A 57,671-nucleotide genomic window follows, 5' to 3' on the forward strand; every position below is an offset into this window, starting at 1 on the left:
ATCAAGCGAATGCAGCGTCGCTGTCACGCATCGTCTTTCGCTGTCCTTCACGCCAAATAGGCCGCTCGGCCGAGTCGTCAAAAAACCTTTGCATCGCTAACCTCACGTGACTGATCGAAGCCTGCCGATGACATCGCGAGGCAAGCACTGCAATGAACAGGAGGACGGCTTGGACCGCTTTATCGAGACACTTTTTTCGCTTGCGCGACCGTATCCCAGGAGATACACTCATCCGCAGATCGAAACACCGCGCGTGTACACGGTCAACTGCACCGAGGAGTTCGATCGTTGGCTTCACGGCCTCACCGACCTCAAGGCCAAGGCGCAAATTCTCGTGCGAATCCGGCGCGCGGAACGCGGGCTTTTCGGCGACGCGAAGTTGCTGGAAAACGGCGTGTTCCAGATGCGCATCGATTGCGGCCCGGGTTACCGGGTCTACTACGCACGGGAGTCGCGCGTGACGTATCTGCTGCTGTGCGGGGGTAACAAGTCCACGCAGCAGGCCGATATCAGGCATGCCGGAGCAATGTGGACAACCATCAGAAAGGAACGGTCATGAGCAAGATCAAAACGGCACGCTTCGACGCATCGAAGTACCTCGACAACGACGAAATGGTCGCGGCCTATCTGAACGCCGCGCTCGACCAGGGCGACTCCGATCTGCTGCTCGCCGCCATCGCGGACATCGCCAAGGCACGCGGCATCACGAAGATCGCCGCCGCAGCGGGTCTGGGCCGCGAAAGCCTGTACAAGACACTCGCGCCCGGCTCCAAGCCACGCATGGACACGGTCCTGAAGCTGGCGAGTGCGATTGGCGTCAAATTCACCGCGGTGCCGCTGCGCCTGGCTGCCGCCTGAGCCGGGCGCGGCGCTGGCCACGGTGTCGCGCGAGTTCGCGCATGACGGCCGAGGCAGGCGCAATCGTTGGTGTGAATCGACGGTATCGGCCGCGCATTACGTTGATTGAAATTGGTGGGGCATTACCTCTCAGGTAATCGATTGCTTGCACGCTTTGACTATCATCGGTGGCATGAACACACTCTCTATCGCACAAACGGCACCGTCATCCCCGTCGAGAGGCACTCGGGCGGTCGGCGAACTTCTCCGCGAATGGCGGCAACGGCGGCGCATGAGTCAGTTGCTGCTCGCCACGGAGGCCGACATTTCGACGCGCCATCTGAGCTTTGTCGAATCGGGGCGCGCGCTACCGAGCCGGGAAATGGTCATGCATCTCGCCGAGCGCCTCGACGTGCCATTACGCGCGCGCAATGCCCTGCTCGTCGCGGCCGGTTACGCGCCGCTGTTTCGCGAACGTCCGCTCTCCGACCCGCAGCTCTCGGCCGCGCGCGAAGCCGTCGAACTGGTGCTCAAGGGACACGAGCCCTACCCGGCCATCGCGATCGACCGGCATTGGACCATCGTCGCGACCAACCATGCGCTTGCGCCGTTGCTGAGCGGCGCGAGTCCCGAGTTGTTAAAGCCGCCGGTCAACGCGCTGCGGTTGAGCCTGCATCCGCAAGGCATCGCCGCGTCGATCATCAACTGGCATGCATGGCGCGAGCATGTGCTGGCCCGGCTGCAACGGCAGATCGACGTCAGCGGCGACGACACGCTGAGCGCACTGCGCGACGAACTGGCCGGCTATCCCGCGCCGCCGGACGCAGACGCCTCGATGCCGGACGACGCAGTCCTCAACCAGATCGCCGTGCCATTGCGGCTGCGCACGCCGCTTGGCGTGCTGTCGTTTTTCAGCACCACCACGGTGTTCGGCACGCCGGTGGACGTTACGCTGTCGGAACTCGCTATCGAGGCGTTCTTTCCGGCGGATCAGCAAACCGCGGCCGCGCTGCGCGAGTTTGCCGAACACCAGCGCGGCTAGCCCCTCGCGTACCCCGTCCCCCGACTCACCACGAACAAGTGATATGTCCGTCAACGCCGACACCCTGCTCATCCGCCAACTCGGACCCGCCGACCGGGACGCCTATTTCCAGCTTCGTCTGCGCGGGCTGAAGGCGCACCCCGCTTCGTTCGGACAAAGCTACGACGAAGCGCTCGCGAAAGGCGCGGCACAGCATGACGCGACGTTGCTGGGCTCCGAGGCGGAAGGCTCGTTCCTGCTTGGCGCGTATGCGTCGGCGGATGCGCCGCTGATCGGCGTCGTCGGTCTGCTGCGGAACAAAGCCCACAAGGAGCGGCACAAGGCGAACGTCGTCGGCATGTATGTCGCACAGGAAGCGGCTGGGCGTGGGGTCGGGCGTGCGCTGCTCAGCGAGTTGTTGACGCGCGCGGCGCGCGTCGACGGTTTGCGGCAGGTGCAACTGACCGTGGGAAGTCGCAACGACGCGGCGCGCAAACTGTATGAATCACTCGGCTTTCGCAAATACGGATGCGAACTCGGCTCATTGAACGTCGACGGCATATTCCATGACGAGGATCTGATGGCGCGATTCCTCGCCTAGCGCGCCAAAATCATTGACAACGGGCCCCTCCGCCCATTCCGGTGCCTCGGCAAGGTTGTAAAATCGGCGCCCTGTGCAGCAACATCGTGTCAGGCATCCTGCACGGCTCTGGCCCCTCGCTGTCTTCGTCGGCAACGCAATCGGCACACGTTTGCGACCGCTTTTCGGTCTCGGGGCGGAACGCATCCGCCAGCCCGGCTGCCGATCCTCACCGAGCCGTTACAAATCCCGCCCCAGTTTGCATAGTTGTAACGGGGGACGCATCATGCCGTTACACCCTCCATCCGTCCCTGACCCGCCCTGCAAGACGAGTATTTATTACCGTTCATTCCGGCGCTTTCCATTTCCTTTCTAATTCAAAACAAATATACCGATCGCTCCACGGCGCGCACGCGTGGCGCGGACAAGTGCGGCTTGACGCCCGCCCAGCAAGGGTTTTCATGGATTAGAGGTGACTGTCGAAAGGCTAAAAATCCACTTGGCATCATTCATTACAACGACGTGAAAAACTTACCGAAAAATGATGTAGCTTTTTGAGATATTTTTTTGCGAAGGGATTGATTTCTAGTTTTAGCCTTCATACAATTCGTCCCGAGCTGTTACGAAATGTAACGTCTTGTATCAAATGTTCGCTGCTTCTAGCAGGTAGCAACATGTAGCCGGAGGCAGCGTTTCCGGCGAGGCAGAAAAGACATAACGGCGCAAAGCCGACATAGAAATTCGGGGCTTCGGAAACAGAGAAAATGGACCGTAGCAGCGAGACGCTGGATTCAATCCGCGAGATCAATTTGTCTTACATCATGCTCGCGCAACGTATGTTGCGCGAGGACAAACCGGTCGGAATGTTCCGGCTGGGACTGTCGTCGGAACTGGCTGATTTGCTTGCCGGGCTGTCGCTCGCGCAAATCGTCAAGCTGGCCTCTTCCGACCAGCTTTTGTGCTTCTTCCGCTTCAACGACCACACGATGCTGTCGGCGTTGACGCAAACGACGAAGCACGCCGCAGTTGCACCGACCCACACGGCGATCCTGCTTGCAGGCCAGCCCGCCGAGCAATTTGCCTGACCGAGGTGACTGCAATGCTCAAGCGAAGCCTGACCGAAGATGCACAGGAAGTATTTCGCGCGATCGCACTGATCGAACTCGGGGCCCGCATGCAGGTGCTCGAGAGCGAGCTGACGCTGTCGCGCGATCGTATGATCCGCCTGTATCGCGAGGTCAAGGGCGTGTCGCCGCCCAAGGGCATGCTGCCGTTTTCGGCGGACTGGTATATGACGTGGCTCGCGAACATTCACGCGTCGCTGTTCTACAACACGTATCTGTTCCTGAAGAACGAAGCGCGCTGCTCGCATCTGGATGCGCTGACCAAGGGATACCGGCTGTATCTCGAACACTGTCAGCACAGCGAAACCGAACCGGTGCTCGATCTGACCCGGGCGTGGACGCTCGTGCGTTTCTTCGACGCGGACATCCTGCAACTGACCAAGTGCTGCCGCTGTACTGGCAAGTTCGTCGCGCACAAGCACGACCTGCAGCACAACGTCGTGTGCGGCGCATGCCAGCCGCCGTCGCGTGCCGGCAAGACTAAGAAGGCAGCAGCCGCGCGCCGCGAAGCGCTCGATGCGGCGCAGGTCGCCCAGGCCGCCTGACCGATCGATACGCCCGTCGCGAGGCACGGCCAACCCGGTTCAAACCGAAGCTCACGTGAATCCGCGCAGTGCTTGAACTGCGCGGATTTTTTTCGCCTTCACGCCGGCCAACCGGCGTTCGAATGAATCCCCGCCTCCGACCGGATCAACCGGCCAGCCCCACCGTCTGGACGACGAGCCACAGATTCGCCGCACTGATCGCTACAAACAGCGTCCACACCAGCAGACGCGTCGGCAGCGTGTTGGCGAATTCGCCCATCAGAGAACGGTCGCTCGTCATGCGGATCAGCGGATAAAGCGCGAACGGCAGTTGCAGGCTCAGCACGACCTGACTCGCGACGAGCAGTTGGCCGACCGCACCGTTGCCGAGCATCCGCACGCCGATCAGCGCCGGAATCAGCGCGAGCGCGCGCGTGATGAAACGCCGCTGCCAGCACGGAATCTTCATCTTCAGGAAGCCTTCCATGATGACCTGCCCCGCCACCGTGCCGGTGAACGTCGAGCTTTGTCCCGACGCGAGCAGCGTGATCGCGAACAGGAACGCGGCGAAGCCGGTGCCGACGATCGGCGCTAGCAGCCGGTAGGCGTCCTCGATCTGCGTGACCTGGTTGTGGCCCGTCGCATGAAACGCGGCGGCCGCGAGAATCAGGATCGCCATGTTGATCAGCGCCGCGAGCACGAGCGATGCGATCGTGTCGATACGCGACATGCCGATCGCCGAGCGGATGCTGGCCGAATCGCGCTTCACCGCGCGGGTCTGTACGATCGACGAGTGCAGATACAGGTTGTGCGGCATCACCGTCGCGCCGAGAATGCCGATCGCGAGATACATCGGCTCGCGCGAATTCAACGCCTGCCACGACGGAATCAGCCCTTGCGCGACCGACGGCCAATGCGGCCTGACGAGCGCAAGCTCGATGATGTAGCCGACGCCGATCGTCGCGATCAGGCCGAGCATGATCGCTTCGAGGTCGCGAAAATTCTTGCCCTTCAGGCCGAGCACGATCAGCGTGTCGAACGCGGTGAGCAACACCCCGGTGGTCAGCGAGCAGTTGAACAGCAGATGAAACGCGAGCGCGCCGCCGAGCACTTCGGCGAGATCGCAGGCGATGATCGACAGCTCCGCGAGCAGCCACAGCGCACGCGCGACGCCCGGCGAATAGCGCGCGCTCGACAGTTGCGCGAGGTCGCGCCCAGTTGCGATGCCGAGGCGCATGCTCAGGCATTGCAGCGCCATCGCCGACAGGCTCGACAGCAGCACGACGAACAGCAGACTGTAGCCGAAACGCGATCCGGCTTCGATCGCGGTGGCCCAGTTGCCCGGGTCCATATAGCCGATCGATACCAGCAGGCCGGGCCCCGCGAATTGCAGGATCTTCTTCCAGAACGGTGCGCCTGCGGAGACGGAGACCGAGCCCTGTACCTCGGACGGGCAGAACGGCGCTGTGGCGGTTGTAGGTAGTTTGAACAGCAAGCCGGAAATCTCTCGAGAGGAATCGACGCGACGCCTCGGGCGGGCGTCGCAAACGGCCTCAAGTGTACAGAGAAACGTCCGGCAATGTCCCGCTAAGCGCGTAGCGGCCGACGTCGCGCACGCGGTAGTCGAGCGGATCGTGCAGCGTGTGCACGCGTGCATTGCGCCAGAAACGGTCGAGCGCGAGCGGCGCATGAGTCGCGCGTGCGCCGCAGGCGTCGAAGAGTTTTTCGCCGATGTCGAGCGCCGCCCGATGCGCGACGATCTTCGCTTCCGAAGTCGCCAGCGCGACCCGCGCACGGCTCTCGGCATCGAGCGTTGCGCGTTGCTGCCACGCTTCGTCGAGCGCGTTCGCGGCGCGCGCGGCCAGCGCTGCGGCGCTGACCGTCTGGATATGCATTTCGCCGAAGCGCTGGATCAGGTAGGGGTCGTCGGTCGCTTTGGCGACGCCGGAGGCGATCCACGGCCGGCCATGTTCGTGCACGTACGCTCTCGCCTCTTCGAGCGCGCCCTGCGCGATTCCGACGAACAGATTGGTCAACACCTGTTGCGAGATCAGCGTGCGCAGGCTCGCGTGCGGCGTGTCCGGTCGTTGGAGCACCTCGTGCGGCTCGACCCTGACGCGCGCGAACGACACGCTGCCGCTGTCGGTCTGCCGCTGGCCGATCGGGTCCCAGTCGTCGTGAACGGTGATGCCTTCGCGCGTGGTCGGCACCGCCGCGAATACGGGTTTGCCGGTCGATGGATCGTGCGCGGACACGGTCATCATCTGCGAGCCGCGCGTTCCGGAGCAAAAGCCTTTCTGGCCGTCGAGCAGGTAGCCGCCATCGTGCGTCGAAGTCGCAACGAGACGCGCATCCAGTGGATTCACCGCATTGCCCCACCACCAGCGATGCTCGACGGTGCCGCGCAGATATTTCTCGCGCTGCCGTGGATTGCCCCACAGGTCGATGCTGACCACCTGCAGGCAGGTGAAGCCGAACAGATGCGCGAGCGCGCTATCGACGCGCGCGAGCTCACGCACCACGTCGTAAATCGCGGACCAGCGCGCGCCAGCGCCGCCGAATTCGCGCGGCACGGCGAGCGTCAGCAGGTCCGCGTCGGCGATCCACTGCTTCTGTTGCGCTGCGTGACCGCCTTCGCGATCGCGCTGCGCGGCGCTCGCGCGCAACGCGGCTAGCAATGTGGTGAGGTCGCGCGCGCAATCCTGTTGCTGCTGCTCGCGAATCTGCTCGATGCCGTCATGCACGAAAGTCACTGGCTTGCCCTAGGGTCGTCATTGGCTGAATCGGACGATGATAGGCAGCCGCGCGCATGTGGTCTACGAAGCGATTCGCACAAGGAAAGCGCGAAAAACGATTTGCATGAAAAACGCCGGGCAGCGCTTGCGTGCGGCCCGGCGTCGTTGATGAGGCTGATGAAGCGCTTGCTACATGGTTATGAATTCAGCGCTTCGCCACTTGCTGTTGTGCCGAAATGGCTGCAGCTTCAGCCGCGGAGCCAGAAGCACCAACCGGCACCGCGCCCACCGCCGTCCCCCCCGCCGTCACATCGCCCCAACCACCACCGAGCGCGCGAATCAGATTCACGGTCGCGACAGCCTGCGTGCCCGCCAGATGGCTCGCCTGCAATTGTGACTGCAGCACCTGCCGCTCGCCGTCGATCACGTCGAGATAGCTGACCGCACCCTCCGTGTACTGCGTGCGCGACAGATGTGCGGCGCGCTGCGACGCATCGACCGCGTCGTTCTGCTCGCGCATCTGATCGTCGAGCAAGCGCAGATCGGCGAGATTGTCTTCGACTTCACGGAACGCCACGAGCACCTGCTGGCGATATTGCGCGACGTCCTCGTCGTACTTCGAACGCGCCTGCGCGAGATTGGCCTTGCGACGACCGCCGTCGAAGATCGGCATCGTCAGCGCGGTACCCACGGCCGGACCGAGGATGAACGCGCGGCTCGACCACATGAACAGATCGCCGAGCGTCGCCGATTCAAAGCCGAACGCGCCGGTGATGTCGAGCTTCGGGAAGAACGCCGACTTCGCGAGCCCGACGCGCGCATTCGCTGCCTGCATCGCGCGCTCGGCTGCCGCGATGTCAGGCCTGCGTTCGAGCAGCGCCGACGGCAAACCGGCCGGCACGCGCACCGTCACCAGCGCGAGCGGCGCTTCCGCGAACGTGAAATCCGCGGGCGGCTTGCCGAGCAGAATCGCGAGGCTGTGCTCAGAGGCCGCCCGCTGCCGCGCGACGCCGACCGCATCGGCACGCGCGCTGGCGAGCTCGTTACGCGCACGCGACAGATCCAGCTCGCTGATATCGCCTTCCTTGAAGCGCCGCTGGACGAGCTTCAGCGTGTCTTCGCGCAACGCGACCGTGCGGCGGTACAGATCCTGGTCCGTGTCGAGCTCGCGCAACTGGAAGTAGTTCTGCGCGACGTCGGCCTGCAACGACAGCTGCACTGAACGGAACAGCGCTTCGCTCTGCTGCTCGTCCGAGCGCGCCGCGTTCACGTTCGAGCTGACGCGCCCGAACAGATCCGCTTCATACGATGCGCCGACCTGCGCGCGCCAGATCGTGCCGGTCGTGCCGCCCGCGCTGTCCGGCTGGAATTGCGAAGCCGCCGACGCGCGTTCGCGCGTCGGGCCGAAGCCCGCGTCGAGCTTCGGGAACCAGTCGGACTTCGCCGCCTGCGTGACCGCCCGTGCCTGCTGCACGCGCGCGGCCGCGGCCTTCAGGTCCTGGTTCGCGGCGGCGGCCTGCTCTTCGAGCGCGTCGAGCTGCGGATCGCCGAATACCTTCCACCATTCGCCGCGCAGCGCGCTGTCGGCGGGCTCGGCCGGTTTCCACGTGCCGTTGCTTTGTGCCGCCCCGGCCGAACCAGCCCCCGCGCCCGACGCCGCAGCAGCCGACGTCTTCACCGCGGGCGCTTCCTTGAACGCCGCCGGCGTATCGACGTCGGGGCGCTTGTATGTCGGCTCGAGCGAGCAAGCAGCCAGCAGCGCGATCAACAAACCGCTCGCGGCCGCGCGGCCCCATCCGCGCAAGGATACAAAGCGAGATTCAAAGCGTTTCATTGTTGTTTTCTCCTCAGGCGTCCGTAACGGGCGCGCCGTAACGCGGCGCATCTTTCTGCGCGACGTGAATCGTCCCGCCGGCGAGCGAACGCAGCACCACATAAAACACCGGCGTCAGCATCAGACCGAACAACGTGACGCCGAGCATGCCGAAGAACACCGCGACGCCCATCGCGTGACGCATTTCCGAGCCCGCGCCGCTCGACAGCACCAGCGGCACCACACCCATGATGAAGGCGATCGACGTCATCAGAATCGGCCGCAGACGCAGACGGCTCGCTTCGATTGCCGCTTGCAGCGGACTGCGTCCATCGTGTTCGAGCTCACGCGCGAATTCGACGATCAGAATCGCGTTCTTCGCCGATAAGCCCACCAGCACCATCAAACCGATCTGCGTGAAGATGTTGTTGTCGCCGCCGGTGAGCCACACGCCGGTCAGCGCCGACAGCACGCTCATCGGCACGATCAGGATCACCGCCAGCGGCAGCGTCAGGCTTTCGTACAACGCCGCGAGCACGAGGAACACGAGCAGCACGCTGATCGGGAACACCCACAGGCCTGCGTTGCCAGCGAGGATCTGCTGATACGTGAGGTCGGTCCATTCGAGCTTCACGCCGCGCGGCAGCACTTCGGCAGCCACGCGTTCGGCCGCGGCCTGCGCCTGTCCCGACGAGAAGCCAGGCGCCGGGCCGCCGTTGATGTCGGCTGCGGTGTAGCCGTTGTAGCGCACCACCATCTCCGGCCCGTAGGTCGGCGTCACGGTGACGAGCGACGACAACGGCACCATCTCGCCCGCCGCGTTGCGCGTCTTCAGTTGCAGGATGTCGTCGGCGCGTTGACGGAACGGCGCATCCGCCTGCACGCGCACCTGATACACGCGGCCGAAGCGGTTGAAGTCGTTCACGTACAGCGAGCCCAGGTAGATCTGCATCGTGTCGAACACATCGGTGACCGGCACGCCGAGTTGCTTCGCCTTCACGCGATCGAGATCGACGTTCAGTTGCGGCACGTTGATCTGATAGCTGGAGAAGGTCGGCCCCAGTTCGGGCGTTTGCGCCGCGCGCTTCACGAAGGCCTCGGCAGCTTTGTTCAGTTCGGCGTAGCCGACCGCGCCGTGATCCTCGAGCTGCATCTTGAAGCCGCCGAGCGTGCCGAGCCCGAGCACCGGCGGCGGCGGGAACACCGCGACGAACGAGTCCTTGATCGCGCCGTACTGCTGGTTCAATGCACCGGCAATCGCGCCCGCCGACAGCTTCTTGTCGCCGCGCTCCTTGAACGGTTTCAGCGTGACGAACACGATGCCTGCGCTCGAACTATTCGTGAAGCCATTCACCGACAGACCCGGGAACGCCACCGCGCTTTCGACGCCCTGCTGCTTCAGCGCGATCGAACTCATATCGCGGATCACCTTCTCCGTGCGATCGAGCGACGCACCGTTCGGCAACTGCGCGAACGCGATCAGATACTCCTTGTCCTGCGCGGGCACGAAGCCGCCCGGCACGATCCGCGCCATCAACACGGTCGCACCGACGAGGATCGCGTACACCGCGAGCATCGCGCCCTTGCGGCGCAGCACGCCGCTCACGCCGCGGCCGTATGCTTCCGAACCGCGATGAAAGACCTTGTTGAAACGCTTGAAGAAGCCGCCGAGCACACGGTTCATCACGCGCGTCAGCCAGTCCTCCTTCTCGCCGTGGCTGCGCAACAGCAGCGCGGACAACGCCGGCGACAGCGTCAGCGAATTGAACGCCGAAATCACCGTCGAGATCGCGATGGTCATCGCGAACTGCTTGTAGAACTGGCCCGTGAGACCCGTCATGAATGCGAGCGGCACGAACACGGCGACCAGCGTCAGCGCAATCGCGATGATCGGCCCGCTCACTTCGCGCATCGCCTTGTAAGTCGCATCGCGCGCACTGAGCCCGCTTTCGATGTTGCGCTCGACGTTCTCCACCACGACGATCGCATCGTCGACGACGATACCGATCGCGAGCACCATGCCGAACAACGACAACGCGTTGATCGAGAAACCGAACGCCAGCAGCAGCGAGAACGTACCGACGATCGACACCGGCACCGCGATCAACGGAATGATCGACGCGCGCCACGTCTGCAGGAACACGATCACGACGATCACGACCAGTGCGATCGCTTCGAGCAGCGTATGGATCACCGCCTCGATACTCGAACGAACGAACTGCGTCGGGTCGTAGACGATCCGGTATTCGACGCCGGCCGGCATGTCCTGGGCAAGCTCCTTCATCGCCGCGCGCACCTGCTCGGAAATCGCGAGCGAGTTCGCGCCCGGCGCCTGATTGATCGCGAGCGCAACCGCGGGCTTGTTGTCGAGCAGCGAACGCAAGCCGTACTCCGACGCCGCGAGTTCGATCCGCGCGATATCGCGCAGATACGTGACACCGCCATCGGCCGCGGTCTTCACGATGATGTCGCCGAATTCGCTTTCGGTCCTCAAACGACCGCGCGCATTCACCGACAATTGCAACTGCGTGCCGGGCACCGACGGCGATGCACCGATCACACCGGCCGCCACCTGGATGTTCTGTTCGCGAATCGAATTGACGACTTCGGTCGCGGTGAGACCGCGTTGCGCGACTTTCTGCGGATCGAGCCAGATACGCATCGCGTAGTCGCCCGAGCCCCACAGTTGCACTTCGCCGACGCCCTGAATGCGCGCGAGCCGATCCTTCACGTTCAGCAGCGCGTAATTGCGCAGATACGTCATGTCGTAGCGATCGTTCGGCGAGATCAAATGCACGACCATCGTCAGCGTCGGCGAACTCTTGATCGTCGTCACGCCGAGCCGCTGCACGTCTTCCGGCAGACGCGGCAGCGCCTGATTGACGCGGTTCTGCACGAGCTGCGTCGCGAGGTCGGGATTGGTGCCGAGCTTGAACGTGACCGTCAGCGTCAGATTGCCGTCGCTATTCGCCTGCGACTGCATGTACAGCATGTTCTCGACACCATTGATCTGCTCTTCGAGCGGAGCTGCGACCGCCTCCGCGATCACCTTCGGATTCGCGCCCGGATACTGTGCGTGCACCACCACTGAAGGCGGCACGACTTCCGGATACTCGGAGATCGGCAGCTTGAACAGCGAGATGATGCCCCCAAGCAGGATCAATACCGATAGCACGCCTGCAAAGATCGGGCGATCGATGAAGAATTTGGATATGTTCATTGGAAGCTCTTAACTTTGGAACATGCGCGTTGGAACATGCGGTTCACGAATTGCCTTTCGCGCCGGTGTCCGCCGCCTTGCCGTGCGACTGCGCGAGCGCTGCGCTGTTCGGGTCGTCGTCGGTCGTCATCGGCACCATGTGCGCGCGCACCGCATCGCCGGGGCGCACACGCTGAATGCCGTTGACGACGATACGGTCGCCCGCCTTCAAACCGTCCTTGACGACGCGCAGATTGCCCTGCATCGAACCGGTCGTGATATTGCGATAAACGACGTGGTTGCCTTGATCGACGACCAACACGAATTTCTTGTCCTGGTCGGTGCCGACCGCGGCATCGTCGATCAACAGCGCCGGATGCGGTGCGCTACCGCCCACCTTGACGCGCGCGTAGAGGCCCGGAATCAGTGCACCGTCCGCGTTGTCGAACTTCGCGCGCACGCGGATCGTGCCCGACGACGTGTCGAGCCGGTTGTCGACCGACTCGATCGTGCCGCTGCGCGAATAGCCGGACTCATCGGCGAGACCGAGTTCGACCGGCACCTTGCCGCCGTCCTTCGCGCGGCTCAGGTATTGCAGATAGGTCTGCTCGTCCGCGTCGAACGACGCGTAGATCGGCGACACCGACACAAGTGTGGTCAGCGGCGCCGAGCTGGCGCCAGCCGACACGACGTTGCCAACCGTGATCTCCGCGCGCGACACGCGGCCCGACACCGGCGCGACGATCTTCGTATAACCGAGATTGATGCGCGCGGTTTCGAGCGCGGCTTGCGCGGCCTTCAGGTTCGCGCTCGCCTCGCGCGCGGCGTTCTGCTTCTCGTCGTAGTCGCGCTTGGCGATCGCGTTGTCGACGATCAGCCGTTGCGCGCGTTCCCAGTCGCTCTGCGTATAGCCGGTACGCGCCTGCGCGGCCGCGAGCTGCGCTTCCGCGCGATCGACTTCGGCCGCGTACGGACGCGGATCGATGACGAACAGCGTGTCACCCTGCTTCACCAGCGCGCCGTCCTTGAAGTTGACCGACACGATCGTGCCTGGCACCTGCGAACGCACGTCCACTTTCTGCACGGCTTCGAGACGGCCCGAATAGGACTGCCAGTCGGTGATGGTCTTTTGCACGACGGTCGCTACATCGACTTCCGGCACGATGGTCGGCGCGGCCGGCGAACTCGCATCCACACGGATCGCGCCGAACGTGCCGAGCCCGGCAAGAACGACGACCACTAGCGCGGCAAGCGCCACGCGGCGGCGGGAAAGAGGAAGGATAGTCATGTGTAGCTCCCGGGTATTGTTGATTGAATTTCTGTTTATCGATGAGCGCGCGCATCGAAGCGCCACTGGAAAAAGCGCACCGCTTCCTGCAAAGCGGGCGGATGATCGGCGAGCGCCGCGTGCGACACGCTTGGAAAGCGCACCACCTGGGTCTGCACGCCCGCGTCGATCAGATTGCTTGCATACTTTTCAGCCTCGACGTGCAGCACGTCGTTCTGCGCGGTCGCGATCAGCGTGGCCGGCAAGCCCGCGAGCCGCGCCGATTCGAGCGGCGCCGCGTACGGATGCATGCGCTGCGACGCTTGCGGCAGATACGCGCGATAACACGCGGCGCACTCGCGCGCGGTGATGTCCGAACCGAGCCGCTTCTCGTCGCCAAGCCGCGTCAGGCTCGGATCGAGCATCGGGCCGAACAGCGCCTGCGCGCTTATCTGCACGTCGCCTCGATCGCGCGCGATGAACGCGAGACAATTGGCGAGTTGGCCGCCCGCGTCATGACCCGCCACACCGATCTTTCTGCTATTGCCGCCAAACGCCCGCGACCGTGTCTGCACCCACAGCGCCGCACGATGCGCGTCTTCCGGCGCGGCAGGAAACGGAAACCGCGGCGCGAGCGAATAGCCAACCGACACCACGAGCGCCGGTAAGTGTTCTGCGAAGTACCGCGCGGCGAAGTCCGCGCATTCGATCGAACCTTTCGTAAAGCCGCCGCCGTGAAAATAAAGCAATACCGGCAATGCGGTTTTTTTCGTCAGCCGATACAGGCGTAACGTAATGGGCTGAGCGTACCCATCGATACCCACGTCGGTGACTTCAAGTGTTGCGTCAGTGGCCTCAGCGCCAGTGTCTTCGGCGGAAACGCCGATGGAAACGGACGGGTACGGCGATTTGAATGCATCCATGTCGAGCCGCGCAAATGCGCATAGAACTTCAATGGTGCGAATTGTGGGTTCAGCAGACTCGCAAATAAATGCCTATAATCCGGCAACACAATTCGGTGCCTTTGAACAATCCCGTCGCGATTGTTTTCGCGGACTCCATTCCCGCCTGCGCACCTGCCCCTACTGGAGGTTTGCAATGGACCGGCTTCAGGCCATGCAAGTGTTCACGCGTGTCGTCGACACCAACAGTTTTACCCGCGCAGCGGAGACGCTCGATCTGCCGCGCGCGTCGGTTACTACGATCATTCAGAACCTCGAAGCGTTTCTCGGCACGCGGCTGATGCACCGGACCACCCGCCGTCTGTCGCTGACGCCGGATGGCGCCGCGTACTACGAGCGCTGCGTGCGCATCCTCGCTGACGTCGAAGAGACCGAGGCGAGTTTCCAGAGCGGCAACAAGAAGCCGCACGGCAAGCTGCGCATCGACATGCCGGGCTCGATTGGCCGTCTGCTCGTGATTCCGGCGCTGTGCGAATTCCACACGCGCTATCCTGACATCGATCTGCAACTGGGCCTCACCGACCGGCCCGTCGATCTGCTGCAGGAAGGCGTCGATTGCGTGGTGCGCGTCGGCGCGCTGCAGGATTCGTCACTGGTCGCACGCCGCATCGGTCTGTTCGAGGGCGTGACCTGCGCGGCACCTGACTACATCAAGCGCGCGGGCATGCCCACTTCGCTCGAAGATCTCGAAAATCACAAAGCCGTCAATTACTTCTCGAGCCGCACAGGACGCACGATCGACTGGGCGTTCCTGGTGAACGGCAACGAGGTGGAAGTGAAGATGAAGAGCATCGTGTCGGTCAACGACGCGGATGCTTACGTGACCTGCGGACTCGAAGGCTTCGGCCTGATTCAGCCGGCGCTCTTCATGGTGCTGCCGCATCTGCGCTCGGGCCAACTCGTCGAAGTACTGCCGGAACTGAAGCCTTTGCCGATGCCCATTTCGGCAGTCTATCCGCACAGTCGTCATCTGTCGCCGAAAGTCCGCGTTTTCGTAGACTGGATTGCGGAGCTGTTCGATCGTTGCCCATTGCTGAGCGGCCGCGGCAGTCTCGACGCCACCTGCACGAAGCGCACGTTCGAGCAGCGCGAGTCCGCGCCGGCACTCGACACGCCGGTGATGTCAGAATGGGTCGCCTGAGGTACGTTAATTGAAACAGTGAATTCCAGCCGCGGCGCCAATGCCGCGGCAACTGTGCAATCGGGTGGCTTCTGCAAGGCTCCGTCGCGATTGTTCCTGAATCGCGACAATTCATTTCGCAAAACCGCGATTTATCCGCCACGCGTCGACGTCTACATTTCACCCTGTCGCAGCGCCATCGCGCTGCCAATGAATCGACAGGAGTGAATCATGAAACGCAATCTTTTGGCAGGCCTCGCCCTGTCGCTGCTCGTCAGCGTTCCGGCATTTGCGGAAGGCGGCAGTATCGGCCGTGCAGGAACCTATGACACGCAACCGGCGCCGAGCGCGAGCACGAAGACCCGCGCCGAGGTCAAGGCGGAACTGGTCGCCGCTTATCGCGACGGCTCGCTGCCCTCGCTGAACCGCACCTCGTATCCGAACAAAGGCCTGATCGGTCAGACGCAAGCCGCGCGCATCGCATTGCAGGAAGGGACGAACGGCGAAGTGACGCGCGTCGCGAAGGGCCAGTAACGAGTTAGCAGAAGTTGATTCGGAATCCGGCGCACCTGTCGCACGAGAAGCGCGCGCCTCTTCATCAAGGAGCACATCATGACACCATCGGAACTCGATAACTGGGATACCGATACGCCCGTGTGGACGCCGTATCGCCCGGCACAGCATTGAGCGTTAGCTGCCTGTCGTTCACGGCACTCGCCGTTATGCGCCCGCGAAGTGGCTTCGCGGGCGCATTTGCATTGAAGCGATCGAAAGCGCGAGCCGTTTCTTGCTGACTGAGGAGCGTTCAATCGGTGCGGTATTTGGGTGAGCGTGGCCCGTACAGCCGTCCGTTCGGCGGCCCGGCATGCAGAAGCCGATAGCTCGTCACCCCAGCGATATCGTGGCCCTTGTCCGTCAGCGAATCCGCAATCTGCTTGATCGCTGCCGTGACGAGCATGCCGATCAGGCTACCGCCAGCATCGTTGTTGCCCTCATTGCTGTTGGCGCTCGCACTACCCTGCCATAGACGTCACCGGTCTTGAGGTCGACCAGCCGGGCGGATGCCGTGACGACTGTCGCACCGTCGACGACGTGGTACACGGTGCCGTACTGCGTGATCTTCGAATACAGGGCCGCGTCGGCCCCGAAGATTTCGCGCAGCTTCTCGGGCGAGGTCGCATCGATCTCCGCCGCCATCGTCAGGCCGTTCTGCCTGAACGTTTCATCCATCACCGCCACGGGTATCACGTAGTAGCCCGATTCGGCGAGCGGCATCGTCATTTGCGAGAGCATGCTGTTGGTCGCCTGTACGTCCGCCGTTTCGCTGGTCGGGGGCAGCAACAGGATCGAGTGCGGCCGGCTGTTCCTGAAGGCCGTGTAGTCCGCGTGCTTCACAGGTTGCGCGCACGAGGCCAGCAGTACGACAGTGGACAGCGCAAACCAGAGTTTGAGGGAAAGGATCTTGCGTTTTTTCAGAAAGTCCAACGCTTCATCAAATCCACACCTTTCGCAGACTTTTTCCGGCAACGACGCGCTTGCCGTCGTTTCCCTATAATCAAAGGTCCTTCCCTCGCAGCGGGTTTGTGCGCTTCACCATAGGAGAGCAACACGATGGATTATGTGAAACTCGGCCGCACCGGCCTCGATGTATCGCGTCTCTGTCTCGGCTGTATGAGTTATGGCGTGCCCTCGCGCGGCACGCATACCTGGACGCTCGACGACGAAGCCGCGCGGCCATTCATCAAGCAGGCGCTCGATCACGGCATCAACTTCTTCGATACCGCCAACGTCTATTCGGACGGCACCAGCGAGGAAATCGTCGGCCGTGCGCTGAAGGACTTTGCGAAGCGCGATGAGATCGTGCTCGCCACCAAGGTCAATAGCCGCATGCATCCGGGCCCGAATGGCGCAGGGCTGTCGCGCAAGGCAATCATGGCGGAGATCGATCACAGCCTGCGGCGGCTCGGTACTGACTATGTCGACCTGTATCAAATCCATCGCTGGGACTACGGCACGCCGATCGAAGAAACGATGGAAGCGCTGCACGACGTCGTAAAGGCCGGCAAGGCGCGCTACATCGGCGCGTCGTCGATGTACGCATGGCAGTTTGCCAAGGCGCTGCAGGTGGCCGACCGCAATGGCTGGACCCGCTTCGTGACGATGCAGAACTACGTGAATCTGCTGTATCGCGAGGAAGAGCGCGAAATGCTGCCGCTGTGCGAGAGCGAAGGCATCGGCGTGATTCCGTGGAGCCCGCTTGCACGCGGACGCTTGACGCGCGACTGGGACACCGAGAGCGCGCGCTCTGAAACCGATGAGTTCGGCCGCACGCTGTACGCGCAGACGCAGGAAGCGGATCGGCGTATCGTCGAGCGGGTCAGCGAGATCGCGAAAGAGCGCGGCGTGCCGCGCGCGCAGGTTGCGCTAGCGTGGGTGCTGCAGAAGAAACCGATTACCGCGCCGATCGTCGGTGCGACCAAGCTGCACCATCTCGACGATGCGGTCGCAGCGCTGTCGTTGAAGCTCAGCGGTGAAGAGATTCACCGGCTCGAGGAACTGTATGTGCCGCATGCGGTGGCGGGGTTCAAATAAGCGCTTTGACGCGTACAGGGATCCTGTTAACACAGGCGGAATGGCCCGCGCTTGCAGCGCAGGCCGTTTCGCTTCCTCTTCATTAACTACGCGGCACGTCCGGTTCGAAGAACACCCAGCGCACCTGAGGAAACGCGGCCTGCAAGTCGGCCTCGATAAGATTGATCGCATCAACCATCGCGCGGCCGCTCGCATAGTCGATCATTTCCGCCTGCACCGCCACCACCACGTGACGCCCCCACTGCAGCGTGATCATGTTGATGATGCTGCGAATCTCCGGACGCGCGCGCAGATGCGCGTCGATGGCGCTGCGCACTTCCGGGCTCGCCGATTCACCGACGATCATCGACTTCACTTCACGCGCGACGAGCCACGCGATCGTCATCAGCAAAAGGCCGACTCCGACCGAGCCGAGCGCGTCATACACGGGATCGCCGGTCATCATCGTCAATAGCACCGCGACGAAGGCGATCGCGAGACCGAAGAGCGCGGCGATATCTTCGCCGGCCACGACCAGCAGATCCGATTCGCGCGTCTCGCGAAACCACTGCCACAGATTTTTGTCCGGATACGTCTTGCGAATCTCCTTGATCGCGCCCCACAGCGATAGCGCTTCGAGCACCACCGATACACCGAGCACCGCCAACGCAACGAACGCATACTGCAACGGCTCGCGCGCAATCAGCCGATGCACGCCCTCGTACACGGAAAACGCGCCGCCGACGAAAAACAGCAGCAACGCAACCAGCAGCGAATAGAAGTTGATTTCTCGGCCGCTGCCCATCGGATGCAAAGGGCTCACCGGTTTGCGCGCCTCGCGCAGCCCGAAAAGCAGCAGCAGTTGATTGCCGCAGTCGGCGGTGGAGTGAATCGCTTCGGCGAACATCGAGCCGGAGCCGGTGAACGACGCCGCGACGAACTTGCAGACGGCGATGCCGAGGTTGGCGGCGAGTGCGTAGAAAATAGCTTTCGGCGATTCTTCTTTCATCTGCGGGCGGGCGTCCGTGAGTGGGCTGGGTATTGTCGGGTATTGTCGGGTATGGCACGACCGAAGTGGTCGGCAAGCACTCGGTATTATGGATGACAACGACACACCCGGCCGCAGGAATCGGACCTGATGCGTCGCCGTGCCGCCAGTACCCCAAGCGCCCTTTCCACCATCCGCGCGGCTCACGCCCGCTCGAGCGCGGCCATCTCCCGCACGACCACCAGCAGCACCGAAAGACTCGCGCCACCCGTCGCACGCAAATCGGTCAGCAGACGCGTATAACGCTCGAGCTGCGCCGCGCGTTTCTCGCGCCACGTTTGCACCAGCGAATCGGGCGTCGACGCATCGGTCGCGCCAGCCAATGCGCTCGTGGTCAGCGCGCGCTTGAGGCGGGCGAGTTCGGCAAGCGCCGATGCGCGCGCGAGCATGTCCCAATGCGTCGGCGCCGGCAATGAAGCGGCGCGCTCGCTGATCCAGCTGTAGTTCAGCAGCGTGCCAAGCGCGAAGTAGACGCCCGCGACCTGTTCTAGATTGCGCTCGCACGTCGACGCGACTTCGGCGATATCGAGTAGCGCGGCCGACACCTCGCCGCTCGCGATCCGCACCGCGAGATCGCCATCGACACCCGCATCGACGAACGCCCGCTGCCGCTCCGACAACGCTTCGAGATCGGCGGCCGGCAACAGCGCTGGCCATTGCGGGGCGAGACGCTGCGCGGCATCGCGACAGCGCGCGAGCAGGCCGGTCACGTCGCCGTTGGCCGCGCCCGTTTGCAGATGCCGCAGGAACCACAGCGCCGAACGTTCGACGAGCCGCGCGACCTCCGCGAACATGCGTGCCTGCACGTCGTCGGCGACGCGGTTGTCGAGCGCGTCGATGCTGCGCCAGATCTGATCGAGATCGAACACGTCGCGCGCCATGATGCAGGCACGCACGATGTCGCCGGGCTGTGCATCGGTCTCCTCCATCAGCCGATGCACGAACTCGCAGCCGACCCGATTCACGAGCGCATTGGTCAAATGCGTCGCGAGGATTTCACGGCGCAGCGGATGGCGCTGCATCGGTTCGCGGAAACGCTGCCGCAGCGGCTTCGGAAAGTACTCGATCAACATGTCGCTGACGAGCGGGTCCTCCGGCATCGACGATTCGAGCAGCGCGTCGTAGAGCCACATCTTGCTGTACGCGAGCAGCACCGCACGCTCGGGTGTCGTCAGCCCCTGTTTCGCGGCTGCGCGCTCGGCGACATCTTCGTCGGTGGGCAGAAACTCGATCACGCGATTGAGCCGCCCAGCCTTTTCCAGATAGCGCATCAAACGGGTTTCGGCATCGAGCAGCTCGACGCCGAAGCGGCCCGCGATCGACAAAGCCTGCGTCTGGTAGTAGTTGTCCGTCAGCACGAGCAGACCGACTTCATCGGTCATTTCCGCAAGTAGTGCATTGCGCTGTTTCTCCGTCATCTCGCCATCGGCGACAACGAGGCCCAGCAGAATCTTGATGTTGACCTCGTGATCCGAGCAATCGACACCGGCCGAATTATCGATCGCATCGGTATTGATGCGGCCGCCGTGCTGCGCGAACTCGATGCGGCCGAGTTGCGTCAAGCCGAGATTGCCGCCCTCGGCCACGACCTTGCAGCGCAGGTCGGCACCGTTCACGCGGATCGCGTCGTTCGCGCGATCGCCCGCTTGCTGGTTGGTTTCGCGGCTCGCCTTCACGTAGGTGCCGATGCCGCCGTTATAAAGCAGATCGACCGGCGCCTGCAGAATCACGCGCATCAGCTCGGCCGGCGACAGCGCCGCCGCGCTGGTGCCGAGCGCCGCCTGCACCGCCGGCGACAGCGGAATCGTCTTCGCGCTGCGCGGGAACACGCCGCCGCCCGCCGAGATCAGCGACGGATCGTAATCGGCCCAGCTTGAGCGGTCGAGCATGAAGAGCCGCGCGCGCTCGGCCATGCTCGCGGCGGGATCGGGATTCGGATCGAGGAAGATATGGCGGTGATCGAACGCGGCGAGCAGCTTGATATGCGGCGACAGCAGCATGCCGTTGCCGAACACGTCGCCTGACATATCGCCGACACCGACCACCGTGAAGTCCTGGCTCTGCGTGTCGACGCCCATTTCGCGGAAGTGCCGCTTGACCGACTCCCACGCGCCGCGCGCGGTGATGCCCATCTTCTTGTGGTCGTAGCCGACCGAGCCGCCCGACGCGAACGCGTCGTCGAGCCAGAAACCGTATTCCTGCGAGATTGCATTCGCGTAGTCGGAGAACGTGGCCGTGCCCTTGTCGGCGGCGACGACCAGATACGGGTCGTCGGGATCGTGACGCACCACGTCAGGCGGTGGCACGACGTCGGTGGCCGCCAGATTGTCGGTTACGTCGAGCAGGCCGCGCAGGAAGGTCTGATAGCACGCGACGCCTTCGCGCATCCACGCATCGCGCTCGCTCTGCGGCGGCGGATTCTTGACGACGAAGCCGCCCTTCGAGCCGACCGGCACGATCACGACGTTCTTCACCATCTGCGCCTTCATCAGGCCGAGCACTTCCGTGCGGAAATCCTCGCGCCGATCCGACCAGCGCAAGCCGCCGCGCGCGACGCGCCCGCCGCGCAAATGCACGCCCTCGACGCGCGGCGAATAGACCCAGATCTCGAACATCGGCTTCGGCTCGGGCAGGCCGGGCACCTGCGCGGGATCGAACTTGAACGACAGGTACGGCTTCGGTTGCCCCTGAGCATCATGGCGGTAGTAGTTGGTGCGCTTGGTCGCCTTGATCACGCCGAGGAACTGCCGCAGGATGCGGTCTTCGTCGAGATTCGGCACCTGGTCGAGCGCGCTGTCGATCGACTCCAGACAGGCGTTGACGCGCGCCTCGCGTACCGCGCCGAGCGCCGGATCGAAGCGCGCGACGAACAGATCGACGAGCATGCGCGCAATCGCCGGATTGCCGGTCACCGCGCGTTCGATATACGCGTCGCTGAACGTCGAACCGACCTGGCGCAAGTACTTCGCGTACGCGCGCAGAATCGTCACCTCGCGCGCATTGAGCTGCGCACGCAACACGAGCCGGTTGAAGTCGTCGCTTTCGATCGTGCCGGTCCATACCTGCTCGAACGCCTGCTCGAACAGATCCTTGACCCGCTCGATGTCGAACTCGGCATCGTCCGCGAGTTCGAGGCCGAAGTCGTGAATCCACGCGGGCATCGCGCCCGGCGCCTCGATCAGATAAGGCCGCTCTTCGTCGACGCGCACGCCCAGATGTTCGAGCATCGGCAAGCTGCGCGACAGCGCGATCGGCATGCCTGCGCGATACACCTTGAAGCGGAACGCGCGCGGTCCGGATTCGATCGGCCTGTACAGATTCATTGCGAGCCGCTCGCTGCCCTGCACGCGCTCGATCAGTTCGATATCGCGCACCGCCGTGCGCGCCGGATAGTCGTCGCGGTAGCCGGCCGGAAACGAATCAGTGTAGTGCTGCAACAAGCGGTTGCCTTGTTCTTCGCCGAACGCGTCGAGCAATGCGTCGGCCAGATCGTCCTGCCAGCGTCGCGCGACCTGCACGAGGCGCGCTTCGAGCTCGCGCGTATCGACGCTCGGCATGCCGCCCTCTTTGGCATGGACGACGAAATGAATTCGCGCGAGCGTCGACTCCGACAGCAACGGCGTGAATTCGACGTTCTCGCCATTGAATGCGTCGGCGAGCAGGTTCGCGATGCGTTGCCGCAGATCGGTGTTGTACTTGTCGCGCGACACGAACACGAGGCACGACACGAAGCGATCGAAGCGATCGCGCCGCACGAACAGCCGCGTGCGTTGATGTTCCTGCAAACGCAGCACGCCGAGGGTGGTGTCGTAAAGCTGGTCTTCGTCGGCCTGGAACAGTTCGTCGCGCGGATAGGTTTCGAGCACCGTGACCAGCGATTTCGCCAGATGACCTTTCGGCAGGAATGCGGCGCGTCGGACGATATTCGCGCACTTGCGCCGCACGATCGGAATCTCGGCGGCCGACACGAAATAAGCGGTCGACGTATACAGGCCGATGAAGCGACGTTCGCCCGTCACCTTGCCATCGGCGCCGCTCAGCTTGATGCCGACATAGTCGAGATAGCCGGGCCGATGCACCGTGGCGCGCGAATTGGCCTTGGTCAGAAAGATCGGCGACGAGCCCGTGATGATCTCCGCGGCCGCCGGCGGCAACGGCGTGACTTCCGCCGCGCCGCCCGTGCCCTGCGCATCGCGCAGAATGCCGAGACCGGAGCCCGCCACCGCCCGCAAACCATAGCCGCCGTCGTGCTGCACCAGTTCATAATCCCGCTGGCCGAGAAACGTGAAATGATCGGCGACCATCCATTCGACGAACGCGCGCGCTTCGACGCCCTCGGGACCGGTCTCGCGCGCCTTCATATCCTGAATCGTCTGCTTCGCGCGTTCGATGATCTTCGGCCAGTCCTCGACCGCCGCGCGCACGTCGCCGAGCACCCGGGCGATATCGTCGCGCAACGCGTCGAGTTTTGCGGCATCGCCACAACGATCGACTTCGAAATGGATGCACGAGGTCAGATGCGAGCGCGTATCGCCGGCTTCTTCGGCGCCCTGGCTCACGCGCGCGATGCTGCCGTCCGCCGCGCGCCAGATCCGAAACACCGGATGCACGACCGAATGCAGCGCGAGCCGATGGCGGTTGACCGTCATCGAGACCGAATCGACGAGGAACGGCATGTCGTCGTTGACGATCTCGATCACCGTGTGATCGGAATGCCAGCCATGCTGTTCGAGGATCGGGTTATATACGCGCAACCGCTGCTCGCCCGGCACGAAGCGCTGCGCGGTCTGCCAGTGGGCGAGCGCCGCGCCGTACAGATCGGCGATCGAGCGGCTTTGCAGATCGCCGGCGTCGACAAAATCGTAGTAATGCCGCAGGAAGGGTTCGACGATATTGAAGGTCGGTTCCGGCAACCGCCCCCGCGCAAATTCGACGACATCGTTCAGCAGGTGCGTGACGGCTTCTTCGTTCTTTGCTTGCATGATCGACTCCCCTGGCTGGCGGCAATGGTGAGTATCGCGTGATTCGCAGGCAACGTCTGACTTGGAATTATGCGCCTGCCGTGCGCGATGCGTCCGTTTCGCGCGGTCAGGTAATACCCGCTGCCGGCTCGTCGAAGAATCGTCACAGTCGGGTTGGAAGGGGGCGCGTCGCTGCGGCGCGGCAATGTCGTGAGCGGCTCAACGCGCGGGCTTGGCCGGTGCGGGTCCCGGCGCTGCCGCATCGCTGTCCTCGGCGCGCTGAGTGAGCCACGCGCGAATCTGCGCGGCGGTCCACGCTGGATCGTCGTGCGGCAGATCGTGGCCGGCCCACGGATGCGCGCGATGCGGCGCGCCCCACGCCGCCGCGAGCTTCCCGGAACAGACGGGGTTGACGAGCCCATCGGCCGCCGACGACAGAATCAGCAGGGCACACCCCGGCGCGGCGGGCGCCGCGTTAAAGCGGGCAGCCGCCCACAATTGCCGCAGCGCATTCGCGCGGCTCACCGGTGCGCTGCGACGGATCGTGGTCCAAGCGGCGAGGTCCGCGGCCAAGGTGTCGAGGTTGTTGCAGGTGAGGCGATGGATGCCGCTCTCGGCATCGGCCGCATCGCCCCAGTGGGCGGCGACGCCGAGCAGACCCGGCCACGCCGACGGCCGCAGCCGCTCGTGCATGCGACTGAACGGCCGCATGCTCGTATTGATCAGCACGAGCCGTTCGATTTCGCCGGGATGACGCTGTGCCCAGTCGGTCGCGACCATGCCGCCGAGCGACATCGCGATTATGTTGTAGGGGCCCGGCACGCCCGATTCGAGCGCAGCCTGCCGCACGAAGGCGACGATGCCCGCGACGCTCGCGGGCGCGCGCCGCCGCACGTATTCACCGTTGCCGGGTAGATCGAGCAGCAGCAAACGTATGCCGGCCGTGGTCGTTGCGTTGGAGGTGGCGGTTGTCGTCTGACCGCACGAGCTGCGGTCCGGGATCTGACCCAGGGATTCACGCAACGCCGCCGGCAAGCGCCCCCAATGCCGCGTTTCGCGCGTCAGTCCGCGCAGCAGGACCCATGTGCTCATTCGCGATCCGGCCTGTACCAGTGGTCGAGCGCGCGTTGCAGCAACTGCTCGCGCTGGTTGCCTTGCGGCAGCCAGCGCTGCGACGAAAACGCCGCGCGCGCGAGAAAGTCGAACAGGTTCGCATGGCGCCGCAGCACGCGCGCGGTGCGATGCTCCATGACCGGATTGAACATGCCTTGCCGGGAAAACAACTGGCGCGGGTTCTTCTTGATCCACAGCCACGAGCCGAGTTCGAGCGTCATCGGCAGGAAGATGTTCGGCACCGGCGTGCGGTCGTACGCGTAGTCCCACAGATCGCCGTGCAGCAGATACTGGTGGCTTTGCGGCTCGAACGTGTAGCCGTGATGCGGATGCGCGTGTTCGAACATGCTCTTCAGCATGTACATTTCTGGCAGATGCGGCATCTGCTGGCGGGTTCGCGCGTATGGAAACCAGATGCTGTCGCTCCAGCCGTAGCCGGAATGGCAATCGAGCGCGATGCTCAGCGGCCGCGCGGCGAGTTGCGTTTCGACCACGTGCAGCAGCGCGGCCGCCTCGACCTCCATCGGCTCGCCCGCGCGGCCCCGATACCACGGTAGCCACGCGCCGACGCGCTGGCCGCCCGCAAGCAGCGGCACACGCGCGTCGGCGTCTTGCGGTGCGTTGCGCATCAGATCGACACCGCGCGGATTGGCGCGCGTCGCTGCCCACATGCCACCGGGATTCGCAATCGGTAAAAAGATCAGCCGGATAGATTGCAATTCACGCACCAGAAGTTCGTCCCATTCGAGCCGAGCGAGCAGCGAGCGCATATAGTCGAGCACGAGTTGCGAGCCGATTCGCTCGAGCCCGTGAATGCCGCCGAAAAAGCCAATGGCCGGCGCGAGCGGATCGGATGAACCGATGCTCGCGGTGTAGATGGAAAAGCGCCGGCCACGTACCTCGGTCTCGCAGACCGCGCGGATTTCGAAGCTCGCCCTGCCCTGATCGAGGATTGACTTGAGATCTTCATATTCGGCAAAACTGTCCGGAAGAAAGCTCAAAGGAGTCGGCATGACGGCGTGACCGGGGTGTCGGGATTTTTAAGGGCGGCCGGAAAACACGCACTATAGCCTGGCTGTGTGTCAGTGGGCGGGAGCGTCGAGCCGATCGGCAGTTGCGTAGGATCGAGCTGTAGCGCCGCGTCGATGGGTGGGCCGTGCCTCGGTTAGAGACACTGTCACGTGCAGATGATGTGAGCATCCTACGATGGTGAACCGCTTTGGTTTTCTGGACATGGTACCGGCTCTGTAAGTAAGCCGGCGTGAGGAGAGATGGTCGGTCGCTTAGTTCTTGTCTTGGACCGAAAATTGAAACGGTATCTCTGGCTGCGCAAATCTGAGCCGAAGTTGATTTAGAGCCGGTACCGGGACAAAGCGCTGATTCTCAAACGTGTAGTACGACACTAACAATCCAACGCGGAATTCTTGTGCATCATCGAACAGGTAACTGTTCTTCGGAAAGGCAAGCTTGCCGTCCTTCGTCGCCACTACAGCCAGACATGACGAAAGCAGACTTGGCAGATGCAAGAATGTCGGCTTACGAGCTAGAGGATTCACCAAAAGGAATATCTGCTGGTGCCGGTCGGCTTCGCCTGAACCACTGCCGTACCCTTCCATACACAGAAGCGGAGGACGATTGCTCGTCCCTCCCGCCAAGAACACCTGAGCGTTGCCCGGATAAATGTCTATTGCATACTCATCCGGAAACGTCGTTGCGCGCGCAAAGCGATAGCTTTTGCCATTGACCGTTATGCGATTCTCTGCAACCTCGATTCGCAAAGCCCTTCCGTCCAGAGTGGATCTCAGTTCCGTGTAACTACCCTGCCCCCCGAGATCTGAATAAAGGTGGAGAGGCCCGGCAGGTTGCTTGACCGGGGCACCAAACACCACGCCCGGCTGGGCGGAATAGAACGCATCGTAGCTGTCGTAAGATCGGACCGCGTGAGCATTACTCGACATGGCGGCCAGAGCCGCCATCAGCATCACGGTGGATTTCATCGGTATGCCTTTGCTCCGTTAGCTTTCAGGCTTACACAAGCGCGAAGAATATACAGTGACATTTGAATTTGGATCAGTATTGATTATGCATTCATGTAGCGGGTCAGTCACGTTTGCTCCGTTGTATGAGTTATTTTCGCGTGAGAATTGTTAGACAGACTCCCGGTGTCCAAGATAGAAACGCAACGCTTGCGCGCCATTCGTCTTGTGCCGCTGCGTACGTCCCATGGAATCAGTGACACCGCGCGTTAGGAAACCTCGCCACTCGATCGTGTAATCCGTGTCGCGAGTGGCAATCCGTTGACATCGCGAAGCGTGAACTGTTCATCGAACGGGCCCGCAGATCGATTGCGACAGCGGCATTCGTCGTCTTGCCCTAAAGCCCGCGTCATGTCGTAACCGGTTGGGAGAGCCCTCATCGCATTAATCGAAATCCACTCTCCGGTTTTCTTGTTCGTCGTCATTGCGTGAGGCATATCAGTAAATCCTTTGTATATCTTGAATGCAATACGACAACCAAGACATTCCCGGCCATCTGATCCCTCGAACATATCCGAAAAGCCAGCCTTCATTTCTTCAATGATCTCCTTTGCGGAGCGCATTCTTTCGTACATTGGACCTCCATATGGGGCCGAACGGCTTCGTGCTGACACGCATCGAGTTCATCGGCAAGGTGGGCTATGCTCAGTCCTGGTGGTGCCGTTCGTCGCGTGACACGGCGCGCGATCTGCCACGACGCACCCCCGCAATGAAAGCCCCGCCGAAGCGGGGGCATGGCTGACGTGCGTCTATATGATCTTCAATCCGTTTTGATCGAATCGAGGTCGCGCAGGAACTGGTTTTGCTGCTTCCGAATTGAATAGTGGCAACGGGCCGCCATCACATCATATAGTTCTATGTGATTTCTTTTTGCTCTTTCCTTTGCTGACGGATATTCAATTTTAATCGCAAGATCGCAAGCTTTCACAGCGTCATCTTGCAATCGCATATAACGGATCAATTCGACCTTGTTCGTTCCGGAAACGCCGTGCGCGACTAAAAATGCATTAGAAACCTTCTTGTTATCAGCCTCCAAGCTCCTGGCATGATCTTCGTAACAATCGAAGTCTCCGAATCCACCACCGCCTAAATATTGTAGACAGTTCGAATCATCTATAGCTTCGTCGGCATATATTGAATGAAAGCCGCCCAAAGCCACTACTACTACAAAACATTTGATAAGTCTATATGACAATGCCTTTCCCGTGCTATGCATCATAATTTCCTGTTTCAAAAAGTCGTGCTTCAAGTGCACGCCTCCATTCAATTCCTCGGGCGCGATACGCGCGAATATAGGCCGGTAATTTACCGTATTCTGAGGCGTTGACCTTGTCAACCAGCTCTGCAATTCCGTGTCCCGGTCCGGCGTTAAAAGCCATGCTTACTAGTGCATCATATTCGTACTGGAGCAACGGAACCCGTATCCGGCGATTAATGGCCGACTCACATTCTTCAAAATTTGTTTTTGCGAGTTGTCGCGCACGCTCCACTGAAATCACATCGCCAACGTGCAGATGATCTGAGGGAAGAACCTTATGCCCGAATCCAACTGTAGGATATACCTTGCCATCAACATAAACTTTAAGGATCATCCCATCAACAACGGGCAAGCCCTTATAAGTTCCGTTCAAAACGCCACTTTCACACACGGCCATAAACGCCAATCCATCATTCGAAAGACGCCAGGGTTTGCCGTGCCTACTGCAATGCACGTCAACACACGAATTCGGGTCTGTATTTGTTAGAGGGTGTTAGCAACTTTGGATAATCGGCGCAGCATGAACGAGCATCAACATTGCGAAGACGACGAAATGAAGCCCTGCAAGCGTCTGCGGAAGTCGCTCGTAATCTCGTGCAAGCCGCCGGAACCGATTCAACCAGCCAAAGCTGCGCTCGACCACCCAGCGACGCGGCAGGAGGACAAAGCCTTTTTTTGCCTCCGGCAGCTTGATGACCTGCAGTTCAATACCTTCATCACGCGCGGCCTGCGCCGCATCCTCACCTGTATAGCCTTGGTCAGCGAATGCCACCTTCACTGTCTGACCTGTTACCCGTTGAACCTGGCGGGCGAGCTCGGCAACCTGCGCTCGCTCCTGCTCGTTGGCCGGCGTAATGTGCACAGCCAACAGATTGCCCAGCGTATCGACTGCCATGTGTACCTTGCTGCCACGCTTGCGCTTATAGCCATCGTAGCCCGCACGCGGGCCGCTTTCGCACGTGGACTGCAACGTGCGTCCATCCAGGATAACCGCGCTGGGTTGCCCCCGGCGCTCCTGGGCGACACGCAGTACCGAACGCAAATCGCTGACCATCGCCTCGAAACAACCCGCGTTCAGCCACCGTTGTGTTTGCTGATAGACCAGTTCCCACGGCGGTAAGCTGGTCGGCAGCATACGCGAGGACGCACCGGCTCGCGCCATCCAGCGCAGCGCGTTGAACATTTCGCGAAGTTCGTATCGGCGTTGCGGTGCGTCCTCGTTCATAAAGATCAAGTACGAAGCGGCGAAGCTCCATTCTTCATCCGTCACATCAGTCGGGTATGGCTTGCGTACTGTCATCACACCAGGATACCAGGTCCAACTGAAAGTGCCTAACACCCTCTATTCCTTTAATACTTCCTGCAATTCCTTGACTCTATCTTGAGTGATATTTGCCATACACTCCCAAAAGTAAATATAGCGCTCGGCAGCCTCACCCATCATGTAGGTTTCGGTGTAGCACTCGTTATCGCGGTACTGTGCCCAAGAGTCTTGTGACTTCAAAAAGTAAGGTAGAGCTAAAGGTTCGCCTTCTGCTTTAAGTGACCTGTCATTGCTTCCAATCTTGATTTTCGCCGATCGCAGGATTTTATCGAGTGCACGACCCGCATGATCGAACTTGCGGTGCGAACACTGCGCCAAGTCGTCATTGGTTGCATGGTCCCCAGTGTCACACATATGCGCCACATCGGCGGCGCTATGACCTGAAAAATACTGATCCGGTGACTTGAAATAGTGATAATCGAATTTTCCAGAATACACGGTCTTAGCGGGCGCAATGATCGGAGCGATCATGAACGCGAGTATTAGGCTAGTGCGATGAATCATAGACCCCTGCCTCAAACATTTCCGCCTCACGGTGCCGACGCCGCAGTAACCCTCTAAGTGGTTTCCCCTTAACCGTCGCGTACTGCCTTATCCTATCACCTACTTTGTTGTAGTCACCAGTATTAACAAAATCGAGCAGACTGTCGCCATGATGCTGAAGGTTGTACATAAAGCACACAAGTGCATCGTATTCAAATTGAAACAGTGGAAGCCGAATTTTTCTATTGATCGTATTCGTCGGGCTGAACTGTTCCCAGCCTTTAAGAAACTCGGTTCCCCGCGCGGAAAATTTCCACGGCTTACACAAGCGCGAAGAATATACAGTGACATTTGAATTTGGATTAGTATTGGTTATGCATTCGTGTAGCGGGTCAGTCACATTTGCTCCGTTGTATGAGTTATTTTCGCTTGAGAATTGTTAGACAGACTCCCGGTGTCCAAGATAGATACGCAACGCTTGCGCGCCATTCGTCTTGTGCCGCTGCGTACGTCCCATGGAATCAGTGACACCGCGCGTTAGGAAACCTCGCCACTCGATCGTGTAATCCGTGTCGCGAGTGGCAATCCGTTGACATCGCGAAGCGTGAACTGTTCATCGAACGGGCCCGCAGATCGATTGCGACAGCGGCATTCGTCGTCTTGCCCTAAAGCCCGCGTCATGTCGTAACCGGTTGGGAGAGCCCTCATCGCATTAATCGAAATCCACTCTCCGGTTTTCTTGTTCGTCGTCATTGCGTGAGGCATATCAGTAAATCCTTTGTATATCTTGAATGCAATACGACAACCAAGACATTCCCGGCCATCTGATCCCTCGAACATATCCGAAAAGCCAGCCTTCATTTCTTCAATGATCTCCTTTGCGGAGCGCATTCTTTCGTACATTGGACCTCCATAGGTTAATTGTCGATCTCAGACCATCAGACCTCGACCATGCGTAACAATGGCACCAGTGTCCCACGCGCTATGGTTCAGGTTGATGGACACCCGACGAATAAACCATCCAAGATGCTTAGCCGTCAACCGCCTTAAATCGGGATAGGGGCGTTTTGACAACTATTTACGACTGTGTCCGGTATCTCGATTTCTATTGCATATTCCTGCTGGCGCAGGATGAAAGAAATGGCGACATTGAGTCGCCCTTATCGTCATGGATCGAACCCGGTCAGTGCTTCGTTGAAAGGATTCGTAACGGCCACTCTGTCGTTCACGCTTCGCGCCGTGTCGTCCGGTGAGAGTCGCCGGCGTGGAAGCTCCTTGGCGTCGAGCGCAAGGGACCGTGAAAGCTCCAATCAAAAGGAGTCGCCATGCCGGCGCGACCCGTGTATCGGGAGCATTAAGCACGACGGCAAACGACGCAATGTTGCCTCGCCAAGAGTCAACATGAACGAGTTCGCCCGTCTGCACGCAAATCATGTCATCCGTATGTCACTCTCCGTTCAAATCAGCGACTTCAAGCTGACTTCGTTCTGCCATCCCGACGACACATGACGCCGCGGGAAAATTCGACACAGAAACATGTAGTCGTCTAGACGTTGCGATGCCTTCACTCAACCGTCACAGTCGCTTTCTAGAATGAGCCCCACACATGCCGGCAGTGTCCGGTTGCATCGAGGGAATACAGATGGAAGCGATTCGTGAAGCTATTCGAATCGAACGTTTGAGCAAGACGTTCGACAACGGCCGCAAAGCGCTCGACGAAATCGATCTGCGCGTCGCGCCCGGTGAAATGGTCGCGCTGATCGGCGCGTCGGGCTCGGGAAAATCGACGTTGTTGCGGCATATCGCGGGGTTTACCGCGTCGGACGCGCAGCCGTCGCAGATCGAGATTCTCGGCCGGCCGATCCAGCAGAACGGCCGCATCGTGCGTGAAGTGCGCAGCATTCGCCGCGACATCGGCTTCGTGTTCCAGCAGTTCAACCTGGTGAACCGGCTGTCGGTCGAAACCAACGTGCTGATCGGCGCGCTCGCGCGCCTGCCGTGGTGGCGGCGTCTCTGCGGCCGCTTCCCGCGCGCGGAACGCGCACTGTCGCTGGCTGCGCTGCACGAAGTCGGGATCGGCGAACACGCGCGCGAGCGGGCCGCGAACCTGTCGGGCGGTCAGCAGCAACGTGCCGCGCTCGCGCGGGCGCTCGTGCAGCGCGCGCAAATCGTGCTCGCCGACGAGCCGATCGCCTCGCTCGATCCCGAGTCGTCGCGCCGCGTGATGGACATGCTGCAAGCGCTGAACGTCGAGCATCGGATCACGGTGCTGGTGTCGCTGCATCAGGTCGACATCGCGATGCGGTACTGCCCGCGCACGGTCGCACTGCGTCGCGGCAAGGTGGTCTACGACGGCCCTTCCAATGCGCTGACGCCGGCGCTGCTAAAGAAACTCTACGGCGACGATGCGCGCGAACTGCTCGACGACGCGCCCCACGACGCTGACGACACTCACGCCGCACCTGCGCGGCCCGAAACCGGTCCTGCCGCCGCGCGCTACGCGTTCGCGCTGAACACCGCGCCGTCGAACTGAACCGCGCACGCTGTCGCGCCCTCCTGTTTCTCTCCATCCACTCAACCGGACCTCAACCGATGAAACTCCTGCGCTCCCTGATCATGCTCGCGGCCGGCGCTGCCGCTTTCACCTGTGTCGCCGCGGCCCACGCCGAGGACATCAACCTCGGCATCATCTCGACCGATTCGTCGGCGGTGCTCAAGCAACGCTGGGAACCGCTGATCGAAGACATGAAGAAACAGACCGGCCTGGACGTGAAGGCATTCTTCGCGACCGATTACGCAGGCATCATCGAAGGCATGCGCTTCAACAAGGTGCAGGTCGGCTATTTCGGCAACGCATCGGCGATCGAAGCCGTCGATCGTTCGAATGGCGAAGTATTTGCGAAAGTCGAGCACGCGGACGGCCAAAGTGGCTACTACTCGCTGCTGATCACCAATGTGAACAGCCGTTTCAAGACACTCGACGACGTGTTCAAGGACACGAAGAGCGTGACGCTCGGCTTCGGCGATCCGAAGTCGACGTCGGGCACGCTGGTGCCGGGCTACTACCTGTTCGCGAAGCACAACGCGCCGGTCAATACGTCGTTCAAGAGCGTGCTGCCGTCGAGCCATGAGGCGAATCTGCTGGCCGTCGTCAACAACAAGATCGACATCGCGACCAACAACAGCGAGATGATGGACACGCTGAAGCAACAGCACCCGGACAAGTACGCGCAGGTGCGCGTGCTGTGGACCTCGCCGCTGATTCCGTCGGACCCGCTCGTGTGGCGCAAGGATCTGCCTCAAGCGACGAAGGACAAGCTGCGCACATTCTTCCTGAACTACGCGAAGACCGATCCGCACGAGAAAGCGGTGATGGCTGCCATCACCGGATACAGCGGCTTCTCGGCATCCTCGGATCAGCAACTGCTGCCGATCCGCCAGATCGTGCTGTTCCAGCAGAAGCAGAAGATCGAGAACGATACGCATCTGTCCGATAGCGACCGCAAGACGCAATTGGCCGCGCTCGACGCGAAGCTGAGCGCGCTCAGCAGCGAACAGTCGAAGCAATGAATACGGCCGATCTGATCACGTCGCCGGCGCACGCGAGCGAAGCGGCCGCCGCGCAGGCGGCGCGAGCAAAAGATCGTGCCCGCAAGCGCAGTTGGTGGTCCTTGCTCGGCTGGATCGCGGTGCTTGCGGTGCTCGGCGGCGCGTGGCACGGCGCCGACATGCGTCCGCTGGATCTGCTCAGCGACTCCGCCAACATGGGTCAGTTCGCGGCGGACTTCTTCCCGCCCGACTTCACCGAGTGGCGCACCTACGTGCACGAGATGTACGTGACGCTGGCGGTCGCGATCTGGGGTACCGCGCTATCGCTCGTCTGCGCGGTGCCTTTGGGCCTGATGTCCGCGCACAATCTCGCGCCAAAGTGGGTCGTGCAACCGGTGCGCCGCCTGATGGATGCGTGCCGCGCGATCAATGAGATGGTTTTCGCGATGCTGTTCATCGTCGCGGTCGGCCTCGGGCCGTTCGCCGGCGTGCTCGCGCTGTGGGTGCATACGACCGGCGTGCTCGCCAAGCTGTTCGCCGAAGCGGTCGAGGCAATCGATCCGCGCCCGGCCGAAGGCGTGCGCGCAACCGGCGCGACGCGTCTCGACGAAATCGTCTATGCGGTGCTGCCGCAAGTGCTGCCGCTGTGGATCTCGTACGCGCTGTATCGCTTCGAGTCGAACGTGCGCTCGGCGATGGTGGTCGGCATGGTCGGCGCGGGCGGCATCGGCGTCGTGTTGTACGAGGGGATCCGCTCGTTCAACTATGCGCAGACGGCCGCCGTGATGATCATGGTGATCCTCGTCGTGACGGTGATCGATCTCGGCTCGGCGTGGTTGCGTGAGCGGGTGATCTGAGGACGACTTGCTTCGTACGCGGGACACGGACCGGTCAATTCGAAGCGAACAGGAACGGGCGAGGCGCACTGCGGGTTCGCCCGTTTCTTTTTTGCCGCGTCAGCCGACCTTTCCGCTGCACACCGCAAAACGCCGATTCCATCCACACAAAGGCCCTTCGCATAAGTCACCCACTCCGCGATTCCAGCGTTCTGCTGGAATAATCACGGGCTCGCGACCGCCCTGCGGTCTTTCCTTGCCTCTTCGTCCGATCCCGCTGTCGATGGAACCCTTTGTCGTCCTGCTGGTGCTGTTCTCCGCACTGCTTCACGCAACCTGGAACGCGTTCTTGCATGTCTCCGAAGATCGCATCTGGCTGCTCGGCATGATGGCGATGCCGTATATCGCGGTCAGCGCGATCGGCGTGCTTTTGCTGCCGCTGCCGGCACCGGCCGCGTGGCCGTATATCGTTGCGTCGGCGGTGCTCGAATGGGGCTATCTGCTCGCGCTGATCCGCGCGTCGCGCTCGGCGTCGCGCTGGTGTCGTGCGGCATCGTCTCGCTCGCGTTCCGGCGCGGCATGCGCTTTTCCGGCGAGAGCGTGCCGTTCGCGCTGCTGACGGGTCTATTCATCGCGACGTACTCGGTCGTCGACGGCGTCGGCGCGCGCGTCGCGGGCAATGGCCTCAGCTACATCATGTGGGTCTATCTGATCTGGAACATCCCGCAGTTCCTGTTTGCGTGGCATTGGCGCGGCGGCGCGAAGGGGCTGTTCATCGGCCGCGCGCTGGTGGTGAAAGGCATCGCGTCGGGCGTGATCGCGCTCGGCGCGTACTGCCTGATCATCGAGGCGTACCGCTATCTGCCGATCGCGATGGTTTCCGCGTTGCGCGAGTTGAGTTCGATCTTCGCGGTGTTGATCGGCTGCATCTTCATGCGCGAGAAGCTCACCAAGCGACGCATCGTGGCATGTGTACTCGTGACGCTCGGAGCGGTGTTGATACGGATTTGATGGGAAGTCGGGGCGCGGCCATCTCGGAACGCAGTTAAGTGCCATCAGTTACGCTTCGTTCTTCAAAAGTCCGCGGCTACGACAGAAATTTGGCTGGTCGGTGCGATCGCCGAAGTCATGCTGAGCGACGGACCCGAGTTCGAGCATTTCAAGAAGTGTAGTCAACGCGTGTAGTTCACCACCGGCACGGAATACGAAGTCGGCGCGAACTCGGTCCGGCCGCTGCGCTGCGACGAACCATTCGACGGCGCACCGTACCCGCTATTCTGCGCAGCCTGCTTTTGCGCCGCGAGCTTTGCTTCGACCGGCTGGATAGGTGCCCGATAGTCGATCACGTTCGCGTTCGACGAATCGTGCACCTGTGCGCGCGGGAGCGGCTGATCGGCCTGATTCGACTGCGCAAACACCGCGAACGGCGCGGCAATCAGAGCGGCGATAACCCCTGCTTGAATCAACGACTTGATGGACTTCATGATTTCCAACCTCCAGAGATGGCTTCATGCGGTTGCCGCGGAGCCTCGTGCGACCATCGGCTATCGGCAGCGGCAAAGTCAGTTTAGGAGCCGGTCAGGCCGCGTAGTAAGCCCTGAACCATGAATTCACTGTTGCCATAGCGGCCACAATTCGAGGTCACCTGGCTCCGGCGCGGCGTCATCGCGATGAACTACACTGATAACGCCAAACGACGCGCTGCTGCCATCGCATCCGATCGAGGAGATAGACGCTCATGTCGCATCCCGTTGCCCTGCCGTCTTACCTTGACAGCGTGCGCGCCGAATGGGTCGATTACAACGGCCACATGCGCGACGCGTTCTACCTGCTGATCTTCAGTCTCGCCACGGATGTGTTGATCGATCTGATCGGCTTGCCCGATGCGGTGCGCAAAGAGCGGCATCGATCGATCTACACGCTCGAAGCGCATCTCAACTATCTGCATGAAATCAAACAAGGCACGCCGGTGCGCGTCGACATGCGCGTGCTCGGCTACGACGCGAAACGTATGCACGTCTACTTCGAAATGTTTGCGCTGGACGCGACGCAAAGCCAACGCAGCGGCCCCGTCGCCGCGGGTGAGCAGATGCTGCTGCACGTCGATACCAGCGGACCGCGTGGCGTCGCTTTCGATCCGGACGTCAAGGCGCGCGTACACGAACTCGCGCAGGCCCATGCCGCATTGCCGCCGGCGCGTTTCGCGGGACGTGTGATCGCATTGCCCTGCGCAACGCAGCGGGAAACACTACCCGAACGGAGTGACCATGCTTGAGCCGGAAATCGCCGCGTTTATCGAACGAGCGAGTGCGCTCTACCCGTCGCATCACGCGGCGATGACGCCGCGCGAGCAGCGTGATCTGTATGACCGCTACGCCGCGACTTTAACGCCGCCACTGCCCAGCGAACTCACCACACAGGACGCGAACTTTCGCACCGACGCGGGGCACGCGATCCCGCTACGACTCTACCGGCATCGAGCGAAAGCAAGCGAACACGGCACGATCCGCGGCACGGTGCTGTATTTTCATGGCGGCGGTTTCGTGCTCGGCTCGCTTAACAGTCATCAGATGGTGACCGCGCGCCTCGCCGCCGACACCGGTCTCGACGTGATCGCGGTCGACTACCGGCTCGCGCCCGAGCATCGCGCGCCGGCCGCGCACGACGACTGCCTCGCAATCACGCTTGCCGCGTTGAACAACCGCCTGCCGTTCGATCTGCCCGACCACGCCGGATTGCAACTCGCCGGCGATAGCGCCGGCGGCACGCTCGCGGCAAGCGTCGCGCTGCGCTTGCGCGACGACGGCGTCAGCGGGGTGCGCGGCATCGCGCTGGTATATCCGATGCTCGGCACCGAGCCGCAACTACCCGCGCGCGACACCGAGGCCAACGCGCCGATGCTGACGCTCGCGGACGTGCATAAGTTTCGCAACGCGTACTGGAGCACAGTTGGGGGAAACAGCGGAGAACGAGACGAAGAATACGGCGACCCCACGCCCGGCCCCGCATGGACGATCCCGCTCGCCGCAACCCGCTTCGACGGACTGCCGCCGACGCTTGCCATCGGCGCCGAGCACGACCCGCTACGCGACGACGCGCGCGTGTTCGTCGAGCGGATTCGCGAGGCTGGTGGGGATGCCCGACTGCTGATCGGCACGGGGCTCGTGCATGGATGTTGGCGAGCGCTTGAAACGAGCCCCGGCGTGCAGGCGATGCACAGGGCTGTATGCGATTTTCTCGGCGAACAGGCACGCGATTAGCGCGGCGACACGACCGCCGCGCCCGTCGCGCTGCCGCGGCTCAGCGATTGCGGTCAGCGCGCCACTGCGCGAACGTGACGAGATCGAGGCCGACTTCGCCCGGCTCGATGCGGGTCCAGCCGAAGAACGCGTCGTCCCAGCCGGGAATGCTTTCGGGCTTCAGCGACCGGAACTTCATGCCGGAACGATACGCGAGGTCCGGCCAGAACAGCGGCATCACCTCGCGCGTGGCGAGCTGGCGCAGCAGGTCGGACGGACCACCCTCGTCGGCGACGATTTCGCCCTGCGAGATCCAGTCGTTCTCGGCCCACGCGACGAACACGCTCGGGTTGCCGGCGGCGTCGAACATCAGGATCACGTTCTGCTCGGGCCGCCAGTAATACTCGACGATGCCCTGCGCGGCCACCACTTCGTCGATCACCTTGCGCGTACGCGGATCGCAGTAGGTCATGCCGTTTTCGCCGAGCGCGAGCCAGCCCGACTCCCCGCAATGGCGGCTCTTCGCGTCCTTCAGGAAATGGGTGAGACGATTGGCCGAGTCCGCGTCGGTCTTGCGCAGGTACAGGTCGACGATGCCGGCGTTGAACGCTTTCACCGCGACAGTTTCATCGGCGACGCCGGTGAGCAACACCTTCGCGCAACGCAGATGCGAGATCGACGACAGAAATTCGACGCCGCCGATGCCCGGCATGTCGTAGTCGACGACGACCGCCGCCACTTCCTCGAAGCGCGACGGCCGCGCGACGATGTCGCGTTCCGCCGAGGTCTCGACGAAGCGCTCGACGCCCGGCTCGCTCAGACACGCCGAAGCCGCCGCGAATTCGAGCGAATTCTCGCGCGCGTGCTGGCGGATATAGTTGAGGGCCGCTTGCGGCCGCGTGAAAAACAGGTTCGTGTAAGTGCCCGGAAAAAACCGGCGAAGCGCGTCGAGGTAGCTGTCGTTGTCGTCGACGAAAACCACCGTGGACGGATAAAAAACGGGAGGTCGAATAAAGTTGTTCATATCTTCACGTGTTTCCCACGCCGCCGCGAACATTCAGACCAACCGGTCGGTCGGTTGATCTGGCGTTTCGCAAAGCGACTGCCCAAGGTATGCCGGGCGATGTCTCGCCCGCGGGTCCGCATGATCAATGGGTTCTTGTCGCTACTTCCGGTCACCGCCTGCCGTCGCCGTTATGGACGCTGTTCGCGCGTCTCGGATGGCGCAGTTTGGCGGGCCTGCCGGCATGTGCATTGCGAGCCAGTCGCTGCAAGTCACATTTACACGCCGGATAATCGAACCTTGGCTGCCGGTCGTCTGCAATGGTTCGTATAGTACAGGCTCCGGGCATTGGCGGCACCACTTAAATCGCTTTCCTGCAGGCGCCTATCGCGCAAATGCGGCGCGACTGATCGGTCGAAAAGAAAACCGCGGCTCGCGGAAAAAATGCCCGCTTCCGTCTGGCCGGCAAGGGCCTCTAACGGCAGGCATGCGCGTTGTGGCGCCAGGTCCGATCAGACATCTACCATCGTGATGCGCCGCAATATGCCGACGAGAAGCGTCGATGGCGAAATGGTCGTTTATCATCAGTCAATCGCAGTTGTTTAATGGTTGTTGCTTAGATATGACGAATACCGGGAAGATGATGATAGTCGGGCTGCTCGTGGTCGACGCGGGCGTCGCCGGTTATCTGCTGTACCCCAGGGACGATCAGGCGCCGGCCGTGACCGGCGCGGTGACTCGCAGTGTCACCGGCGCGGTGGAATCGCAACCGCAGACCGACACGACCCGCGCCATTGGCGGCAGTGTGCGGCCGGCGCAACCGGTGAGCCCGCCCGCAGCGCGCGCGGACATCGCGAACAACGCCGCGATCGCGCCGCAGTCGGCGGCCTCGCAGCCGGAGTCGGCTGCTCCGGCACCGACACCGGCTCAGGCTCAAGCTCCGGCACCGGCTCCAACTCAGGCGCAAGCTCTGGCACCCGCTCCCGCCCAGCCCCTGCCTCCAACAACGGCCGCCCCCGCGCCGAGCGTCACGCCCGAAGCGGGCCAGACCGCCAGCGGCCGCGTCGATAACGCAGCGCCCGCCGCGGTCGCGCGCGATCGCTCGAAACTGCAGCCATACGCCCAGCAAAGAGCACAACCGAGGCCGCAGTACGGGCCCCGCATCGACCAGACGACCCAAGGCCGCCGGCGCGACGACACGCACCCGAACGGCGCCAACCCCGTCGCCGCGATGCTGACGGACCAACTGGTCAAGGAATCTTCCAAACCTGACCCGTCGCTGCCGATGCCGTCCGGCGTCACCGTGCCGATGCCGTCTGACAATGGCCCCGGACCTGGCCCGGGTGTCGGCCGCGGCAGCACGAATCCGGTCGCGTCGGCGATGACCGATAAGCTCGTGCGCGAATCGTCGAAAGTGGGACCGACGCAGCCCCCGGCTGAGCCGCCGATCCTCACCAAACCCTGAGCGACACCGGGATCACGGCCGCGACGCCACCTCGTCGAGATGCGCGAGCAGATCGGCCGGATCGTCGTAGACGCGCAACGCCCCCGCGCGCTCCAGTTCCTCGGTGCCGTAGCCACCCGACAGCAGGCCGACGCCGAGCGAGCGGCAGCGACGCGCGGCGAGCATGTCCCAGATGCTGTCGCCAACCACGACCGTGTGCTCGATCGGCACGCCGAGCCGTTCGGCCGCGGCGAGGAACAGGTCGGGATCGGGCTTCGCGTATTTGACGTCGTCGCGCGTGACGACGACCGCCTTGGCCGGATCGACGCCGAGCGCCGCCAGATTCAGGGACGCGGTTTCCATCCGCCCGCTCGTCGCGACGGCCCACGGCGTGCCGGCTTGCGTCAGCGCGGCGAGCAGTTCGCGCGCGCCCGGCAGCGGGCAGACCTGTGCGCGCATCCGCTGATAGGCGGCCGCATGCGCGTGCCGCAGCCGTTCGGCGCGTTCGACGCTGATCTCGCCGTGAGTCTCACGCAGCAACTGGTTCGTGAACAGCCCGCCGCTCATGCCGATCTTGCGATGGATACGCCAGACGGACAGCGGGATACCCTCGCTGTCGAGCGCCTCTTTCCACGCCAGCACGTGCTGATAGACGCTGTCGACGAGCGTGCCGTCGAGGTCGAAAAGAAAGGATGTCTGGATACGCATGCGAGCCTCCTGTGATGATGGGTTCGGTCACTATGCCATGTGTCGATGAAACGGCCAGGGCGGGCCACCGCGTTTCAGCAGGTTCCGGCATCTAAAACATTTGCGCGAATTACCACAGATTCGCGCGGTATTTGCGCCGATTTCGGCGTCTCCCCTCCCGGCGCACACCGGAACAGGTAAGCTTCGCCGCCTCGTTGTTTGCGCCGTCTACCGTTTTTCGAAAAATCCCCGCTTTATTTCCCCGCTGGACAACCAGAGTGCGATTTTGGCGCCCCGCGTCAGACCCGAGCACGCCGCGTGCTTCCGGCCGGTTCACGAAATCACTTCTCAATAACGCGGTATCGCAAGCGGAATACGCACGCTACGGCATCCGGCGAATCGCGCAACCAGCCCATTAATCCAAATACACGTTAGTCAATCAAGGAACCCGCAATGAAAAAGACCCTGCTCGCCGCCGCACTGGGCGGCGCCTTCACGATATCGGCGCACGCCCAAAGCAGCGTGTCGCTGTACGGCCTGATGGACGCCGGCATCGTCTATACGAATAACCAGGTCGGCCACAGCAATTGGCAGCTCGCGAGCGGCACCACGCAGAACACGGTATTCGGCCTGAAGGGTTCGGAAGACCTCGGCGCGGGCTTGCACGCGGTTTTCAAGCTCGAGCAGGGCTTCATGATGAACAACGGCGCCCAGGCGTTCGCAGGCAGCGCGTTCGGCTCGCAGGCATGGGTCGGCCTGCAAAGCGATCCGTACGGCACGCTGACGGTCGGCCGCCAGTTCGACGCGATGAACGACGCCGTCGGCCCGCTGACGGCTGGCTATAACACGTGGGGCGGCAGCCTCGCCGGCCATCCGTTCGAAAACGACAACCTCGCCGCGAACTCGGTCGTGATCAACAACTCGGTCAAGTACACGAGCCCGCTGTACCACGGTCTCACGTTCGAAACGATGTACTCGTTCAGCAACAAGGCCGGCGGCTTCGCAAACAACCGCTCCTACGGCTTCGGCCTTTCGTACGCGCGGGGCCCGCTGAACCTGGCGGCCGGCTACCTGCAGTTCAACAACGCAGGCAACGGCGCGGGCGCCGTGACCACCGCCGACACCAGCGCGAACTTCATCGCCGAACGCCAGCGCGTGTGGTCGCTCGGCGGCAACTACACGTTCGGACCGGCGACCGTCGGCCTCGTCTGGAGCCACACGCAGATCGACAACGTCGCGGGCGTGTTCTCGTTCGGCACCGGCAGCTACCTCGGCGCGGCCGGCGACGCCACCGGCACCCTCGGCGGCTCGCTGCGCCTCGACAACTACGAGGTCAATGCGAAGTACGCGCTGAGCCCGGCCTGGAGCGTATCGGGCGCATACACGTTCACGCATGGCGCTTATAACGGCTCGTCGCCGGCATGGAACAGCGCGATGCTGCAGACCGACTATGCGCTCAGCAAGCGCACCGACTTCTACGTCGAGGGCGTGTACCAGAACGCGCACGGCGCGCCGGCCGATTCGGTGTTGTCGCACGCGATGATCAACACGCTGTCGCCGTCGTCGACGAATTCGCAGGTCGCGGTCACGGTAGGTATGCGCCACGCGTTCTGAAGCTGGCGCGGGCGCGGGCGCGGCGCGCCGCGACGGTGCGAGGCCCTCACGACTGCGCCGCCGCGATCACCTGCGACGCGAGCGCATGATGCTGGCCGCGTCGCGAGCGGATCGCGTGAATCTCCTCGATCACGCCGTCCGCGCGGCCGAGCCAGCGCAAGCCCCTCAATAACGTGAGATCGTCGGCGCCGAGCTCCGCGAGCGGAAACACGCCGAGCCCCCGCGCCGCGAACACCGCCATCAACGCGCTGTCCTCGAATTCGCCGACGACGCGCGGCCTGATTCCCTGCGCCTCGAACCAGCGCTCGAGCCGCGCGCGCAATGCGCCGTGGCGGGTCGGCAGCAGCACGGGCAGTTCCGCGAGACAGTGCGGAAAGCCGTCGCGCGCCGACTTGCGCACGATCTGCGCGGGCCCGTACCAGTCGACCGGAGAGCCCGCGACGCGCTGGCTCAGCACGCGCAAGTCCGCGCCGTGCGGCGCCGGCTGACAGGCGAGCACCAGATCGAGCCGATGCAGCGCGAGCTCCGACAACAGTTGCGCGGGCTCTCCCTCATGACACAGCAGCCTTAGCGACGGCGTGGCCAGCACCGGCTCGAGCAATGCATGCGCGGCGAGCTTCGAAATCCCATCCGACAAACCGACCGCAAGCCGCATCCAGCCCGCGCCGCTCGTCTCGCGCATCTCGTCGAGCAACGCCTCCCCCAGCTGAAATATCTGCTCCGCGCGATTGAACGCCTGCTCGCCGGCCTCGGTCATCGCGACGCCGCGCCCGGCCGGCTTCAATAGCTGGCGCCCGAGCGCTTTCTCGAGCTCGCGAACCTGCGCGCTGATCGTCTGCACGGCCATGTCGAGCCGGGCGGCCGCGCGCGCGAAGCCGCCCTCCTTCACGACGATCCAGAAGTAGTACAGGTGACGATAGTTGAGCATGCGGATTCGATACTTCGAAAAAAACGAAATGTCGTTCAGGTTATCACTGGTTCATTCGAACCATGAATAAGCCGATGATGGCGGTTCCGCCGCTCGCGGCCCACTCGCTTGCCCCACATCATGGACTCCCTGTTCGCACTCGTTGCCGATCCCGCCGCCTGGGCCGCGCTGGTCACGCTGATCGTGATGGAAATCGTGCTCGGCATCGATAACCTGATCTTCATTTCCATCCTCAGCAACCGCCTGCCGGAAGCGCAACGCGCACGCACGCAGCGCACCGGGCTGCTGCTCGCGCTGGCGATGCGGCTGATTCTGCTCAGCACCGTCGCGTGGATCGCGAAGCTGACCGCGGTCGCGTTCACGCTGTTCGATCATGGTTTTTCGTGGCGCGATCTGATCCTCGTCGCCGGCGGCCTGTTCCTCGTGTGGAAAGCGACCACCGAAATCCGTCAGCACATGATCCCCGATGAGGAAGACACCGCGAAATCAAGCTCGACCGTACAACTGACGGTGGCCGCCGCGATCGGTCAGATCATCCTGCTCGACATCGTGTTTTCGGTCGACAGCATCATCACCGCGGTCGGCATGACCGAGCACCTGCCGATCATGTTCGCCGCGGTGATCGTCTCGATCATGGTGATGCTGTTCGCGGCGCAGCCGCTCGCGCGCTTCATCGATCGCAATCCGACCATCGTGATGCTGGCGCTGAGCTTCCTGCTCGTGATCGGCATGACACTGATCGCCGACGGTTTCGGCTCGCACGTGCCGAAGGCCTATATCTACGCGGCGATGGCGTTCTCCGCGTTCGTCGAGGGAATGAACATGCTCGCGCGGCGCGCGAAAACGAAACGTCTGGCAAGCAACGCGGAGTGATGCCGTGATGAAATGCCCGGCGGCTCGGCTCGAGCAATGTCCAGCCGCCGTTGCAGCGTCAGCGCGCCTTCCTGCGAGCGCCCTTGCCGGTCGCCGCGGCGCGCGGCGCTTCCTTCTCGACCGGCGCGCCGCCGTTCATCTGCTCGAGCCACGACAGCGTATCGACGTACGACAGAAACTGCTTCAGATACTCCGGCGACAGCTCGCGCATCAACGACAGCGCGCGATGCACGAGGCTGCTCGAATTGAGCGGCCCCGCGTTGCCGGGCACCTGCGCGAGCGACTGGCGCAGCTGCTTTTCGGTGCGGACTTTCGACCAGACCTGGCGAAAGTAGTCGACCGCGGGGAGTTCGGGATAGGCGGCGGCGTGCGGAGCGTCGGCCCGCGCGTGGTGGCGGGCGAGCTGTTCGATCAGCGCCGCGAGCGTGGCGTCGCTGGCCGCGTTGGCCTCAACGGAGGTGGCTTGCAACGCGCTCCCGCCCGCAGCCGCACGCTCGACCTCGGCCGTATATTCGGCCAGTAATGCCGCCAACCGTCGCTCGATCACTCGTCGCGTCTCGCCACTGTGCTGCGCCGCGCGCCGCGCAAGCGCGTCGAGCAGATGAAAGCGCAGCGGATCGAGCCGATCCGCACCGCTCGCGCGCCATGCATCGAGCGTCGCGCGAGCCGCGTCGATTGCATCGTCAAGCACCGGACTTCTCCGCCGTCGCCGCGCTCGACGGCCGCGGCACCGGCGCGATTTCGACGCGGCGGTTTTTCGCGCGGCCGGATTCGTCGGCATTCGAACTGACCGGCTGCTCGGAGCCGAACGCCGCCGCGAACACCGACGACGCCGGCAGGCCCTCGTCGATCAGCGCGCGCGTGACCGTCAACGCGCGCTGCGCCGACAGCTCCCAGTTATCGGCGAAGCGTCGATTGCCTTCGCGCAGGCGTTGATCGTCGGTGAAGCCGCTGACCATCAGGATCTGATCGCTCGCGCGCAGATACGCGGACAGCGGACCGGCGAGGCTCTTCAGCAGCGCGCGGCCCTCGGGCTGCAGCTGCGCGGAGTTCAGCGCGAACAGCACGTTGCCGCTAATGCCGATGCGGCCATTGACGAGCGTCACCCGCCCCGCCGCGAGCGGTCCCGCGAGCGCCTGCTCGAGCGTCTTGCGGCGCTGCGTTTCGGCCTGACGCTGCTTGACCTCGTGCTCGAGCTTGTTCGACAGCACGAGCTGGATGCCGATCACGCTCACCAGAATCAGCACAAACGCGCCGACCAGCACCGACATCAGATCGCCGAACGCAGCCCAGACCGGCGCGGCCGTTTCCACGCCGCCGTCGATGTCCTCGCTCATACGGCGTCGGCTCCGGCGGTCGCGCGCTGCGCGGCCAGCAACTGCAGGTCTTCGACGATCTGCTTCTGCGACATCACGCTGAGGTCGACCACGTCACGCGCCTGCGCGACGTAGTAGGCGAGCTGTTCGTCGCTGCGCGCAAGCGATTTGTCGAGCGCCGCTTCGATGCGTTCGAGATGCGCGACGAGCTTGTCGTTCGCTTCGCCGAACATGCCGACGGCCGCGCCGAATGCTTCGCCGAGGCTCGCGACCTCGACCGCGCTGCCGGTGACCTGCGCGGCGACAGTGCCGAGCTTGCCGGTCTCGTGCGCGAGGTGCTCGGTGAAGCGATTGCCGACGCGTTCGAGCAGATCCGCCGACGTCGACACCAAGGCATCGACGGCGGTGCGCTGTTCGGTCGACGCGTGGTTGACCGCATCCAGCAGCGTTTCCAGCGTGGCGAGCAGACGACTGCGCTCTTCCAGCATCGCGGTATCGCGGACCATGCTGTCGGAGAGCTTCTGGCGCAGCTCCGCGACGACTTCGGCGGCGGCCTTCGGTGCTTCCGACGCCGCCTGCACGAGACGCTCGATTTCGGCGATCGTCGCGTTGGCATGCATTTGCGTCTGCGCGGAGATATCGTGAGCGGTTTGCGCGAGTGCGTCGCAAATCTGCTGCTGACGGGTCGCCGTTTGCGAACCCGTTTGCTGCCATTGTTCGCTGAGCTTTGCGGTCATCGCACCGAGCGCTTCGGTCCATGCGGCGAAGCGCTGTTCGTCGCGCGCGGCGAGTTCGGCTTGCAGGTTTGCTGCGGCCTTCGGTGCTTCGGCCGCTGCCTGGACCAGTCGATCGATTTCGGCGATCGTCGCGCTGGCATGCGATTGCGTCTGCGCGGAGATATCGCGCGCGGTTTGCGCAAGCGCATCGCAGATTTGCTGCTGATGGCTTGCAGCTTGCGAACCCGTCTGCTGCCATTGTTCGTTGAGCTTCTCTGTCAGTGCACCGAGCGCTTCGGTCCATGCGGCGAAGCGCTGTTCGTCGCGCGCCGCGAGTTCGGCTTGCAGGTTTGCCGCCGCCTTCGGTGCTTCGGCCGCGGCCTGCACCAGCCTATCGATTTCGGCGATCGTCGCGCTGGCATGCGTTTGCGTCTGCGCGGAGATATCGCGCGCGGTTTGCGCAAGCGCATCGCAGATTTGCTGCTGATGGCTTGCAGCTTGCGAACCCGTCTGCTGCCATTGTTCGTTGAGCTTCGCCGTCATCGCGCCGAGTGCTTCGGTCCACGCGACGAAGCGCTGTTCGTCGCGCGCGGCGAGTTCGGCTTGCAGGTTTGCAGCGGCCTTCGGTGCTTCGGCTGCTGCTTGCACAAGTCGATCGATTTCCGCGATCGTCGCGCTCGCATGCGTTTGCGTCTGGGCGGAGATTTCGCGCGCCGTCTGTGCGAGCGCGTCGCAGATCTGCTGCTGATGGCTGGCGGCTTGCGCACCCGTCTGCCGCCATTGTTCGCCGAGCTTGGCACCCATCGCGTCGAGCGCCTGCGCCCATGCGCCCAAACGCTGCTCGTCGCGCGCGGTCAGTTCCGTTTGCAGGTTCGCATGCGAGCTACCGACAGCACTCAGCAACGCCGCGGCATGTTGTTCGAACGTCGCGGCGGCGCGCGCCAATGCCTGTTCGTTGTTGGCGGCGAGTTTGTCGCCCGCGCTTTGCTGCTTTGCCAACGCGTCGCCCCAGGCCTGCGACATGCCGCTCGCCGTCGCTTCGAGCCGCGCGGACACACCGTCGAGCAACGCGGCCGAGCGCTGTTCGAACGCTTCGACAACGCGTTCGACCGAAGCGCGCTGTTGCGCGGCCAACTCGTCGCTCGCCTGCCGATGTCCGGCGAGCGCGCTGTTGCAAATCTCGGCGACGTTCGCGCTGGTCGCCGCGAAGCCGCTCGACATGCCGTCGAGCTGGCGCTGCACGGCCTGAGTCACCGCGTCGTGCAACGCGGCGGTCTCGCGCGAGAGGCCGGCCATCGTTGCTTCGACGACCGGCTGCAGGGCCCTGCCCGCAGCCTGCGCGCTGCCGGCCATGCTGTCTTTCAGCGACTGTTCGATCACCCCGGCCAAACGCAGATAAGCCGCTTCGGTGCGGCCGTAAAAGGCGTCGAGGCTCGCGATCTGCCGCTCGTTCGACGCGGCGCTTTGCCGTTCGAGCTCGCTCATCATCGTCTGCAGCCGTTCGACCAGCAGCGGCGTCGCTTCGGCCTGGCGCTGCAGCAGCCGGAAGCTTTCGTCGCGCTGATGGCTCTGCGAGTACACGCGCAAAGTCGTCGCGATCTTCACGTCGAGCTGTTGCGCCGCTTCGAGCCGCTCGCGGCGACACAGCGCGGACAGCAGCCCGAGCATCGCCGAGGTCGCGACGCCCGCGATCGACGTGCCGAACGCGAAGCTCAGCCCCTTGACCGGCGCGGCCAGCGATGCGCGGATCGCCTGCAGGTCGCTCGCGCTCTCCAGCGCGAGGCCGGTGCCGCGCAGCGTCATCACCATGCCGAGCAGCGTGCCGAGCATGCCGAGCAGCACCAGCAGGCCGACCAGATACGGCGTCAGCGCGGGACCAGGCAACGCGACGCGCTCGCCTTCGACGCGCAGCCGCACGCTATTGCGCAGACTCGGATGGACGGGTTCGAGAAACGCGGCAAGGCTCGGTGGTGGTCCGGACAGCGCGGCGAGCGCCCCCGTCAGCGTAGTAGTCGCCTGGCTATAGCGGCGCAATTCGAGCGCGCCCAGCACATAGCAGACGCCGATCAGCAGCGTGACGGCGAACGCGAGGGGATTGGAGACGGCGTAGCCGACGGCGATCCAGCACGCCGCGGCGAGCCCCGCGAGAAATACAATGAGATCGATACGATATCTGGACATGGGGTCCCAGTTAGCAGGCGCGAAGAGCCGCGAGCAGCCCTTCGACCGGTTGAAAACGAACGTCTAGCTCGGCCAGCAAAACGCTTTGCATGTCCTTGCGGAAGGCGTCGAGCCACGCATCGGACGCGAGCGGCGCGGCAGCGTTGCTGGCGTCGGTCGACTTGGCGAGTCGCGTGGCTGCGGTGCTTGCGTTGACGTGAGCCAAGGCTGACTCGGGCTGCGCGGCTCGAGCGCCGGCATCGGCCTCGACTTCGGGCGCTGCTTCCGCCTCCGCCACCCTCCGCGCCTCACCCTCTTTCAGGCGCTCGAAGTGCCCGCCGAGCAGACCCGGCACCGCGCCGAGCAAAGTCCGCTCGCGCTCGCCGAGCGCACGCTCCATCACCGCATCGACGACCGCGAGCCGCGCAAGCGCCGGCGCTTGCGTCGCCAGCAGCGCGCGCAGTCGGCCGCGCAATGTGCCGATCGCCGTTTCCATCGACTGCTGAAGTGCGAGATAGCGCTGCCGGAACACTGCGTAGTCGGCCTGCGTGTCGACGGCCACGCGCGGCGCCGGCATCCGGCCGGACAAAGACGACGAGCCACGCCGCCGCGAGCCTGCGAGCACGCTATCGCTGGCGATTGCGTTCACCAGCGAGCGGCGCACGCGCGTGCACTCTTCCTCTTCCGCGCGGCCGAACGCGCGCGCGCCACCAGCGACGGCCGGCGGCTTGCCGTCGAGCGCCGATGACAACGCGATAGCGTCGGTCCAGCCGAGCCACTGGCTCAGCCGATCCGCCAGCGATTGGCGCGATTCGGCGACGTCGGCCTCGCCGAGACGGGCCAGTAAGCGAACGAGCGCGGGCCCGCTGAGGGCGCTGCGCTGAGGGGCTTGCAACATACCACCGGACGCAAAAAAGTCAGCAGTTTACACGCTGACGCCAACGAGTCCGAAGTCGCACGCTCGATCGTGCGTCGAAAGACACGGTTTTGCCCGATCGAACCTGGCATTCGCGCGTTTTCCCGAGCGCGGTTTTTTGCCAATAGCGAAGCGAGCCTATCCCTGTATAAGATGAAAGCCGGTGCCTCGCCTCGCACTGGAACACTGCGGAGCGTCGACAACACACAGAACACACGCAAGGCGGACAGGGAGCATGAAATTCGATACCGTGGTGCTCGGCGCCGGCATTGTCGGGGTATGCGTCGCCGTGCATCTGCAGAAGCGCGGGCGCGCGGTTGCGCTGATCGACCGTAAGCAGCCGGGCTACGAAACGTCGTTCGGCAACGCCGGGCTGATCCAGCGCGAAGGCGTCTATCCGTACGCGTTTCCGCGCGGGCTCGGCTCGCTGCTGCGCTACGCGCGCAATCAGTCGCCCGACGTGCGCTATCACGCCGACGCGATGCTCCAGGTTGCACCGTTTCTATGGCGCTACTGGCGCAACTCACATCCAGCGACGCATGCGGAAATCGCGAAGTCGTACGCGACATTGATCGAGCATTGCGTCAGCGAACATCGCGCGCTCGCCGCGGACGCCGGTGCGAGCGCGCTGCTGCGGCCCATCGGCTGGATCAAGGTGTTTCGCAACACCACCGCGCGCGATGCCGAAATCCTTCTTGCCGAACGGTGGCATCGCGAATACGGCGTCGAGTTCGAAACGCTCGACGCCCCGCGCCTGCAACAGCTCGAACCCGATCTCGACAAGCGCCTGCAAGGCGGGCTGCGCTATCCGCAATCCGATTCGGTCAGCGATCCGAACGCGCTCGTCACCGCGTACGCGCGGTACTTCGAAGCGCTCGGCGGCCGGTTCTTCATCGGCGATGCCGATACGCTGCGCGAAGGCTGGCAGGTCGATACGCGGGACGGGCCAATCTCGGCGGCCTCGGCGGTGATCGCGCTCGGGCCGTGGTCGGATCGCGCGAGCACGCGGCTTGGGTACCGGCTGCCGCTTGCGGTCAAGCGTGGCTATCACATGCACTACGCAGCGCGTCGGACCGCGCGCCTCAACCATCCGATTCTCGACGTCGACCATGGTTATGTGCTCGCGCCGATGGCGCGCGGCATCCGGTTGACCACTGGCGTCGAAATCGCGCGTCCCGAGGCGGCCAAGACGCCGGTGCAACTCGATGCGGCCGAGCCCATCGCGCGCACGCTGTTTCCGCTCGGCGAACGTCTGGACCCGGAACCGTGGATGGGACGGCGCCCGTGCACGCCGGACATGATGCCGATCATCGGGCCCGCGACGAAACACCAAGGACTGTGGTTCGCGTTCGGCCATGCGCATCATGGCCTGACGCTCGGACCGGTGACGGGGCGGCTGATGGCCGAGATGATGACCGGCGAGCCGACGCTGGTCGATCCGCGGCCGTTTCGGGTCGAGCGGTTTTAGCCGGACGGTCTGAGGGCGGCTCTAGCGAGCGCAAGATTTCGTTATTTCCATGAAAGAAACGCCAGGCAAGAGGGCCTCGAATGGGCCTCTTGTGCCACCGGTTTTTGCCCTCTTCCGCGCCCGCGGCGAGGACATCGGCTCTCACAACCTCTCCTCGCGCACCCTGCAGCGCCCACCCTTCAACCGATGAACTATCCGCCATATAGGCGATAAGTTCCGGCTATCATCGCGTAATTCACGCGAATCTCACTCCAAACCCTCTTCACCGCGCACTCTTCAAAGCTGCTCCCGGCAAAATTTCTATTGAGAACGCTTCTCAATTACGCGGCGTTTGAATACAATCCGTCCCGAAATCACTTTGTAATAAACATGGAATGTCCGGGTAAGGAAGCTGTCGCCCGCCCCGGCTTCCCGAACTCGACGGGGATAAACATGAAGTTGTGGTCCGACGATCCGAAGCTCGGCAAAATCAGCACGACACTATGCGGCGTACTGGCCGTCGGCCCCGCCCTCGCGCAGGGCACCACGGCCGCCGCGCCGCCCGGGCGCGAGGGGCAGCTCGCGCCGATTTCCGTGCAAGGCCAGTCGGACGATGGCTTCAAGACCGATCACTCCGCGTCGGTCAAATTCACCGCGCCGCTCGTGGATACGCCGAAGTCGGTCACCGTGATTCCCGAGGAACTGATTCGCAGCACCGGCGCATCGACGCTGACCGAAGCGCTGCGCACCGTGCCCGGCATCACGTTCGGCGCCGGCGAAGGCGGCAACCCGCTTGGCGACCGGCCGTTCATTCGCGGCTACGACGCGCAGGGCAGCACGTTCGTCGACGGCATGCGCGATATCGGCGCGACCACGCGCGAAGTGTTCAACATCGAAAGCATCGAAGTGACGAAGGGTTCGGACGGTGCGTTCGGCGGCCGCGGCGGCGCGGGCGGCAGCATCGATCTGATCACGAAGACGCCGCATCTGGGTACGACCGCCGACGGCAGCGTCGGCCTCGGCACCGACCGCTATCGCCGCTTCACCGCCGACGGCAACTGGCAGATGGCCGACCACGCGGCGTTCCGCCTGAACGTGATGAGCCACAACAACGACGTGGCCGGCCGCGACGCGGTCAACAACGAGCGCTGGGGCATCGCGCCCTCGTTCACGTACGGTCTCGGCACGCCGACCCGCGTGACCGCGAGCTACTACCACCTGACCACCGACGACCTGCCCGACAGCGGCATTCCGTACTTCTACACGACGACCAACAAGCCGGCGAACGTCAGCACGATCTTCCCGGCGCCGGTGGACCGCCACAACTTTTACGGCCTGATCGACCGCGATTTCCGCAAGACGAGTTCGGATATCGGCACCGTGCGTATCGAACACGACATCAACGGCGACCTGACGATCCGCAACACGACGCGATACACGAAGTCGACCCAGGACTACATCTGGACCCAGCCCGACGACAGCCAGGGCAACGTCGTCAACGGCAAGGTGTGGCGCCGCGCGAATACGCGCGCGAGCAACGTGTACGGCCTCGCGAACCAGACCGAACTGTTCGGTGAGTTCAAGACTGGCTTCCTGAAGCACAGCTTCACGACCGGCATCGAGTTGTCGCGCGAAACCAGCGTCAACGATTCGTACACGGTGGCGGCCGCGACCGGCGCGATCTGCGCAACCAAGGGCATTGGCGCAGCGTCGGGGTATAACTGCACGAGTCTCTGGACGCCGAATCCGAACGATCCATGGGCGGGATCGATCAAGCAAACCAACGACCCGAGCCAGCAGCGCACCACCACTAAATCGATCTACGCGTTCGATACGATCGAGTTGACGAAGCGCTGGCAGGCCAACGTCGGCCTGCGAGTCGACGATTACTCGACCGATCTGCGCACAACCGTCGCCAACGGCGCAACGCGTGTGTCGCGCGACGACACGCTGTTCAACTACCAGTTCGGCCTCGTGTTCAAGCCGGCATCGAACGGCAGCATCTATGCGTCGATCTCGACATCGTCGACGCCGGCTGGCGCACTGCTCGGCCAAGGCAGCGAAACGCAGTCGCTGATTCCGTCCCGCGGCGTCGGTCCGAACGCGGCGCTGTTGTCGCCGGAAAAGAACCGAAGCGTCGAAGTGGGCAGCAAGTGGAACGTCCTCGACAACAAGCTGTCGCTGACCGGCGCGCTGTTCCAGATCGACACGACCAATGCGCGCGTCACGCTGCCGGACAACACCTACGCGATGGTCGGCAACAAGCGCGTGCAGGGGTTCGAGTTCGGCGTGGCGGGTCAGTTGACCAACAAGTGGCAGGTGTTCGGCGGCTACACCTATTTGAAGAGCGAGTTGCGCAACAACGGCAAGACCACTTCGGATAACGGCCATCAGTTCCCGAACACGCCGAAGAACAGCATCAGCCTGTGGACCAACTACGACGTGCTGCCGAAGTTCACGATCGGCGGCGGCGCGTTCTATATGTCGCAGGTGTATGGCGATACCGCGAATCTGCGGGCGGTGCCGTCGTACTGGCGCTTCGACGGCATGGCGACGTATCGCGTGAACAAGCACGTCGATCTGCAGCTGAACGTGCAGAACATTTTCAACCGCACCTATTACGACCAGGCGTACGCGTCGCACTACGCGTCGATCGCGCCGGGACGCTCCGCGTTCCTGACGCTCAACGCGCACTACTGATGCCGCGCGCGCTGAACGAGGTATCGGTGCGGGCGCTCGCGAGCGTGTCGCGCGATGAATTCGCCGCGATCCTCGCGGGGCCACCCGAGCGTGCCGCCGCGTGGGTCGCGGCGGCCGCGCGCAACGGCATCGTCGAGGCGCAGGCCGTGTACGGTCAGTACCTGCTCGACGGTCACGGCGTCGAGCGCGACGTCGACGAAGCGTTCGTCTGGTTCCGGCACGCGGCGCAGCGCGATCATCCGATGGCGATGAACATGCTCGGCCGCTGCTACGAGCATGGCTGGGGCACGGCCGCGTGCGCGCCGGTCGCCGTGTACTGGTATCGGCTCGCGGCGCAGGCCGGGCTCGACTGGGGCATGTACAACTATGCGTCGGCGTTGGCGCTCGGTCATGGCATCGAATGCGATCGCGCGCAGGCATTGCAGTGGTTCTTGCGTGCGGCCGAACTCGGGCACGCGAAGTCGCTGAACTTCGTCGGCAGCTTTTACGAGGATGGCTGGAGCGTCGATGCCGATGCGGAGATCGCGCTGGACTACTATCGACGCGCCGCGCAAGGCGGCGATTTTCGCGGGCAGTTCAACTACGCACGGTTGCTTGCGGAGCGTGGCGAAATCGCCGAAGCACTGCAATGGTTGCAATGTGTGCCGCGCACCGCGACTGGCGCGTTCGTCGCAAGGATGCGCGCATGGCTGGACGCTTCGCCCGTTAGCGCGTTTCGCGCGCTCGAACGCAGCCTTGACGCAAGCGCCAATGCGAATGCGAGCCTCAACATGAACACACAAATCAGCGCCACGCCAAACCTGACTCAGGGGTCGCGCACATGATGCTGCATTTGCCAGCCGTACTCAGCAAACAGCAGGTCGCGCAATGCCGCGAAATGCTCGACGCGGCGCAATGGATCGACGGCAATGCGACTTCCGGCCAGCAATCGGCGCAAGCCAAGCGCAACCAGCAGCTGCCCGAAGGCTCGCCCGCCGCGCGCGCGATCGGCGATGCGATCCAGGACGCGCTCGGCCGCAACGCGCGCTTCTTTTCCGCCGCGCTGCCGCTGAAAGTCTTCCCGCCGCTCTTCAATCGTTATACCGGCGGCGACGGTTTCGGCACACACGTCGACAATGCGATCCGCCAGCTACGCGGCACGGACTTCCGCATCCGCAGCGACCTGTCGGCGACGCTGTTCCTCGCCGAACCCGACACCTACGACGGCGGCGAGCTTTGCATCGAGGACACCTACGGCGTGCATCGTGCGAAACTGCCGGCCGGCGACATGGTGCTCTACCCCGCTTCGAGTCTGCATCACGTGAGCCCGGTCACGCGCGGCGTGCGCGTCGCGTCGTTCTTCTGGATTCAGAGCATGGTGCGCGACGACGGCCAGCGCGCGACACTGTTCCAGCTCGACAACGACGTGCAGACGCTCGCGGCCGAACGAGGCTCGAACGACGCGACCGTCGTGAGCCTCACCGGCATCTATCACAATCTGCTGCGTCGCTGGGCCGACGCCTGATCGGCGCCAAGCCAGCAGCCGTCGATGCAATAAAAAAACGCCGCGGGCCAACAGCCCCGCGGCGTTTTTCATCGAGCCGGACAAACGTCGATCAGGCCGTCGCGGCAACCCGACGCGGCGACACTGCCGACACGACGAAGCTCACGACGATGTTCGCGGCCAGCGCGATCAGGCCGATATACAGCGGATAGTTCTCGTGGCCGAAATGCAGGCCATACACCGGCTTGAGCCCTTGCGAAATCGCGAGCCCGGTGCCGAGCACGATACCGACGAGCCAGCCGAGGAACAGACCCGGCGTGTTCAGACGGCGCGTGTACAGCGTGAACACGATGGCCGGGAAAATCTGCAGAATCCACACACCGCCGAGCAGTTGCAGGTCGATCGCGTACTGCGTCGGCAGGAACACGATGAACAGCAGCGCGCCGAACTTGACGACCAGCGAGACGATCTTCGCATTGGCCGCTTCCGCTTGAGGCGAGAGGTTCGGCGACACCAGCGGACGCCACAGATTACGCGTGAACAGATTCGCCGCGCCGATCGACATGATCGCGGCCGGCACCAGCGCGCTGATCGCAATCGCGGCGGCCGCGAAGCCGACGAACCACGACGGGAACAGCGTACCGAACAGCGTCGGCACCACGTCGCTTGCCGACTTCACGTTCACGCCCGCGGCGATCGCCATATAGCCGAGCAGCGCGATCAGGCCGAGCAGCACCGTGTAGGCGGGCAGGAAGATCGCGTTCTTGCGAACCGTCTTTGCCGACGACGACGACAGCACCGCCGTCATCGTATGCGGATACATGAACGCAGCAAGCGCCGAGCCGAGCGCGAGCGATGCGAACGCGGTGTACTGGTTCGGCTTCAGCAGAATGCCGGTCGCGCCGCCCTTCGCCTGGAAGTGCGCATCGGCCAGTTCGAACACGTGCCCATAGCCGCCGAGCTTCACCGGAATCAGCCATACCGCCGCGATCACGACGATATAGATCATGATGTCCTTGACGAATGCGATCATCGCCGGCGCGCGCAGGCCGCTCGCATACGTATAGAGCGCGAGGATCACGAACGCGACGATCAACGGCAATTCACCGCTGACGCCGAGTCCCTTGATCACGACCTGCATGCCGACCAGCTGCAGCGCGATATACGGCATCGTCGCAACGATGCCCGTCAGCGCGATCGCTGCCGGGAACCACTTGCCGCCGTATTCGCCGTGCACGTAGTCGGCCGCGGTGATGTGGTTCTTCGCATGCGCAACCCTCCACAGCTTCGGCATCACCGCGAACACGAACGGATAAACGATGATCGTGTACGGCAGCGCGAAGAAGCCATACGCGCCCACCGAAAAAACGAGCGCGGGCACTGCGATCACCGTATAAGCGGTGTAGAAATCGCCGCCGACCAGGAACCACGAAATGACCGTGCCGAACTGCCGGCCGCCGAGGCCCCACTCGTGCAACTGCGTCAGATCGCCGCGCTTCCAGCGCGCCGCGAAAAAGCCGATTACCGTGACGAGCACGAAGAACGCGATGAAGACCGTCATCGCAACGGGGTTCACAGGATTGATATCACTCATTTGAGACCTCGATACACGATGTAAATCAGCAGCGAGGTCAACGGCACCCACAGAAACTGATACCAGTAGAAGAACGGAAAGCCCGCGAGCGACGGATGCGTGTCGTTATAGAACGGCAGCCACAGCAGCGCGATATAAGGGATCAGCAAAATGAGCCAGAGCCATGAACGGCCGGCCGGCGGGGAGGTCTCCACGAACGTCTCCTTGAGTATTATCGACAGCACGCGCGACGGCGCGTGCGGGGAAATCGGGAACGCCGCACACTCCCCCGCCAGGCATGGCGCAGCGCGGGATGCGACGGGCATGTAGTATTCGCCTTCGCGCATTTCCTTACAAGCGCGCAACTACGTAAGCCGTCTACGTAATAATACGTAGCCCGTTGTCTGGGTTTTTTCAACGATGAAACTCAAAGCAAAGATTGTGCTGCTGGCGATCGTGCCCTTTCTGGGCGCGATCGCCAGCATCGAGACCGGCGTGCGCCGCGAAGCGACGGCGCTCGCCGAGCGCCAGCACGCGACCACCCAGGCCGCCTACATGGCCAGCAAGGAGGTCGAGCTCAAGCACTACGTCGAGCTCGCGACCACCGCGGTCGCGCCGCTCTACGAAGCCGGCGGCGACAACGCCCGGGACGACGCGCTGCTGCGCACGCGCGCGCTCGCGGTGCTGGAAAAGATGAATTTCGGCGAGGACGGCTACTTCTTCGTGTACGACCTGCACGGCCGCACGCTGATGCATCCGCGCGAGCCGGACCTGGTAGGCCGGGATCTGTGGTCGTTGCGCGATAGCCACGGCGCGCCGACGATCCAGCAGCTGCTCGCCGCGGCCGCGCGCGGCGGCGGCTACGTGCGCTATCTGTGGCATCGGCCGTCGACCGGCAAAGAAGAGTCGAAACTCGGCTACGTGGTGCCGCTCGAACGCTGGGGCTGGATGCTCGGCACCGGCATTTATCTCGACGACGTCGACGCCGCGCTCGCGCATATCGACGCCGAGGCCGCGGCCAATATCGCCCGCACGATGAAGTGGATCGACGCGATCGCGGTGGCCGGCCTTGCGGTCATCGCGCTGTGCGCGCTGGTGCTGAACGTCACCGAATATCGCAGCGCCGACGCGAAGCTGAAGCGGCTCGCGCAGCAGGTCGTCGAGTCGCAGGAAAACGAGCGAGCGCGCCTGTCGCGCGAACTGCACGACGG

At 63.2% G+C, this 57,671-nt stretch carries 50 protein-coding genes and 2 pseudogenes (1 of these 52 cut by a window edge); 23 read left to right on the forward strand and 29 right to left on the reverse strand.

Annotation, left to right across the window (positions count from 1 at the left end):
* The first annotated feature begins 169 nt into the window (after positions 1-169).
* The 6 genes from BC1002_RS21920 to flhC all read left to right on the forward strand — a co-directional run bounded on the left by BC1002_RS21920 (position 170) and on the right by flhC (position 4,107).
* Positions 170-559, forward strand: a complete 390-nt coding sequence (locus BC1002_RS21920) for a type II toxin-antitoxin system RelE/ParE family toxin (protein WP_013092180.1) — start codon at positions 170-172, stop codon at positions 557-559.
* Positions 556-858, forward strand: a complete 303-nt coding sequence (locus tag BC1002_RS21925; RefSeq protein WP_013092181.1) for an addiction module antidote protein — start codon at positions 556-558, stop codon at positions 856-858. Before BC1002_RS21920 ends, BC1002_RS21925 begins: the two co-directional genes overlap by 4 nt.
* A 172-nt stretch (positions 859-1,030) precedes the next feature.
* Positions 1,031-1,879, forward strand: coding sequence for a helix-turn-helix domain-containing protein (locus BC1002_RS21930; protein ID WP_013092182.1), 849 nt, complete (start codon positions 1,031-1,033; stop codon positions 1,877-1,879).
* A gap of 43 nt (positions 1,880-1,922) precedes the next feature.
* Entirely contained in the window at positions 1,923-2,459 is a 537-nt protein-coding gene (locus tag BC1002_RS21935; RefSeq protein ID WP_013092183.1) for a GNAT family N-acetyltransferase, read from the forward strand.
* Between the two features lie 743 nt (positions 2,460-3,202).
* Complete coding sequence (flhD, locus tag BC1002_RS21940) at positions 3,203-3,523, forward strand: flagellar transcriptional regulator FlhD (protein WP_013092184.1); 321 nt, start codon at positions 3,203-3,205, stop codon at positions 3,521-3,523.
* A gap of 14 nt (positions 3,524-3,537) precedes the next feature.
* On the forward strand, positions 3,538-4,107 hold the full coding sequence (flhC, locus tag BC1002_RS21945; protein WP_013092185.1) for a flagellar transcriptional regulator FlhC: 570 nt from the start codon (positions 3,538-3,540) through the stop codon (positions 4,105-4,107).
* Between the two features lie 145 nt (positions 4,108-4,252).
* Here flhC and BC1002_RS21950 read toward each other — a convergent pair whose 3' ends face one another.
* The 6 genes from BC1002_RS21950 to BC1002_RS21975 all read right to left on the reverse strand — a co-directional run bounded on the left by BC1002_RS21950 (position 4,253) and on the right by BC1002_RS21975 (position 14,023).
* Complete coding sequence (locus BC1002_RS21950; protein WP_013092186.1) at positions 4,253-5,581, reverse strand: Nramp family divalent metal transporter; 1,329 nt, start codon at positions 5,579-5,581, stop codon at positions 4,253-4,255.
* Positions 5,582-5,639: 58 nt separating this feature from the next.
* On the reverse strand, positions 5,640-6,839 hold the full coding sequence (locus BC1002_RS21955) for an acyl-CoA dehydrogenase family protein (protein WP_013092187.1): 1,200 nt from the start codon (positions 6,837-6,839) through the stop codon (positions 5,640-5,642).
* A gap of 187 nt (positions 6,840-7,026) precedes the next feature.
* Positions 7,027-8,655, reverse strand: a complete 1,629-nt coding sequence (locus BC1002_RS21960) for an efflux transporter outer membrane subunit (protein ID WP_013092188.1) — start codon at positions 8,653-8,655, stop codon at positions 7,027-7,029.
* Positions 8,656-8,668: 13 nt separating this feature from the next.
* Positions 8,669-11,854 (reverse strand): efflux RND transporter permease subunit, encoded by a 3,186-nt coding sequence (locus BC1002_RS21965; RefSeq protein ID WP_013092189.1) that lies wholly within the window; start codon positions 11,852-11,854, stop codon positions 8,669-8,671.
* Between the two features lie 43 nt (positions 11,855-11,897).
* Positions 11,898-13,121 carry an efflux RND transporter periplasmic adaptor subunit gene (locus BC1002_RS21970; protein WP_013092190.1) on the reverse strand — a complete coding sequence of 408 codons (1,224 nt, stop codon included), beginning with the start codon at positions 13,119-13,121 and terminating at the stop codon, positions 11,898-11,900.
* A 35-nt stretch (positions 13,122-13,156) separates the two neighbouring features.
* On the reverse strand, positions 13,157-14,023 hold the full coding sequence (locus BC1002_RS21975) for an alpha/beta hydrolase (protein WP_013092191.1): 867 nt from the start codon (positions 14,021-14,023) through the stop codon (positions 13,157-13,159).
* A 175-nt stretch (positions 14,024-14,198) separates the two neighbouring features.
* On the opposite strand from BC1002_RS21975, the gene BC1002_RS21980 reads away from it, so the two are divergent.
* Positions 14,199-15,203 carry a LysR family transcriptional regulator gene (locus tag BC1002_RS21980; RefSeq protein WP_013092192.1) on the forward strand — a complete coding sequence of 335 codons (1,005 nt, stop codon included), beginning with the start codon at positions 14,199-14,201 and terminating at the stop codon, positions 15,201-15,203.
* Positions 15,204-15,413: 210 nt separating this feature from the next.
* Positions 15,414-15,716, forward strand: coding sequence for a DUF4148 domain-containing protein (locus BC1002_RS21990; protein WP_013092193.1), 303 nt, complete (start codon positions 15,414-15,416; stop codon positions 15,714-15,716).
* Between the two features lie 271 nt (positions 15,717-15,987).
* On the opposite strand, the pseudogene BC1002_RS21995 reads toward BC1002_RS21990, so the two are convergent.
* Positions 15,988-16,658, reverse strand: a pseudogene (locus BC1002_RS21995) (DUF799 domain-containing protein).
* 135 nt (positions 16,659-16,793) lie between these two features.
* On the opposite strand from BC1002_RS21995, the gene BC1002_RS22000 reads away from it, so the two are divergent.
* Positions 16,794-17,774, forward strand: coding sequence for an aldo/keto reductase (locus tag BC1002_RS22000; protein WP_013092194.1), 981 nt, complete (start codon positions 16,794-16,796; stop codon positions 17,772-17,774).
* Positions 17,775-17,856: 82 nt separating this feature from the next.
* On the opposite strand, the gene BC1002_RS22005 is transcribed toward BC1002_RS22000, so the two are convergent.
* From BC1002_RS22005 to BC1002_RS22045, 12 genes are all read right to left on the reverse strand, one after another.
* The gene (locus BC1002_RS22005) at positions 17,857-18,762 is read right to left on the reverse strand and encodes a cation diffusion facilitator family transporter (protein WP_013092195.1); all 906 of its coding nucleotides are present in this window, start codon (positions 18,760-18,762) and stop codon (positions 17,857-17,859) included.
* Positions 18,763-18,944: 182 nt separating this feature from the next.
* The gene (locus tag BC1002_RS22010; protein ID WP_013092196.1) at positions 18,945-23,783 is read right to left on the reverse strand and encodes an NAD-glutamate dehydrogenase; all 4,839 of its coding nucleotides are present in this window, start codon (positions 23,781-23,783) and stop codon (positions 18,945-18,947) included.
* A gap of 198 nt (positions 23,784-23,981) precedes the next feature.
* Positions 23,982-24,854 (reverse strand): alpha/beta fold hydrolase, encoded by an 873-nt coding sequence (locus tag BC1002_RS22015; RefSeq protein ID WP_013092197.1) that lies wholly within the window; start codon positions 24,852-24,854, stop codon positions 23,982-23,984.
* Positions 24,851-25,888 (reverse strand): M14 family zinc carboxypeptidase, encoded by a 1,038-nt coding sequence (locus BC1002_RS22020; RefSeq protein ID WP_013092198.1) that lies wholly within the window; start codon positions 25,886-25,888, stop codon positions 24,851-24,853. Before BC1002_RS22020 ends, BC1002_RS22015 begins: the two co-directional genes overlap by 4 nt.
* 270 nt (positions 25,889-26,158) lie before the next feature.
* On the reverse strand, positions 26,159-26,872 hold the full coding sequence (locus BC1002_RS22025; RefSeq protein ID WP_013092199.1) for a hypothetical protein: 714 nt from the start codon (positions 26,870-26,872) through the stop codon (positions 26,159-26,161).
* 248 nt (positions 26,873-27,120) lie between these two features.
* Complete coding sequence (locus BC1002_RS36550; RefSeq protein WP_013092203.1) at positions 27,121-27,486, reverse strand: hypothetical protein; 366 nt, start codon at positions 27,484-27,486, stop codon at positions 27,121-27,123.
* Between the two features lie 185 nt (positions 27,487-27,671).
* Complete coding sequence (locus BC1002_RS37855; RefSeq protein WP_157874731.1) at positions 27,672-28,160, reverse strand: hypothetical protein; 489 nt, start codon at positions 28,158-28,160, stop codon at positions 27,672-27,674.
* Complete coding sequence (locus BC1002_RS36560; RefSeq protein ID WP_083788720.1) at positions 28,120-28,566, reverse strand: lysozyme; 447 nt, start codon at positions 28,564-28,566, stop codon at positions 28,120-28,122. Before BC1002_RS36560 ends, BC1002_RS37855 begins: the two co-directional genes overlap by 41 nt.
* A 96-nt stretch (positions 28,567-28,662) precedes the next feature.
* Positions 28,663-29,469, reverse strand: coding sequence for an IS5 family transposase (locus BC1002_RS22035; RefSeq protein WP_041735061.1), 807 nt, complete (start codon positions 29,467-29,469; stop codon positions 28,663-28,665).
* 42 nt (positions 29,470-29,511) lie between these two features.
* Positions 29,512-29,964 (reverse strand): lysozyme inhibitor LprI family protein, encoded by a 453-nt coding sequence (locus tag BC1002_RS22040; RefSeq protein ID WP_238537948.1) that lies wholly within the window; start codon positions 29,962-29,964, stop codon positions 29,512-29,514.
* 16 nt (positions 29,965-29,980) lie between these two features.
* On the reverse strand, positions 29,981-30,376 hold the full coding sequence (locus BC1002_RS39575; RefSeq protein ID WP_083788721.1) for a glycoside hydrolase family protein: 396 nt from the start codon (positions 30,374-30,376) through the stop codon (positions 29,981-29,983).
* Between the two features lie 137 nt (positions 30,377-30,513).
* Positions 30,514-30,879, reverse strand: a complete 366-nt coding sequence (locus tag BC1002_RS22045; protein WP_013092203.1) for a hypothetical protein — start codon at positions 30,877-30,879, stop codon at positions 30,514-30,516.
* A gap of 739 nt (positions 30,880-31,618) precedes the next feature.
* Here BC1002_RS22045 and phnC point away from each other — a divergent pair.
* From phnC to BC1002_RS22065, 4 genes and pseudogenes are all read left to right on the forward strand, one after another.
* Positions 31,619-32,509 (forward strand): phosphonate ABC transporter ATP-binding protein, encoded by an 891-nt coding sequence (gene phnC / locus BC1002_RS22050; RefSeq protein ID WP_013092205.1) that lies wholly within the window; start codon positions 31,619-31,621, stop codon positions 32,507-32,509.
* Positions 32,510-32,568: 59 nt separating this feature from the next.
* On the forward strand, positions 32,569-33,546 hold the full coding sequence (gene phnD, locus BC1002_RS22055; RefSeq protein ID WP_013092206.1) for a phosphonate ABC transporter substrate-binding protein: 978 nt from the start codon (positions 32,569-32,571) through the stop codon (positions 33,544-33,546).
* Positions 33,543-34,382 (forward strand): phosphonate ABC transporter, permease protein PhnE, encoded by an 840-nt coding sequence (phnE, locus tag BC1002_RS22060; protein ID WP_013092207.1) that lies wholly within the window; start codon positions 33,543-33,545, stop codon positions 34,380-34,382. The genes phnD and phnE overlap by 4 nt, the downstream gene beginning before the upstream one ends.
* Positions 34,383-34,644: 262 nt before the next feature.
* A pseudogene (locus BC1002_RS22065) lies at positions 34,645-35,372 on the forward strand (EamA family transporter).
* Positions 35,373-35,533: 161 nt separating this feature from the next.
* Here BC1002_RS22065 and BC1002_RS22070 read toward each other — a convergent pair.
* On the reverse strand, positions 35,534-35,845 hold the full coding sequence (locus BC1002_RS22070) for a hypothetical protein (protein WP_013092208.1): 312 nt from the start codon (positions 35,843-35,845) through the stop codon (positions 35,534-35,536).
* Between the two features lie 254 nt (positions 35,846-36,099).
* Between BC1002_RS22070 and BC1002_RS22075 the strand changes: the two genes are divergently transcribed.
* Positions 36,100-36,636 (forward strand): thioesterase family protein, encoded by a 537-nt coding sequence (locus BC1002_RS22075; RefSeq protein WP_013092209.1) that lies wholly within the window; start codon positions 36,100-36,102, stop codon positions 36,634-36,636.
* A complete protein-coding gene (locus tag BC1002_RS22080; RefSeq protein WP_013092210.1) occupies positions 36,629-37,621 on the forward strand; it encodes an alpha/beta hydrolase in 993 nt (330 codons plus the stop codon). The genes BC1002_RS22075 and BC1002_RS22080 overlap by 8 nt, the downstream gene beginning before the upstream one ends.
* A 40-nt stretch (positions 37,622-37,661) precedes the next feature.
* Here the strand turns inward: BC1002_RS22080 and BC1002_RS22085 are convergent, their stop codons facing one another.
* Entirely contained in the window at positions 37,662-38,624 is a 963-nt protein-coding gene (locus BC1002_RS22085) for a response regulator (protein WP_018434186.1), read from the reverse strand.
* Between the two features lie 619 nt (positions 38,625-39,243).
* Here BC1002_RS22085 and BC1002_RS22090 point away from each other — a divergent pair.
* The gene (locus tag BC1002_RS22090) at positions 39,244-40,068 is read left to right on the forward strand and encodes a hypothetical protein (protein ID WP_157874732.1); all 825 of its coding nucleotides are present in this window, start codon (positions 39,244-39,246) and stop codon (positions 40,066-40,068) included.
* A 12-nt stretch (positions 40,069-40,080) separates the two neighbouring features.
* Here BC1002_RS22090 and BC1002_RS22095 read toward each other — a convergent pair whose 3' ends face one another.
* Positions 40,081-40,755, reverse strand: coding sequence for an HAD family hydrolase (locus BC1002_RS22095; protein ID WP_013092213.1), 675 nt, complete (start codon positions 40,753-40,755; stop codon positions 40,081-40,083).
* Between the two features lie 432 nt (positions 40,756-41,187).
* Here BC1002_RS22095 and BC1002_RS22100 point away from each other — a divergent pair, with 432 nt between their 5' ends.
* Complete coding sequence (locus tag BC1002_RS22100; protein ID WP_013092214.1) at positions 41,188-42,348, forward strand: porin; 1,161 nt, start codon at positions 41,188-41,190, stop codon at positions 42,346-42,348.
* Positions 42,349-42,394: 46 nt separating this feature from the next.
* On the opposite strand, the gene BC1002_RS22105 is transcribed toward BC1002_RS22100, so the two are convergent.
* The gene (locus BC1002_RS22105; protein WP_013092215.1) at positions 42,395-43,276 is read right to left on the reverse strand and encodes a LysR family transcriptional regulator; all 882 of its coding nucleotides are present in this window, start codon (positions 43,274-43,276) and stop codon (positions 42,395-42,397) included.
* Positions 43,277-43,396: 120 nt separating this feature from the next.
* On the opposite strand from BC1002_RS22105, the gene BC1002_RS22110 reads away from it, so the two are divergent.
* On the forward strand, positions 43,397-44,149 hold the full coding sequence (locus tag BC1002_RS22110) for a TerC family protein (protein ID WP_013092216.1): 753 nt from the start codon (positions 43,397-43,399) through the stop codon (positions 44,147-44,149).
* Between the two features lie 58 nt (positions 44,150-44,207).
* Here the strand turns inward: BC1002_RS22110 and BC1002_RS22115 are convergent, their stop codons facing one another.
* The 4 genes from BC1002_RS22115 to BC1002_RS22130 are packed head-to-tail and all read right to left on the reverse strand — an operon-like array spanning position 44,208 to position 49,239.
* Entirely contained in the window at positions 44,208-44,840 is a 633-nt protein-coding gene (locus BC1002_RS22115; protein WP_013092217.1) for a DUF2894 domain-containing protein, read from the reverse strand.
* Complete coding sequence (locus BC1002_RS22120; RefSeq protein ID WP_013092218.1) at positions 44,833-45,486, reverse strand: OmpA family protein; 654 nt, start codon at positions 45,484-45,486, stop codon at positions 44,833-44,835. The genes BC1002_RS22115 and BC1002_RS22120 overlap by 8 nt, the downstream gene beginning before the upstream one ends.
* Positions 45,483-48,362, reverse strand: a complete 2,880-nt coding sequence (locus BC1002_RS22125) for a DUF802 domain-containing protein (protein ID WP_013092219.1) — start codon at positions 48,360-48,362, stop codon at positions 45,483-45,485. The genes BC1002_RS22120 and BC1002_RS22125 overlap by 4 nt, the downstream gene beginning before the upstream one ends.
* Before the next feature lie 10 nt (positions 48,363-48,372).
* Positions 48,373-49,239, reverse strand: coding sequence for a DUF3348 domain-containing protein (locus tag BC1002_RS22130; protein WP_013092220.1), 867 nt, complete (start codon positions 49,237-49,239; stop codon positions 48,373-48,375).
* 253 nt (positions 49,240-49,492) lie between these two features.
* Between BC1002_RS22130 and BC1002_RS22135 the strand changes: the two genes are divergently transcribed.
* The 4 genes from BC1002_RS22135 (at position 49,493) to BC1002_RS22150 (ending at position 54,908) form a co-directional block, all read left to right on the forward strand.
* Positions 49,493-50,725: an NAD(P)/FAD-dependent oxidoreductase gene (locus tag BC1002_RS22135; protein ID WP_013092221.1), complete on the forward strand. Its 1,233-nt coding sequence runs from the start codon at positions 49,493-49,495 to the stop codon at positions 50,723-50,725.
* 432 nt (positions 50,726-51,157) lie between these two features.
* On the forward strand, positions 51,158-53,404 hold the full coding sequence (locus BC1002_RS22140; RefSeq protein WP_041735066.1) for a TonB-dependent receptor: 2,247 nt from the start codon (positions 51,158-51,160) through the stop codon (positions 53,402-53,404).
* Positions 53,404-54,228, forward strand: a complete 825-nt coding sequence (locus BC1002_RS22145; RefSeq protein WP_013092223.1) for a tetratricopeptide repeat protein — start codon at positions 53,404-53,406, stop codon at positions 54,226-54,228. Before BC1002_RS22140 ends, BC1002_RS22145 begins: the two co-directional genes overlap by 1 nt.
* Positions 54,225-54,908 (forward strand): Fe2+-dependent dioxygenase, encoded by a 684-nt coding sequence (locus tag BC1002_RS22150; RefSeq protein ID WP_013092224.1) that lies wholly within the window; start codon positions 54,225-54,227, stop codon positions 54,906-54,908. The genes BC1002_RS22145 and BC1002_RS22150 overlap by 4 nt, the downstream gene beginning before the upstream one ends.
* Before the next feature lie 91 nt (positions 54,909-54,999).
* Here BC1002_RS22150 and mctP read toward each other — a convergent pair whose 3' ends face one another.
* Both mctP and BC1002_RS22160 read right to left on the reverse strand, forming a co-directional pair.
* Complete coding sequence (gene mctP, locus BC1002_RS22155) at positions 55,000-56,481, reverse strand: monocarboxylate uptake permease MctP (protein ID WP_013092225.1); 1,482 nt, start codon at positions 56,479-56,481, stop codon at positions 55,000-55,002.
* Positions 56,478-56,675: a DUF3311 domain-containing protein gene (locus BC1002_RS22160; protein ID WP_018434172.1), complete on the reverse strand. Its 198-nt coding sequence runs from the start codon at positions 56,673-56,675 to the stop codon at positions 56,478-56,480. The genes mctP and BC1002_RS22160 overlap by 4 nt, the downstream gene beginning before the upstream one ends.
* A gap of 205 nt (positions 56,676-56,880) precedes the next feature.
* Here BC1002_RS22160 and BC1002_RS22165 point away from each other — a divergent pair, with 205 nt between their 5' ends.
* Positions 56,881-57,671, forward strand: the 5' portion of a protein-coding gene (locus BC1002_RS22165; RefSeq protein WP_013092227.1) for a cache domain-containing protein. Its footprint extends 625 nt past the window's final position; only the first 791 of its 1,416 coding nucleotides appear in the window; the start codon lies at positions 56,881-56,883; its stop codon lies beyond the right edge, outside the window.

It is taken from the genome of Paraburkholderia atlantica, assembly GCF_000092885.1.
Classification (GTDB): domain Bacteria; phylum Pseudomonadota; class Gammaproteobacteria; order Burkholderiales; family Burkholderiaceae; genus Paraburkholderia; species Paraburkholderia atlantica.

Bases quoted from the DNA above. Each gene is read 5' to 3' on its own strand.
- BC1002_RS21925 (WP_013092181.1), top strand. From the start codon at position 556: ATGAGCAAGATCAAAACGGCACGCTTCGACGCATCGAAGTACCTCGAC.
- BC1002_RS21930 (WP_013092182.1), top strand. From the start codon at position 1,031: ATGAACACACTCTCTATCGCACAAACGGCACCGTCATCCCCGTCGAGA.
- BC1002_RS21935 (WP_013092183.1), top strand. From the start codon at position 1,923: ATGTCCGTCAACGCCGACACCCTGCTCATCCGCCAACTCGGACCCGCC.
- flhD (WP_013092184.1), top strand. From the start codon at position 3,203: ATGGACCGTAGCAGCGAGACGCTGGATTCAATCCGCGAGATCAATTTG.
- flhC (WP_013092185.1), top strand. From the start codon at position 3,538: ATGCTCAAGCGAAGCCTGACCGAAGATGCACAGGAAGTATTTCGCGCG.
- BC1002_RS21960 (WP_013092188.1), bottom strand. From the start codon at position 8,655: ATGAAACGCTTTGAATCTCGCTTTGTATCCTTGCGCGGATGGGGCCGC.
- BC1002_RS21965 (WP_013092189.1), bottom strand. From the start codon at position 11,854: ATGAACATATCCAAATTCTTCATCGATCGCCCGATCTTTGCAGGCGTG.
- BC1002_RS21970 (WP_013092190.1), bottom strand. From the start codon at position 13,121: ATGACTATCCTTCCTCTTTCCCGCCGCCGCGTGGCGCTTGCCGCGCTA.
- BC1002_RS21975 (WP_013092191.1), bottom strand. From the start codon at position 14,023: ATGGATGCATTCAAATCGCCGTACCCGTCCGTTTCCATCGGCGTTTCC.
- BC1002_RS21980 (WP_013092192.1), top strand. From the start codon at position 14,199: ATGGACCGGCTTCAGGCCATGCAAGTGTTCACGCGTGTCGTCGACACC.
- BC1002_RS21990 (WP_013092193.1), top strand. From the start codon at position 15,414: ATGAAACGCAATCTTTTGGCAGGCCTCGCCCTGTCGCTGCTCGTCAGC.
- BC1002_RS22000 (WP_013092194.1), top strand. From the start codon at position 16,794: ATGGATTATGTGAAACTCGGCCGCACCGGCCTCGATGTATCGCGTCTC.
- BC1002_RS22005 (WP_013092195.1), bottom strand. From the start codon at position 18,762: ATGAAAGAAGAATCGCCGAAAGCTATTTTCTACGCACTCGCCGCCAAC.
- BC1002_RS22010 (WP_013092196.1), bottom strand. From the start codon at position 23,783: ATGCAAGCAAAGAACGAAGAAGCCGTCACGCACCTGCTGAACGATGTC.
- BC1002_RS22015 (WP_013092197.1), bottom strand. From the start codon at position 24,854: ATGAGCACATGGGTCCTGCTGCGCGGACTGACGCGCGAAACGCGGCAT.
- BC1002_RS22020 (WP_013092198.1), bottom strand. From the start codon at position 25,888: ATGCCGACTCCTTTGAGCTTTCTTCCGGACAGTTTTGCCGAATATGAA.
- BC1002_RS22025 (WP_013092199.1), bottom strand. From the start codon at position 26,872: ATGAAATCCACCGTGATGCTGATGGCGGCTCTGGCCGCCATGTCGAGT.
- BC1002_RS36550 (WP_013092203.1), bottom strand. From the start codon at position 27,486: ATGTACGAAAGAATGCGCTCCGCAAAGGAGATCATTGAAGAAATGAAG.
- BC1002_RS36560 (WP_083788720.1), bottom strand. From the start codon at position 28,566: ATGGCCGTGTGTGAAAGTGGCGTTTTGAACGGAACTTATAAGGGCTTG.
- BC1002_RS22035 (WP_041735061.1), bottom strand. From the start codon at position 29,469: ATGACAGTACGCAAGCCATACCCGACTGATGTGACGGATGAAGAATGG.
- BC1002_RS22040 (WP_238537948.1), bottom strand. From the start codon at position 29,964: ATGATCGCTCCGATCATTGCGCCCGCTAAGACCGTGTATTCTGGAAAA.
- BC1002_RS22045 (WP_013092203.1), bottom strand. From the start codon at position 30,879: ATGTACGAAAGAATGCGCTCCGCAAAGGAGATCATTGAAGAAATGAAG.
- phnC (WP_013092205.1), top strand. From the start codon at position 31,619: ATGGAAGCGATTCGTGAAGCTATTCGAATCGAACGTTTGAGCAAGACG.
- phnD (WP_013092206.1), top strand. From the start codon at position 32,569: ATGAAACTCCTGCGCTCCCTGATCATGCTCGCGGCCGGCGCTGCCGCT.
- phnE (WP_013092207.1), top strand. From the start codon at position 33,543: ATGAATACGGCCGATCTGATCACGTCGCCGGCGCACGCGAGCGAAGCG.
- BC1002_RS22070 (WP_013092208.1), bottom strand. From the start codon at position 35,845: ATGAAGTCCATCAAGTCGTTGATTCAAGCAGGGGTTATCGCCGCTCTG.
- BC1002_RS22075 (WP_013092209.1), top strand. From the start codon at position 36,100: ATGTCGCATCCCGTTGCCCTGCCGTCTTACCTTGACAGCGTGCGCGCC.
- BC1002_RS22080 (WP_013092210.1), top strand. From the start codon at position 36,629: ATGCTTGAGCCGGAAATCGCCGCGTTTATCGAACGAGCGAGTGCGCTC.
- BC1002_RS22085 (WP_018434186.1), bottom strand. From the start codon at position 38,624: ATGAACAACTTTATTCGACCTCCCGTTTTTTATCCGTCCACGGTGGTT.
- BC1002_RS22090 (WP_157874732.1), top strand. From the start codon at position 39,244: ATGATGATAGTCGGGCTGCTCGTGGTCGACGCGGGCGTCGCCGGTTAT.
- BC1002_RS22095 (WP_013092213.1), bottom strand. From the start codon at position 40,755: ATGCGTATCCAGACATCCTTTCTTTTCGACCTCGACGGCACGCTCGTC.
- BC1002_RS22100 (WP_013092214.1), top strand. From the start codon at position 41,188: ATGAAAAAGACCCTGCTCGCCGCCGCACTGGGCGGCGCCTTCACGATA.
- BC1002_RS22105 (WP_013092215.1), bottom strand. From the start codon at position 43,276: ATGCTCAACTATCGTCACCTGTACTACTTCTGGATCGTCGTGAAGGAG.
- BC1002_RS22110 (WP_013092216.1), top strand. From the start codon at position 43,397: ATGGACTCCCTGTTCGCACTCGTTGCCGATCCCGCCGCCTGGGCCGCG.
- BC1002_RS22120 (WP_013092218.1), bottom strand. From the start codon at position 45,486: ATGAGCGAGGACATCGACGGCGGCGTGGAAACGGCCGCGCCGGTCTGG.
- BC1002_RS22125 (WP_013092219.1), bottom strand. From the start codon at position 48,362: ATGTCCAGATATCGTATCGATCTCATTGTATTTCTCGCGGGGCTCGCC.
- BC1002_RS22130 (WP_013092220.1), bottom strand. From the start codon at position 49,239: ATGTTGCAAGCCCCTCAGCGCAGCGCCCTCAGCGGGCCCGCGCTCGTT.
- BC1002_RS22135 (WP_013092221.1), top strand. From the start codon at position 49,493: ATGAAATTCGATACCGTGGTGCTCGGCGCCGGCATTGTCGGGGTATGC.
- BC1002_RS22140 (WP_041735066.1), top strand. From the start codon at position 51,158: ATGAAGTTGTGGTCCGACGATCCGAAGCTCGGCAAAATCAGCACGACA.
- BC1002_RS22145 (WP_013092223.1), top strand. From the start codon at position 53,404: ATGCCGCGCGCGCTGAACGAGGTATCGGTGCGGGCGCTCGCGAGCGTG.
- BC1002_RS22150 (WP_013092224.1), top strand. From the start codon at position 54,225: ATGATGCTGCATTTGCCAGCCGTACTCAGCAAACAGCAGGTCGCGCAA.
- mctP (WP_013092225.1), bottom strand. From the start codon at position 56,481: ATGAGTGATATCAATCCTGTGAACCCCGTTGCGATGACGGTCTTCATC.